At 62.2% G+C, this 54,902-nt stretch carries 57 protein-coding genes, 2 tRNA genes and 5 pseudogenes (1 of these 64 running past the window's edge); 42 read left to right on the forward strand and 22 right to left on the reverse strand.

All coding sequences use genetic code 11. The features are described from left to right. Window positions 1-253, forward strand: a pseudogene (locus M1B34_RS23570) (methyl-accepting chemotaxis protein); the annotation flags it as partial. 118 nt (window positions 254-371) lie between these two features. Here M1B34_RS23570 and M1B34_RS23575 read toward each other — a convergent pair. From M1B34_RS23575 to M1B34_RS23585, 3 genes are read right to left on the reverse strand one after another with little or no spacing between them, the layout of a single operon-like run. Then, window positions 372-992, reverse strand: coding sequence for an SOS response-associated peptidase (locus M1B34_RS23575; protein ID WP_268266355.1), 621 nt, complete (start codon window positions 990-992; stop codon window positions 372-374). Window positions 993-1,028: 36 nt separating this feature from the next. After that, window positions 1,029-1,289: a putative signal transducing protein gene (locus M1B34_RS23580; protein WP_123337796.1), complete on the reverse strand. Its 261-nt coding sequence runs from the start codon at window positions 1,287-1,289 to the stop codon at window positions 1,029-1,031. A gap of 12 nt (window positions 1,290-1,301) precedes the next feature. Beyond that, window positions 1,302-1,484, reverse strand: a complete 183-nt coding sequence (locus tag M1B34_RS23585) for a CPXCG motif-containing cysteine-rich protein (protein ID WP_268261260.1) — start codon at window positions 1,482-1,484, stop codon at window positions 1,302-1,304. A gap of 144 nt (window positions 1,485-1,628) precedes the next feature. Here M1B34_RS23585 and M1B34_RS23590 point away from each other — a divergent pair, with 144 nt between their 5' ends. After that, complete coding sequence (locus M1B34_RS23590; protein ID WP_185039447.1) at window positions 1,629-2,792, forward strand: 1-acyl-sn-glycerol-3-phosphate acyltransferase; 1,164 nt, start codon at window positions 1,629-1,631, stop codon at window positions 2,790-2,792. 75 nt (window positions 2,793-2,867) lie between these two features. Here the strand turns inward: M1B34_RS23590 and M1B34_RS23595 are convergent, their stop codons facing one another. Then, window positions 2,868-3,155, reverse strand: coding sequence for a hypothetical protein (locus tag M1B34_RS23595; RefSeq protein ID WP_268266356.1), 288 nt, complete (start codon window positions 3,153-3,155; stop codon window positions 2,868-2,870). A 192-nt stretch (window positions 3,156-3,347) separates the two neighbouring features. Between M1B34_RS23595 and M1B34_RS23600 the strand changes: the two genes are divergently transcribed. Further along, window positions 3,348-3,554 carry a hypothetical protein gene (locus M1B34_RS23600; protein ID WP_123337802.1) on the forward strand — a complete coding sequence of 69 codons (207 nt, stop codon included), beginning with the start codon at window positions 3,348-3,350 and terminating at the stop codon, window positions 3,552-3,554. 86 nt (window positions 3,555-3,640) lie between these two features. Here the strand turns inward: M1B34_RS23600 and M1B34_RS23605 are convergent, their stop codons facing one another. Further along, on the reverse strand, window positions 3,641-4,225 hold the full coding sequence (locus M1B34_RS23605; protein ID WP_123337805.1) for a YajG family lipoprotein: 585 nt from the start codon (window positions 4,223-4,225) through the stop codon (window positions 3,641-3,643). Window positions 4,226-4,430: 205 nt separating this feature from the next. On the opposite strand from M1B34_RS23605, the gene M1B34_RS23610 reads away from it, so the two are divergent. Next, complete coding sequence (locus tag M1B34_RS23610; RefSeq protein ID WP_123337807.1) at window positions 4,431-4,664, forward strand: hypothetical protein; 234 nt, start codon at window positions 4,431-4,433, stop codon at window positions 4,662-4,664. A 736-nt stretch (window positions 4,665-5,400) separates the two neighbouring features. After that, a complete protein-coding gene (gene mqo / locus M1B34_RS23615) occupies window positions 5,401-6,909 on the forward strand; it encodes a malate dehydrogenase (quinone) (RefSeq protein ID WP_123337809.1) in 1,509 nt (502 codons plus the stop codon). Between the two features lie 160 nt (window positions 6,910-7,069). Here the strand turns inward: mqo and M1B34_RS23620 are convergent, their stop codons facing one another. From M1B34_RS23620 to M1B34_RS23635, 4 genes are all read right to left on the reverse strand, one after another. Further along, on the reverse strand, window positions 7,070-7,357 hold the full coding sequence (locus tag M1B34_RS23620) for a PA4642 family protein (RefSeq protein WP_123337810.1): 288 nt from the start codon (window positions 7,355-7,357) through the stop codon (window positions 7,070-7,072). A gap of 63 nt (window positions 7,358-7,420) precedes the next feature. After that, complete coding sequence (locus M1B34_RS23625) at window positions 7,421-7,906, reverse strand: hypothetical protein (RefSeq protein ID WP_268266357.1); 486 nt, start codon at window positions 7,904-7,906, stop codon at window positions 7,421-7,423. A 141-nt stretch (window positions 7,907-8,047) separates the two neighbouring features. Further along, window positions 8,048-8,521: a WbuC family cupin fold metalloprotein gene (locus tag M1B34_RS23630; protein ID WP_123337813.1), complete on the reverse strand. Its 474-nt coding sequence runs from the start codon at window positions 8,519-8,521 to the stop codon at window positions 8,048-8,050. Window positions 8,522-8,524: 3 nt separating this feature from the next. Continuing rightward, on the reverse strand, window positions 8,525-9,082 hold the full coding sequence (locus M1B34_RS23635; protein WP_123337961.1) for a hypoxanthine-guanine phosphoribosyltransferase: 558 nt from the start codon (window positions 9,080-9,082) through the stop codon (window positions 8,525-8,527). Window positions 9,083-9,247: 165 nt separating this feature from the next. Between M1B34_RS23635 and upp the strand changes: the two genes are divergently transcribed. Both upp and M1B34_RS23645 read left to right on the forward strand, forming a co-directional pair. Next, entirely contained in the window at window positions 9,248-9,886 is a 639-nt protein-coding gene (gene upp, locus M1B34_RS23640) for a uracil phosphoribosyltransferase (RefSeq protein ID WP_123337815.1), read from the forward strand. A gap of 2 nt (window positions 9,887-9,888) precedes the next feature. Further along, complete coding sequence (locus tag M1B34_RS23645; protein ID WP_123337817.1) at window positions 9,889-11,163, forward strand: uracil-xanthine permease family protein; 1,275 nt, start codon at window positions 9,889-9,891, stop codon at window positions 11,161-11,163. A gap of 57 nt (window positions 11,164-11,220) precedes the next feature. Here M1B34_RS23645 and hemH read toward each other — a convergent pair whose 3' ends face one another. Then, entirely contained in the window at window positions 11,221-12,246 is a 1,026-nt protein-coding gene (gene hemH / locus M1B34_RS23650; RefSeq protein ID WP_268266358.1) for a ferrochelatase, read from the reverse strand. Between the two features lie 13 nt (window positions 12,247-12,259). Then, window positions 12,260-13,162, reverse strand: a complete 903-nt coding sequence (locus M1B34_RS23655) for a TIGR01777 family oxidoreductase (RefSeq protein WP_268266359.1) — start codon at window positions 13,160-13,162, stop codon at window positions 12,260-12,262. Window positions 13,163-13,357: 195 nt separating this feature from the next. Here M1B34_RS23655 and M1B34_RS23660 point away from each other — a divergent pair, with 195 nt between their 5' ends. From M1B34_RS23660 to M1B34_RS23715, 12 genes are all read left to right on the forward strand, one after another. Then, a complete protein-coding gene (locus M1B34_RS23660; protein WP_268266360.1) occupies window positions 13,358-14,344 on the forward strand; it encodes an NAD(P)/FAD-dependent oxidoreductase in 987 nt (328 codons plus the stop codon). Continuing rightward, a complete protein-coding gene (locus M1B34_RS23665) occupies window positions 14,341-14,556 on the forward strand; it encodes a TIGR02450 family Trp-rich protein (protein WP_123337825.1) in 216 nt (71 codons plus the stop codon). The genes M1B34_RS23660 and M1B34_RS23665 overlap by 4 nt, the downstream gene beginning before the upstream one ends. A 119-nt stretch (window positions 14,557-14,675) precedes the next feature. Then, window positions 14,676-15,647 carry a YbgA family protein gene (locus M1B34_RS23670; protein WP_268266361.1) on the forward strand — a complete coding sequence of 324 codons (972 nt, stop codon included), beginning with the start codon at window positions 14,676-14,678 and terminating at the stop codon, window positions 15,645-15,647. Between the two features lie 3 nt (window positions 15,648-15,650). After that, window positions 15,651-16,586: a MerR family transcriptional regulator gene (locus tag M1B34_RS23675; protein ID WP_123337828.1), complete on the forward strand. Its 936-nt coding sequence runs from the start codon at window positions 15,651-15,653 to the stop codon at window positions 16,584-16,586. 13 nt (window positions 16,587-16,599) lie between these two features. Beyond that, entirely contained in the window at window positions 16,600-18,045 is a 1,446-nt protein-coding gene (gene phrB, locus M1B34_RS23680) for a deoxyribodipyrimidine photo-lyase (RefSeq protein WP_123337830.1), read from the forward strand. After that, window positions 18,038-18,463 carry a nuclear transport factor 2 family protein gene (locus M1B34_RS23685; RefSeq protein ID WP_268266362.1) on the forward strand — a complete coding sequence of 142 codons (426 nt, stop codon included), beginning with the start codon at window positions 18,038-18,040 and terminating at the stop codon, window positions 18,461-18,463. The genes phrB and M1B34_RS23685 overlap by 8 nt, the downstream gene beginning before the upstream one ends. Beyond that, on the forward strand, window positions 18,460-19,242 hold the full coding sequence (locus M1B34_RS23690) for an SDR family NAD(P)-dependent oxidoreductase (protein ID WP_123337834.1): 783 nt from the start codon (window positions 18,460-18,462) through the stop codon (window positions 19,240-19,242). Before M1B34_RS23685 ends, M1B34_RS23690 begins: the two co-directional genes overlap by 4 nt. Further along, a complete protein-coding gene (locus M1B34_RS23695; RefSeq protein ID WP_268266363.1) occupies window positions 19,239-20,486 on the forward strand; it encodes an NAD(P)/FAD-dependent oxidoreductase in 1,248 nt (415 codons plus the stop codon). The genes M1B34_RS23690 and M1B34_RS23695 overlap by 4 nt, the downstream gene beginning before the upstream one ends. Beyond that, window positions 20,483-21,301 carry a DUF1365 domain-containing protein gene (locus tag M1B34_RS23700; protein WP_268266364.1) on the forward strand — a complete coding sequence of 273 codons (819 nt, stop codon included), beginning with the start codon at window positions 20,483-20,485 and terminating at the stop codon, window positions 21,299-21,301. Before M1B34_RS23695 ends, M1B34_RS23700 begins: the two co-directional genes overlap by 4 nt. Continuing rightward, on the forward strand, window positions 21,288-22,559 hold the full coding sequence (locus M1B34_RS23705; RefSeq protein ID WP_123337840.1) for an SAM-dependent methyltransferase: 1,272 nt from the start codon (window positions 21,288-21,290) through the stop codon (window positions 22,557-22,559). The genes M1B34_RS23700 and M1B34_RS23705 overlap by 14 nt, the downstream gene beginning before the upstream one ends. Then, window positions 22,552-23,067, forward strand: coding sequence for a DUF2878 domain-containing protein (locus M1B34_RS23710; protein ID WP_268266365.1), 516 nt, complete (start codon window positions 22,552-22,554; stop codon window positions 23,065-23,067). The genes M1B34_RS23705 and M1B34_RS23710 overlap by 8 nt, the downstream gene beginning before the upstream one ends. Before the next feature lie 54 nt (window positions 23,068-23,121). Further along, window positions 23,122-23,427, forward strand: a complete 306-nt coding sequence (locus M1B34_RS23715; protein ID WP_123337844.1) for a YkgJ family cysteine cluster protein — start codon at window positions 23,122-23,124, stop codon at window positions 23,425-23,427. 8 nt (window positions 23,428-23,435) lie between these two features. Here the strand turns inward: M1B34_RS23715 and M1B34_RS23720 are convergent, their stop codons facing one another. The 6 genes from M1B34_RS23720 to hemA all read right to left on the reverse strand — a co-directional run bounded on the left by M1B34_RS23720 (window position 23,436) and on the right by hemA (window position 28,793). Next, window positions 23,436-23,954: an acyloxyacyl hydrolase gene (locus M1B34_RS23720; protein WP_123337846.1), complete on the reverse strand. Its 519-nt coding sequence runs from the start codon at window positions 23,952-23,954 to the stop codon at window positions 23,436-23,438. Between the two features lie 118 nt (window positions 23,955-24,072). Next, window positions 24,073-24,864 carry a glutamate racemase gene (gene murI / locus M1B34_RS23725; protein ID WP_268266366.1) on the reverse strand — a complete coding sequence of 264 codons (792 nt, stop codon included), beginning with the start codon at window positions 24,862-24,864 and terminating at the stop codon, window positions 24,073-24,075. After that, a complete protein-coding gene (locus M1B34_RS23730; RefSeq protein WP_123337850.1) occupies window positions 24,857-25,612 on the reverse strand; it encodes a molybdopterin-synthase adenylyltransferase MoeB in 756 nt (251 codons plus the stop codon). Before M1B34_RS23730 ends, murI begins: the two co-directional genes overlap by 8 nt. Continuing rightward, window positions 25,606-26,436: a peptide chain release factor N(5)-glutamine methyltransferase gene (gene prmC, locus M1B34_RS23735; RefSeq protein ID WP_123337852.1), complete on the reverse strand. Its 831-nt coding sequence runs from the start codon at window positions 26,434-26,436 to the stop codon at window positions 25,606-25,608. Before prmC ends, M1B34_RS23730 begins: the two co-directional genes overlap by 7 nt. Next, window positions 26,437-27,519, reverse strand: a complete 1,083-nt coding sequence (gene prfA, locus M1B34_RS23740) for a peptide chain release factor 1 (protein ID WP_123337853.1) — start codon at window positions 27,517-27,519, stop codon at window positions 26,437-26,439. Continuing rightward, window positions 27,516-28,793 (reverse strand): glutamyl-tRNA reductase, encoded by a 1,278-nt coding sequence (gene hemA, locus M1B34_RS23745; protein WP_123337855.1) that lies wholly within the window; start codon window positions 28,791-28,793, stop codon window positions 27,516-27,518. Before hemA ends, prfA begins: the two co-directional genes overlap by 4 nt. Window positions 28,794-28,976: 183 nt before the next feature. On the opposite strand from hemA, the pseudogene M1B34_RS23750 reads away from it, so the two are divergent. From M1B34_RS23750 to ychF, 8 genes and pseudogenes are all read left to right on the forward strand, one after another. Continuing rightward, a pseudogene (locus M1B34_RS23750) lies at window positions 28,977-30,702 on the forward strand (tetratricopeptide repeat protein). A gap of 4 nt (window positions 30,703-30,706) precedes the next feature. Continuing rightward, a complete protein-coding gene (gene lolB, locus M1B34_RS23755) occupies window positions 30,707-31,324 on the forward strand; it encodes a lipoprotein insertase outer membrane protein LolB (protein WP_268261248.1) in 618 nt (205 codons plus the stop codon). A 4-nt stretch (window positions 31,325-31,328) separates the two neighbouring features. Beyond that, window positions 31,329-32,179 (forward strand): annotated as a pseudogene (ispE, locus tag M1B34_RS23760) (4-(cytidine 5'-diphospho)-2-C-methyl-D-erythritol kinase). A 36-nt stretch (window positions 32,180-32,215) separates the two neighbouring features. Continuing rightward, window positions 32,216-32,290: transfer RNA gene (locus M1B34_RS23765), tRNA-Gln, on the forward strand. 47 nt (window positions 32,291-32,337) lie between these two features. Then, the gene (locus M1B34_RS23770; protein ID WP_003171603.1) at window positions 32,338-33,279 is read left to right on the forward strand and encodes a ribose-phosphate pyrophosphokinase; all 942 of its coding nucleotides are present in this window, start codon (window positions 32,338-32,340) and stop codon (window positions 33,277-33,279) included. Between the two features lie 140 nt (window positions 33,280-33,419). Then, the gene (locus M1B34_RS23775; RefSeq protein ID WP_123337863.1) at window positions 33,420-34,016 is read left to right on the forward strand and encodes a 50S ribosomal protein L25/general stress protein Ctc; all 597 of its coding nucleotides are present in this window, start codon (window positions 33,420-33,422) and stop codon (window positions 34,014-34,016) included. 169 nt (window positions 34,017-34,185) lie between these two features. After that, window positions 34,186-34,770, forward strand: coding sequence for an aminoacyl-tRNA hydrolase (gene pth / locus M1B34_RS23780; RefSeq protein WP_123337864.1), 585 nt, complete (start codon window positions 34,186-34,188; stop codon window positions 34,768-34,770). Window positions 34,771-34,793: 23 nt separating this feature from the next. Beyond that, window positions 34,794-35,894 carry a redox-regulated ATPase YchF gene (gene ychF / locus M1B34_RS23785; protein ID WP_123337866.1) on the forward strand — a complete coding sequence of 367 codons (1,101 nt, stop codon included), beginning with the start codon at window positions 34,794-34,796 and terminating at the stop codon, window positions 35,892-35,894. 98 nt (window positions 35,895-35,992) lie between these two features. Here ychF and M1B34_RS23790 read toward each other — a convergent pair whose 3' ends face one another. Continuing rightward, a complete protein-coding gene (locus M1B34_RS23790; protein WP_268266367.1) occupies window positions 35,993-37,210 on the reverse strand; it encodes an MFS transporter in 1,218 nt (405 codons plus the stop codon). A gap of 334 nt (window positions 37,211-37,544) precedes the next feature. Here M1B34_RS23790 and M1B34_RS23795 point away from each other — a divergent pair, with 334 nt between their 5' ends. Continuing rightward, entirely contained in the window at window positions 37,545-39,602 is a 2,058-nt protein-coding gene (locus M1B34_RS23795) for a methyl-accepting chemotaxis protein (RefSeq protein WP_268266368.1), read from the forward strand. A 45-nt stretch (window positions 39,603-39,647) separates the two neighbouring features. Here M1B34_RS23795 and M1B34_RS23800 read toward each other — a convergent pair whose 3' ends face one another. Beyond that, on the reverse strand, window positions 39,648-40,556 hold the full coding sequence (locus tag M1B34_RS23800; protein ID WP_268266369.1) for a LysR substrate-binding domain-containing protein: 909 nt from the start codon (window positions 40,554-40,556) through the stop codon (window positions 39,648-39,650). A gap of 248 nt (window positions 40,557-40,804) precedes the next feature. Between M1B34_RS23800 and M1B34_RS23805 the strand changes: the two genes are divergently transcribed. The 11 genes from M1B34_RS23805 to M1B34_RS23855 all read left to right on the forward strand — a co-directional run bounded on the left by M1B34_RS23805 (window position 40,805) and on the right by M1B34_RS23855 (window position 50,987). Further along, window positions 40,805-41,923 carry an ABC transporter ATP-binding protein gene (locus tag M1B34_RS23805; RefSeq protein ID WP_268266370.1) on the forward strand — a complete coding sequence of 373 codons (1,119 nt, stop codon included), beginning with the start codon at window positions 40,805-40,807 and terminating at the stop codon, window positions 41,921-41,923. Window positions 41,924-41,938: 15 nt separating this feature from the next. Next, a complete protein-coding gene (locus tag M1B34_RS23810; protein ID WP_268266371.1) occupies window positions 41,939-42,859 on the forward strand; it encodes an ABC transporter permease in 921 nt (306 codons plus the stop codon). Next, entirely contained in the window at window positions 42,856-43,665 is an 810-nt protein-coding gene (locus M1B34_RS23815; RefSeq protein WP_268266372.1) for an ABC transporter permease, read from the forward strand. Before M1B34_RS23810 ends, M1B34_RS23815 begins: the two co-directional genes overlap by 4 nt. Before the next feature lie 27 nt (window positions 43,666-43,692). Then, window positions 43,693-44,727, forward strand: coding sequence for an ABC transporter substrate-binding protein (locus M1B34_RS23820; RefSeq protein ID WP_268266373.1), 1,035 nt, complete (start codon window positions 43,693-43,695; stop codon window positions 44,725-44,727). 59 nt (window positions 44,728-44,786) lie between these two features. Continuing rightward, window positions 44,787-46,259 (forward strand): amidase, encoded by a 1,473-nt coding sequence (locus M1B34_RS23825; protein ID WP_268266374.1) that lies wholly within the window; start codon window positions 44,787-44,789, stop codon window positions 46,257-46,259. Between the two features lie 80 nt (window positions 46,260-46,339). After that, a tRNA-Met gene (locus tag M1B34_RS23830) sits at window positions 46,340-46,416 on the forward strand. A gap of 196 nt (window positions 46,417-46,612) precedes the next feature. Next, the gene (locus tag M1B34_RS23835) at window positions 46,613-47,302 is read left to right on the forward strand and encodes a T6SS immunity protein Tli3 family protein (protein ID WP_268266375.1); all 690 of its coding nucleotides are present in this window, start codon (window positions 46,613-46,615) and stop codon (window positions 47,300-47,302) included. A gap of 112 nt (window positions 47,303-47,414) precedes the next feature. Further along, window positions 47,415-49,256 carry a gamma-glutamyltransferase gene (gene ggt / locus M1B34_RS23840; RefSeq protein ID WP_268266376.1) on the forward strand — a complete coding sequence of 614 codons (1,842 nt, stop codon included), beginning with the start codon at window positions 47,415-47,417 and terminating at the stop codon, window positions 49,254-49,256. 251 nt (window positions 49,257-49,507) lie between these two features. Next, a complete protein-coding gene (locus M1B34_RS23845) occupies window positions 49,508-49,810 on the forward strand; it encodes a type II toxin-antitoxin system HigB family toxin (protein WP_268266377.1) in 303 nt (100 codons plus the stop codon). 5 nt (window positions 49,811-49,815) lie between these two features. After that, window positions 49,816-50,187, forward strand: coding sequence for a helix-turn-helix domain-containing protein (locus tag M1B34_RS23850; protein WP_123337888.1), 372 nt, complete (start codon window positions 49,816-49,818; stop codon window positions 50,185-50,187). Window positions 50,188-50,405: 218 nt separating this feature from the next. Continuing rightward, the gene (locus M1B34_RS23855; protein ID WP_123337890.1) at window positions 50,406-50,987 is read left to right on the forward strand and encodes a hypothetical protein; all 582 of its coding nucleotides are present in this window, start codon (window positions 50,406-50,408) and stop codon (window positions 50,985-50,987) included. Window positions 50,988-50,996: 9 nt separating this feature from the next. Here M1B34_RS23855 and M1B34_RS23860 read toward each other — a convergent pair whose 3' ends face one another. Beyond that, window positions 50,997-51,350: a gamma-glutamylcyclotransferase family protein gene (locus M1B34_RS23860; RefSeq protein WP_268261239.1), complete on the reverse strand. Its 354-nt coding sequence runs from the start codon at window positions 51,348-51,350 to the stop codon at window positions 50,997-50,999. Window positions 51,351-51,449: 99 nt separating this feature from the next. Then, on the reverse strand, window positions 51,450-51,926 hold the full coding sequence (locus tag M1B34_RS23865; protein WP_123337894.1) for a GNAT family N-acetyltransferase: 477 nt from the start codon (window positions 51,924-51,926) through the stop codon (window positions 51,450-51,452). Between the two features lie 176 nt (window positions 51,927-52,102). Between M1B34_RS23865 and M1B34_RS23870 the strand changes: the two are divergent. From M1B34_RS23870 to M1B34_RS23880, 3 genes and pseudogenes are all read left to right on the forward strand, one after another. Continuing rightward, window positions 52,103-53,361: pseudogene (locus M1B34_RS23870) on the forward strand (MFS transporter). Between the two features lie 185 nt (window positions 53,362-53,546). After that, the gene (locus M1B34_RS23875; RefSeq protein ID WP_268261236.1) at window positions 53,547-54,356 is read left to right on the forward strand and encodes an AraC family transcriptional regulator; all 810 of its coding nucleotides are present in this window, start codon (window positions 53,547-53,549) and stop codon (window positions 54,354-54,356) included. Between the two features lie 79 nt (window positions 54,357-54,435). Next, window positions 54,436-54,831 carry a cupin domain-containing protein gene (locus M1B34_RS23880; protein WP_268266378.1) on the forward strand — a complete coding sequence of 132 codons (396 nt, stop codon included), beginning with the start codon at window positions 54,436-54,438 and terminating at the stop codon, window positions 54,829-54,831. Window positions 54,832-54,869: 38 nt separating this feature from the next. Here M1B34_RS23880 and M1B34_RS23885 read toward each other — a convergent pair. Further along, window positions 54,870-54,902 (reverse strand): annotated as a pseudogene (locus M1B34_RS23885) (MFS transporter) (it continues 1,334 nt past the right edge of the window).

Consider the following 54,902-nt stretch of genomic DNA (forward strand, 5'->3'; position numbering starts at 1 on the left):
TGCAACCCAGGCCGCCCAAGCCCTGGAAAGCATCACCCAGGCGGTGTCGGTGATCAACGACATGAACACCCAGATCGCCAGCGCCGCCGAGGAACAGAGTGCGGTGGCCGAGGACATCAATCGCAATGTCATCAACATCGGCCAGGTGGCCAATGAAATGGCCGGTGGCGCCGATGAATCCAGCGCCGCCAGCGCTGGCCTGACCAAACTGGCCGAACAACAGCGGCGCCTGATCAACCAGTTCCGGGTCTGAACGCCTCTTTGTAGGAGCCGGCTTGCCGGCGAAGCCATCTCAAGCGCCCGCGCGAATGGTGTTGAAGACGTGCGGGCGTATCGCTGGCAAGCCAGCGCCTACAGGGCGCGAGGTGGGGTTAGGCGGGGGTCAGGCATTCAGGGCCATTGAGTTTGGGGTCGTTGACCAGGTTGGCCAGGACCCGCTCACGCAAGGGCGCGGGCTCGCTGGCCAGCAGGGCTTGCAGGGTGTGCAGCGGGGTCTCGGGATTGAGCCAGGCCGCCTGACCCTCGGCATCGAGAATCAGCGGCCGACGCAAGGACGACGCCGCCTGGGTCACCACCGCCGTGCTGAGCCAGACCTGCTCCTGAACCGGATACGCCTCCCAGATGGCGGCAAAGAATATCGATGAGCCCTCCCCCGGCGTCAGCCAGTAGGGCCGCTTGCGGGTGGTGCCGCGCCATTCATAAAAGCCGTTGGCCGGCAGCAGGCAGCGACGCTCACGAAAGGCCTGGCGAAACATCGGCTGCTCGGCCAGGGTTTCGGCCCGGGCATGGGCCGGGGTGCGCGACAGGTCCGTCAGCCAAGGCGGCGTCAGCCCCCAGCGAGCCCGGGCCAGGCTGCGCTGGTCACCTTCGGCTCGCAGGATCAGCACCGAATCATTGGGCGAAATATTCCACTGCGCCCGCTGGTCCGCCGGGAACCCCGGCAAGGCGGCAAAGGCGGGATTCCAACGAAACAGCGCATAACGTCCACACATGGGGCAAGACAACTCTCGACAGGATCGGCGGCCAGCCTAACAGACCAGCACGCCGGCAAAGCTTTCCGGCTCTTCGCCGGGCATAGGCAGCGCGGCATTGTACGCGGCGATCAACTCCCGTGCGTATTGCGCCTGATCGTTTTCCACCGACAGCCCCAGCAAACCGAACACCGGCAGCTCGCCAACGCCCCCCAGCAGATCGCGCCCTACCAGGTGAGCCTCAATGCCCTCACTGGCCAGCATGCTCTGCAACAACTCGCCTTCCATCAGATTTTCCGGTTCGTAGATGCGCTGCATAGGGCCACCCCATCACTCGTTTTCACTGTGAACGTCGAGCATCCATTCCTGACCATCGGTTTGCAGGTGGAACACAATGGGCCGGCAACACACCGGACAGTCTTCGATATAGGTCTGGTCGCCACCGGACAGATCCAGCACGGCTTCAGCGTCTTCACCGCAGTAAGGGCATTGATAGTGATCGGTTTCCAGCATCGCGGTCTCCCGAGTGACTTGTGCGTATAATCGCCGGTCTATTCGCAGGGCTATTTTTGTTTGAGCTGACTTTTCAGACCGTGCCCGGCCATTTTTCGATCCAAACCTTCTTCTTACCCTAGCCGTTTCCAACAAGAGAGCATGATGGGCGAATTCGATGCCATCCGACCTTACCACGACAGCGAAGTACCAGCGGTGCTGGCCCGGCTGCTCGGGGACAAGGCGTTTCTAGATATCCTCACCCACTTCCGCTTCCCGCGTTTTGCCGGCACGTTCGGCTGGCTGCTCAAACCCCTGATCGCGCAACGGCTGCGCCGTGAGTTCGCCGGGGTCACGACGGTGGCGACCTTGCAGGACAAGGTCGAGTTCTACGTCGACCACACCATCGAGCGGGCCACTGACGGCGTCACCTACACCGGGGTCGAGCAGTTCAAGTCCGGCGTTGCCTACCTGTTCCTGGCCAACCACCGTGACATCGTCATGGACCCGGCCTTCGTCAACTACGCGGTGTATCACGCCGGCCTGCCCACGCCGCGCATCGCCATTGGCGACAACCTCCTGCAAAAGCCCTTCGTCAGCGACCTGATGCGCCTGAACAAGAGCTTTATCGTGCACCGTTCGATCACCGGTCGGCGCGAGAAGATGGCGGCCTACCAACTGCTGTCGGCGTACATCAACCACTCGATCCGTAACGACTGCCAGTCGATCTGGATCGCCCAGGCCGAAGGCCGGGCCAAGGACGGCGACGATCGCACCGAGTCGGCGATCCTCAAGATGTTCCACATGAGCCGCAAGGACGAGCCGTTCGGTGAAGTGATCCAGTCGCTGAACCTGACGCCCGTGTCCATCAGCTACGAATACGACCCCTGCGATCAGGCCAAGGCCCGGGAGCTTTACATCCGCGCCACCACCGGCAGCTACACCAAGGTGCCGGGCGAGGACGACGTCAGCATCGCCAAGGGCATCACGGGCTATAAAGGCCGGGTCCATGTGAACTTCGCCCCGCCCATCAGCGAGCTGTTTGAAGACACCAAGCAATTGGCCATTGAGATGGACCGGCAGATTCTCGGCGGCTACCGCCTGTTTCCGGTGCATTACCTGGCGTATGCCCAGTGGAACGAGGCCGACCCGCAGTTGCAAGTGCCCAAGGCCGAGGACGTGTTCCCGGCCCAGGAGCTGGCCAAGGCCCAGGAAGAATGGCAGCGCCGGCTGGACGCCTGTCCACCCGAGCATCGCCCGTACCTGGTGCTGCAATACGCGACGCCGGTGCGCAATCAGTACCGGGTCAAGGCCGGGCTGGCGCTGTAAAACACCGATCAGAAAAACCGCAACGGCGCCCCAGGGCGCCGTTGTTGTAGGTGCAGAACCGTCCCGCGCGCCGACTCAGAAACGCGTGCTAATCCACGACACCAGCAGCGCCAGGCCCAGGCAGGCAAAACCGAAGCGGTAGAAAAACCGATTCATGCGCACGGTCGCCAGGTCGAGCATGGGCAGCGGCGGCTCGACGCCGCGCTGGGTGCTTTGTGCCGCCAGGCTGGCCATGGCGCGTTGCTCACGACGACGGGTGGCGTGCAGCACCCAGCCGCCTGGGCAGGCAAACAGCAGGGCGAGAATGTTGATCAGTTTGGCGGGGTGGGCATTGAACAACGACCAAAGCACTTGCAGCGACATCATGAACCTCGAATCAAACAGAACTGGCGGGCCGTCGATCGACAGCGCGCGGCGCGGATTCTACCCAAAGCCCGACACCTTGCCCGGTTTTTTCCGACCAGTTACGGGGACTGGCGGTTTAAATTGCCCTGTCATCCATTCGTCATCTGAACAAGCCAGTCTGTTGCACCTCGATAGTCCATGGAGCTTGTCATGCTGCACGCCGAAAACCAGGATCGCCTGTACCTGATCTCCCCCAGCGACGAGCAGGAAGCCTTGATTGGCGCCCTGGCGTTCAACGTCCAGGACCGTCACTGGCTGGTGTACTGCGCCCTGGGCGGCCATCAGCATGCGGACCTGCCGGAAAGCGATCCGGCCACCGGACTGAGCTTCCTGGACTTCTACGTGGAAGCCGCCTGAACCCCGGCCCGCGAACATGAAAAAGCCCGGCTTCAGGGATGAAGCCGGGCTTTCTTTTGGGCCCGCCGATGATTCGGGGCGGGCTGTTACTCGCCGAGGATCTGACCGATGGTCGGGTCCTTGAACAGGCGGGTCAGGGCGTCACTCAGTACATCGCCCACCAGCTTGGTGTTGGTTTCCTGGTTCGGCGCCATGCCGAAGCGCTGATCCAGCGACGCGCCATAACGGCCGCTGTAGCGACGGTTGGCGTTCTGCACATCGGAGCGGAAGGTCGCGCCAATGGTGGCTTCAGTCACATACAGGCCTTCCTTGGGCGACTGGTACTTCAGTTCGGCCAGGGTCACGGTGAGTTGTGGAGCGTTGTAGGCGTTGGACGTTGGGGTAAAGCCCAACAGGCGGACTGCGGCTTCAGCCTGGGCCTGCAGTTTCGGCAGGATTTGCGCACCCTGGACAGTGATGGCACTGGTTTCCGGGTACAGGCCACCGCGAGTGCCTAGGGTCGGCGACGGACGACCATCCACGACCCGCACCACCACCGGCTGACCGTGACCTACAGGGGCCAGTTGAGTCGTGAGTTTAGGTTCAGGGCTGAGTTGTTGCGGGCTGTGGGCGCAGCCAACCAGGGACAAGCTGGTCACAGTGATCAAACCGAACAACAGGCGTTGCAACATGCTCATTTCTCCAGAAATCAGGCACAAACAGGGCGCCAGTATAGCGGGGCTCGACAGCGGCTAACCAGCGTCAGCCAAGAGTTAGTCAAGGCTCAGACAGGGACGGCACACCGCGGTTCCTGTCACCTCGCCGTCACAGGCATTACACAGCGGTGTAACGCTGATCATGCATGCTGGCCCTACTCGCCCCAACTGGTACATCGTCATGCACTTTCTCTGGTCTCTGTTCAGCCCTCGGCCCAAATTCCGCAGCTACGCCCTGCTCGACGCCCAGGGTCGCTGCCAAGCCTTCAAGCATTGCAGCCAGGCACCTGCGGGCCATGGTTGGGTAGAGATAGAAGAAATCCGCCTCAACTGGTTGCACCAGCCGCTGCCCGCCAGCGCCCGTGTCAGCCCGCGCCTGGCCCGCCCCGGGGTACAACCCTTGCTGGCCACCTGACCAAACACCTAATAAAAGTCATTAAACAGGATCATTTCTGCGCATTTCTTCGTTACAATCTCCCCCCGATTATAAGGACGTCTCCTGATCGGGCCTCGCAGCACCGCCAATACCCAGGTATTTGGCACCCCGCACCGCCCACAGAGAGCCGCCCACACAGATCGAGTGAAGCTGCGTGCTTGCTGTGCACCTTGCAAACCACCACTTTTCGCGAATCTGCCAGAGCTGCCATTGCTCGGACACTGAAGCTGTTCGCCCGTTTGTGCCCCATGCCCTGCATGGCGTCATCCATTCGGGCCAGGTGCCAGGCTGAGGCAGCCCTTTTTTGAGGTTCACGTCTTCAAAAGAGCGTGAAAAAACGGGTTTTCACAACTTCACAAGAGTGTGGCGAGCAAATGAATAGTTTTGCGTCTGAACTGGCACCATTAGCCTCTACAACAGCCCGATTACACAGGACCGAGCCCTCCTCAGATACTTGCGCTTGATGCCTGTCCGCTGACGGATTTGGTTGCACGAACGGAGGCCTCGACCATAAGTCGAATTGCCCCCAGCGCCCCGGGATGCGTTCATACGCACCTTAGGCCGGGTGGGCAGCGTCCGTAGAAGTTGCAAAAAATTGCGAAGATTCGGACATGGTGATCCTGGCCATGGGTAACTTGGGGCATCACGTGAACCGCCCCGTCACTCCTGGCAGCTATGCCGTCAATTTGGTGCTGCAGATTTTGGAGACGCGTTAATGGCGCATAACGAAGCAGTAGACGTTGTATTGGTTGGGGCCGGCATCATGAGTGCCACCCTCGCTGTACTGCTCAAAGAGCTCGACCCCAGCATCAAGCTGGAAGTCGTTGAGCTGATGGATTCGGGTGCCGCGGAGAGTTCCAACCCGTGGAACAACGCCGGTACCGGCCACGCTGGCCTCTGTGAGCTGAACTACACACCACAGGCCGCCGATGGCAGTGTCGACATCAAGAAAGCCGTGCACATCAACACCCAGTTCGAGGTGTCGAAGCAGTTCTGGTCGTACCTGACCAAGCAAGGCACCTTCGGTTCGTCCAAGTCCTTTATCAGCCCGGTGCCGCACCTGAGTTTCGTCCAGGGCGACAAAGGCGTTTCCTTCCTCAAGAAGCGTTTTGACGTGCTGAGCCAGCACCATGCCTTTGCGGACATGGAATACACCGAAGACAAAGCCAAGATGGCCGAGTGGATGCCCCTCATGATGCCGGGCCGTCCGGCGGATGAAACCATCGCCGCCACCCGCGTCTTGAACGGCACCGACGTCAACTTCGGCGCCCTGACCAACCAGTTGCTCAAGCACCTGACCAGCGCCCCCGATGCACAGGTCAAGTACTGCAAGCGCGTAACCGGCCTCAAGCGCAATGCCAACGGCTGGACCGTGAGCATCAAGGACGTCAACAACGGCGCCAGCCGCGACGTCGACGCCAAGTTCGTGTTCCTCGGCGCCGGTGGTGCGGCCCTGCCGCTGCTGCAAGCCTCGGGCATCGAAGAGAGCAAAGGTTTTGGCGGTTTCCCGGTCAGTGGCCAGTGGCTGCGTTGCGACAACCCGGAAGTGGTCAAGCACCACCAAGCCAAGGTCTACAGCCAAGCCGCCGTGGGTTCGCCACCGATGTCGGTGCCGCACCTGGACACCCGTGTAGTCGATGGCAAGAAATCCCTGCTGTTCGGGCCTTACGCGGGCTTCACCACCAAGTTCCTCAAACACGGTTCATTCCTCGACCTGCCGCTGTCGGTTCGCGCCGGCAACATCGGGCCGATGCTGGCCGTGGCCCGGGACAACATGGACCTGACCAAGTACCTGGTCAGCGAAGTCATGCAATCCATGGAGCAGCGCCTGGAATCCCTGCGCCGCTTCTACCCGGAGGCGAAAGCCGAAGACTGGCGCCTGGAAGTGGCCGGCCAGCGGGTGCAGATCATCAAGAAAGACCCGAAGAAAGGCGGTGTGCTGCAGTTCGGCACCGAGCTGGTGGCGGCCAAGGACGGCTCTCTGGCCGCCCTGCTCGGCGCGTCCCCGGGCGCTTCGGTGACCGTGTCGATCATGCTGGAACTGATCGAACGCTGCTTCCCAGCCAAGGCCAGTGGCGAGTGGGCGGCCAAGCTCAAGGAAATCTTCCCGGCTCGGGAAAAGGTCCTGGAAACCGACGCCGAGCTGTACCGCAAGGTCAACAGCGAGAACAACGTCAGCCTGGAGTTGGTCGAGGCCAACCAGGAAAGCGAAAGCTTCGCGTAATCGGCGCCCCATAAAAAAACGCCCCGTCCTGCTGCAGGACGGGGCGTTTTTTTTTATGGGCTTCTTATAGGGACACAAGGCCGGCGAACAACGATGAAGGGGGCCGCTAGCAACACTGCGCGCCCCTTCGCGGGCAAGCCCGCGCCTACAGGAGCACCGATCAGCCGCGGGCCTTCTCGATCAGCTCGATGTACTCGGCTGCGTTGCGCTGGTCCTGGATCAGGTCAACGAAGGTCTTGCCTTGCTCGTCCTTGCCGTCCAGGTCGTGACCGGCTTCGACAAAGAACACCAAAAAACGCTCAAAATCATCGATACGCAGGCCACGGTAGGCCTTGATCAGTTTGTGCAGGGACGGCGAAGTCGCGTCGACCGGTTCGAAATCGAGGAACAACTTGATCTGCCCATCGCCGATCTCGTCACCAATCAGTTGTTTCTTATCTTTACGCATTGCCGACTCCAGCTCGCAGACATTTCACGGGGCGGGCAGTTTACCCCCAGGCAGCACCGGGCCTCAACGCGAGCGTACGGCGCCGGTGTGCAAGTCGGCCCAGACATGGCCATTGGCGTAGCTGAGGAACTGGCAATACACCGTGTCGTTGCGCAGCAAGTCCATCACCACCCGGTACTGGGACAGCGGGTAGTACAGGGTCAGGGCCTTGCTCTTAGGGTCGAAAATCGGCTTTTTCAGGCTTTTGCTTTCGCCGTCGAAGTTCACCAACACCTGGCTGATGCTCGCCCCCCTGTTCAACGGCTTGCCTTTGAGGCGCACCAGCAAGGGCGAAGTCACTGGAATGGGTTGCTGGTTGGACTGACGCTGGCTGCCGATCACCACCGAGTACTCGGTGACTTGCAGCAGTTGCTGCTGCTCCGGCGCGGAGTCACGCAAGGTCAGGTCATCGGGGGGCAGGAACTGCGCATGCATCGGCGCCGGGGCTGCCGCCAGTGGAAGGCTCAGGGTCAAAAGAAGGGCCGCGCTACTGCGAATCAACAGGCTCATGACAGGCTCCAGGCAAGGGCCGATCACTCTAGCACGGCTTCTGATCAGCCTTGCATGCAGCGGTGGAGCCTGTAGGCCATGCAAACAACCCCGGAGATGGGCAGGTGCCTGCGAACGGCAGAAACGCTGCACGCCGCAGGATCAGTCGAACTGGGCACGCATCCAGGCGTGATACTCGGCCACTGCCGGCTCGCCCTCGCGAGGAGCCCAGGCAGCCAGCTCACCCTCGCCCACCGGACGATAGGGGCCGGCCTTGCACTCGAACATCAGGCTGTCAGCCTCCAGCACCACCAGGCCGTGGAACACCCCGGCCGGCAGATCGACACCGACACACTCACCACCGGCCTGCAGCACCCGCTTGGCCAGGACATGGCCCGCCTCGTCAAACACCAGCAAGCCCAATCGCCCCTTGAGCACCAGCAGGGTTTCCGCTTTGTCAGCACTCAGGTGGCGGTGTGGCGGTATATAGGTGGCCGGTTGCAGGCCGACCGCCATGCGATGGCACGGCTCATCCATCTGGTGGAAATTGTGGTGCTGCCGGCCACGGGGGTTGGCCGCGGCCTTCTCGGCCAACTCGGCAAACAGCGATTGGTCGAGAAAGCTCGGCTGACTCATGGCTTACATGCCTTTGACGGCGAAGATGCCAGCCGCGTTGCGCCAGTAACCTTTGTAGTCCATGCCATAGCCGAAGATGTAGCGGTCAACGCACGGCAGGCCAACGTAATCGGCCTTCAGGTCAGGACGAGCCTTGCGGTCGTGGTCCTTGTCGATCAGCACTGCGGTGTGCACCGCGCGAGCGCCGGCGTGTTTGCAGAAGTCGATGATCGCGCCCAGGGTGTGACCTTCGTCGAGGATGTCGTCGATGATCAGCACGTCACGGTCAATAAAGGAGACTTCCGGCTTGGACTTCCAGAACAGCTCGCCGCCGCTGGTTTCATTGCGATAACGGGTGGCGTGCAAATAGGAGGCTTCCAGCGGGAACTGCAAGTGGGTGAGCAGCTTGCCGGCGAAAATCAGGCCGCCGTTCATCACACAAAACACCACCGGATTGCGCTCAGCCAGTTCTTCATTGATGTGTGCACCGACCCGGGCGATGGCCGCCTCGACTTCAGCTTCGGTGTACAGGCAGTCAGCCTCTCGCATGATTTGACGGATATGCTCGAGATCAGCGGACATGGCGCTCTCCAAGGGGGTGGCAGTTTCGGAAAAGCGGGCAAAGGTACGCATCCCGCCGGGTCAGATCAAGCCTTTCTGGACTAACGTACTTCATGTCTATAGGACAACAACCCCGGATAGATTAATCTAGGCCGGTTTTTTTGCCCGCCGCCGGAGCTTTTCCCTATGCCCATCCGCGAGATCCGCCACCCGCTGATCCGACACAAACTTGGCCTTATGCGCCGCGCCGACATCAGCACGAAGAATTTCCGCGAGCTCGCTCAGGAAGTCGGAGCCCTGCTGACGTACGAAGCCACCAAAGACCTGCCCCTGGAAAGCTACGAAATTCCTGGCTGGTGCGGCCCGGTCCAGGTGGAAAAAATCGCCGGCAAGAAGATCACCGTGGTCCCGATCCTGCGTGCCGGCATCGGCATGCTTGAAGGCGTATTGAGCCTGATCCCGGGGGCCAAGGTCAGCGCCGTCGGCGTGGCCCGCAACGAGGAAACCCTCGAAGCCCACACCTACCTGGAAAAGCTGGTGCCGGAAATTGACGAGCGCCTGGCGATGATCATCGACCCGATGCTGGCCACCGGCGGTTCCATGGTCGCGACCATCGACCTGCTGAAAAAAGCCGGCTGCCGGGACATCCGCGCCATGGTCCTGGTGGCCGCGCCGGAAGGCATCGCCGTGGTCGAAAAGGCCCACCCCGACGTGATCATCTACACCGCGTCCATCGATGAAAAACTCAATGAACACGGCTACATCATCCCGGGCCTGGGCGATGCCGGCGACAAGATCTTCGGCACCAAGCAGAAGGACGCCTGACCATGCAGGATGAGTTCAACGATCCGCTCTGGCGCCAGGTGCTGTCTGGCGCGCAGATGCTCTTCGTGGCCTTTGGCGCGTTGGTGTTGATGCCGCTGATTACCGGTCTTGACCCTAACGTGGCGCTGTTCACGGCGGGTCTCGGGACTCTGTTGTTCCAGGTTGTCACCGGGCGCCAAGTGCCGGTGTTCCTGGCGTCGAGCTTTGCCTTCATCACCCCGATCATTCTCGCCAAGGGCCAGTTCGGCCTCGCCGCGACCATGGGCGGCGTGATGGCGGCCGGTTTCGTCTACACCTTTCTCGGCCTCGCGGTGAAGATCAAGGGCACCGGTTTTATCGACCGCTTGCTGCCCCCCGTGGTCATCGGCCCGGTGATCATTTCCATTGGCCTGGCCATGGCACCGATCGCCGCCAACATGGCGATGGGCAAGGCCGGTGATGGCAGCGAGCTGATTCATTACCAGACGGCAATGATGATCTCGATGCCAGCACTGCTGACCACCCTGATCGTTGCAGTGTTCGGCAAGGGCATCTTCCGCCTGGTGCCGATCATCTCCGGGGTCTTGGTGGGCTTTGCCATGTCTTTCTACTTTGGCGTGGTCGACACCGCGAAAATTGCGGCGGCACCGTGGCTGGCCCTGCCCCACTTCACCGCACCGGAGTTCAACTGGCAGGCGATCCTGTTCATTGTGCCCGTGGCCCTGGCTCCGGCCATCGAACACATCGGTGGTGTGATTGCCGTAGGCAGCGTGACCGGTCGCGACTACCTGAAGAAGCCCGGCCTGCATCGCACCCTGTTCGGTGACGGCATCGCCACCACCGCCGCCGGCCTGTTCGGTGGCCCGCCCAACACCACCTACGCCGAAGTCACAGGCGCGGTGATGCTGACCAAGAACTACAACCCGAAAATCATGACCTGGGCGGCGGTGTTCGCCATCACCCTGGCCTTTATCGGCAAGTTCGGTGCGCTGCTGCAAAGCATTCCAGTACCGGTGATGGGCGGGATTCTCTGCCTGTTGTTCGGCTCGATCGCCGCGGTGGGCATGAACACCCTGATCCGCCACAAGATCGACCTGGGAGAAGCACGCAACCTGGTGATTGTCTCAGTGACCCTGGTGTTCGGAATTGGCGGTGTGCTGGTAGGCACCGGCACCGGCCCGGATGACTTCGGCCTCAAGGGGATTGCGCTGTGCGCCGTGGTGGCGATCGCGCTGAACCTGATCCTGCCGGGCAACGACGGCTGGAAGAACAAAAAAGCCGACGAGCCGCTGATTTAAGCCAAACCTATCGTCAGCAAGCCGGCGCCTAAGGGCCCCGGCGTGCTGACGATGCTCTTAAAGCGCCAACGGCGCCCGCTCACACAAGGTCGTCAACGCCTTGGCCCATTGCGGGTCATCATTCAGGCACGGCACCAGCACCAACTCTTCGCCCCCGGCTTCGCGGAACTGTTCACGCCCGCGATCACCAATCTCTTCCAGGGTCTCGATGCAGTCCGCGACAAACGCCGGGCACATCACCAGCAGCTTTTTCACCCCTTGCTTGGCCAACTCATCCAGACGCGCTTCGGTATAGGGTTCGATCCATTTCGCCTTGCCCAAACGGGACTGGAACGACACCGACCACTGGCCTGGCGCCAAGCCCATGCGCTCGGCAAAGGCTGAGGCGGTGCGCATGCACTGGGCGCGATAACAGGTGGCCAACACCGCCGGTGACGCATTCTTGCAGCAATCGGCATCTTTGAAGCAATGCTGGCCGGTGGGGTCGAGCTTGGTCAGGTGACGCTCCGGCAAGCCGTGAAAGCTCAACAGCAGGTGATCATGCTCCTGGGCAAGATAAGGCCGGGCGCTGGCCACCAGGGCATCGATGTACTCGGGCTGATCGTAGAAGGGCTGCAGTATCGAGAACTGCACATCGAGACGTTTTTCCCGAACCACCCGCTTGGCTTCCTCGATCACCGTGGTCACGGTGCTGTCGGCAAACTGCGGATACAACGGCGCCAGGGTGATTTTTTTCTGCCCTTGAGCGGCCAGGCGCACTAGGGTCGATTCGATGGAAGGCTCGCCGTAACGCATCGCCAACTCCACAGGACCTTGCTGCCATTCCTGCTTCATCACCTGTTGCAGGCGACGGCTGAGCACCACCAGTGGCGAGCCCTCTTCCCACCAGATCGAGGCATAGGCGTGGGCCGACTGCTCAGGGCGCTTGATCAGGATCAGCGACACCAGCAGACGCCGCACCGGCCACGGCAAATCGATGACGTACGGGTCCATCAGGAACTGATTGAGGTAGCTGCGCACATGCGCCACCGAGGTGGAAGCCGGCGAACCCAGGTTGACCAGGAGCAACGCGTGATCGGTCATGCAACGTCCTATTTCAGAGGCGGCTGGACAGGTCGTCCAGGGCCGCGGGCAAATCAGTGAACTGGAAAGTGAACCCGGCTGCTTGCAAGCGTGCGGGCAATGCCCGTTGTCCGCCGAGGAGCAACAGCGACAGCTCACCCAGGCCGATGCGCAAGGCAAACGCCGGCAACGGCAACAGGGCGGGCCGGTGCAACACACGGCCCAGCGCCTTGGCGAACTCGCGATTGCGCACCGGCTTCGGCGCGCAAGCATTATAAGGACCACTGGCATCACTGCGATGCAGGAGAAAATCAATCAGGGCGATTTGGTCTTTGATGTGAATCCACGGCATCCACTGCCGACCGCTACCAATGCGGCCGCCCAGGGCCAGTTTGAACGGCAGCAGCAGGCGCGACAAAAAGCCGCCTTCGGCCGACAGCACCAACCCGGTGCGCACCAACACTACTCGCATGCCCAGGGCTTCAGCGCGTTGCGCGGTTTCCTCCCAGGCGATGCACAGCTGGCTGGCGAAATCCTCATTCACCGGTGGCGAGTCTTCGGTCAGTTCGCGCTCACCGCCGTCGCCGTACCAGCCCACGGCCGATCCCGAGATCAATACGGCGGGCTTTTGTTCGCGGCTTTCCAGCCAGGCCAGCAGGGTTTCCGTGAGGGTGACACGACTGCTCCAGAGCAGCGCCTTGCGCTTGTGGGTCCAGGGCCGATCACCAATTGGAGCTCCGGCCAGGTTGACCACGGCATCCAGAGGTTCCTGGCCCAACTCCTGCAACTGCTTGATCCCGCGGACCTGAGCACCGCATAACGAAGAGACAGTTTCGGGGTGACGGCTCCAGACCGTCAGCCGATGCCCTTGAGAAAGCCAGTACCGGCAGAGCTCACGCCCAATCAAACCAGTACCGCCGGTCAGCAATATGTGCATGAGTTCTTCCTCGCGTGGCGTTTAACCTGAATCACTAGTCTATTTTTATAGGCAGGGATCTTTTCAATCGGGCAGGCTCTCTTTTAACAATAGACAACCTGAACCTCCGACAACCGCCAAAAGCTATACCAAAAAACAATATTGTACAGGTTTTAGTGACGGCGTAGTCTGTACAGAAAGGTAAACGAGGCCCCTATGACAGTACCCATCGCAATCATCGGTACCGGCATCGCCGGACTCTCAGCGGCCCAGGCGCTACGAGACACCGGGCACGTTGTACAACTCTTCGATAAAAGCCGCGGCAGTGGCGGGCGCATGTCGAGCAAGCGCAGCGATGCCGGTGCGCTGGATCTGGGGGCCCAATACTTCACCGCGCGTGATCGGCGCTTCGTCAATGAAGTGCAGCGCTGGCAAGCCAATGGGTGGGTCGCCGAATGGACGCCGCAACTCTACAACTCCCACAGTGGCCAAGTCAGCCCCTCGCCCGACGAGCAGACTCGCTGGGTGGGCAGCCCGCGTATGAGCGCCATTACCCGGGCCTTGCTCGGCGACGCCGAAGTGCATTTCGCCTGCCGTATTACCGAGGTGTTTCGCGGCGAACGGCACTGGCATTTGCAGGACGCCGAAGGCTTCACCCACGGTCCGTTCAGCCATGTGGTCATCGCCACGCCGGCGCCCCAGGCCACCGCGCTGCTGGCCGCCGCACCGAAGCTCGCAGGTGTCGCCGCCGGGGTGAAAATGGACCCGACCTGGGCCGTCGCCCTGGCGTTCGACAAGCCCCTTGAGACCGCCGTCGAAGGTTGCTTCGTGCAAGACAGCCCCCTGGACTGGCTGGCCCGCAACCGCAGCAAACCCGGGCGCGACAGCACGCTGGACACCTGGGTCCTGCACGCCACCAGCACCTGGAGCCGCCAGCACATCGACCTGCCCAAAGAGGCGGTGATCGAGCAATTGCACGGTGCCTTCGCCGAGTTGCTGCACAGCGCCATGCCCGCGCCGACCTTCAGCCTCGCCCACCGCTGGCTGTATGCCCGCCCCGCCACCAGCCATGAATGGGGCGCCCTGGCGGATGCCGACCTGGGGCTTTATGTCTGTGGCGACTGGTGCCTGTCCGGCCGCGTCGAAGGCGCCTGGCTGAGCGGCCAGGAAGCCGCGCGCCGACTCCACGAGAGCCTGCAGTGAACCGCCTCAACCCGCGCAAGTTGCTGCTGTCGAAATGGACAGCAGCCCGCCCGCAAAATCGTGAGAAACACTTTCTGGTCACCGAACTGTTTTGCGACGACGAAGGCACCGTGCTGGACATCGAGTTGCAGGCGGTGCTCAGCAAGCGCAGCCAACGCCTGACCTGGCAGACCCTGCAAAACGATCAGGACTGGCAGATGGGCTGGAAATAGCCCCGGACCGCCACCGACAAAACCTATACAAAATATTTGACTTGTACAGCCTTACTCCTATGATGAGCCAAGTTGTACAGGATATTTATTTTGTACAGGTATCGTTTGGAGGTCCTCCCATGCCCGACATCGCACCCCGTGGCGGCAAACCCAAAATCGCCATCAGCGCTTGCCTGATGGGCATCGAGGTCCGTTTCAACGGCGGGCACAAGGAATCACGGCTGTGCAGCCGGGTGCTGAGCGAGCATTTTGATTTCGTGCCCCTGTGCCCCGAGGCCGCCATCGGCCTGGGTACGCCAAGGCAACCCATTCGCCTAGTGGGCAACCCGCAGCATCCCCAAGCCGTGGGCACGGTAGACGCCAGCCTGGACGTGACCGAGCCGCTGGCCGATTACGGCCGGCGCATGGCCGAGGCGCTGGGTGATATCTGCGGCTACATCTTCATGCAAAAGTCGCCGTCGTGCGGGCTGGAGCGGGTCAAGGTCTACCAGGCCAACGGCATGCCCAGCGATGACGGTGGCCGCGGCATTTACGCCCAAGCCTTTTGCGACCTGCACCCGGACCTGCCGGTGGAGGAAGACGGGCGTCTCAACGACCCGGTACTGCGCGAGAACTTCCTGACTCGAGTCTTCGCCTACAGCGCCTGGCAGGACCTCTTGGCGACGCAAGGCCTCAGCCGCCGCAGCCTGGTGGAATTCCACTCCCGATACAAATACCTGCTGATGGCCCATAACCCGGTGCAGTACAAAACCCTGGGCAATCTGCTGGGCAGCATGGGCAAGGGCGACCCGAAAGAAATCGGCCCACGCTATTTCAGTGAACTGATGGCGGCCCTGAAGAAATGCGCCACGCGCCGCACCCACACCAACGTCCTGCAACACCTGAGCGGCTACCTCAAACAAGTCATCAGCGCCGAAGACAAGCAGGAAGTGCAGCAGATCATCGGCCAGTACCGCCACGGCATCGTGCCTCTCGTCGTACCGCTGACCCTGCTCAAGCACCACTTCCGCCAACACCCCGATCCCTATGTGGCACAGCAGGTGTACCTGCAGCCGCACCCGGAAAACCTCAGCCTGCGCAATGGAATCTGAGCCATGACGCAGACGACGGTCGACGACGACAACGCCGGCACCGATTACAACCGGGCCCTGGAAGAGGGCTGGCTGCCGATTCGAGAGGTGGCGCGCCAGACCGGAGTCAACGCCGTCACGTTGCGCGCCTGGGAGCGCCGCTACGGGCTGATCGTGCCCCAGCGCACGCCCAAGGGGCATCGGCTGTTCTCGGCCGAGCATGTGCAGCAGATTTTCACCATCCTCACCTGGCTCAATCGCGGCGTGGCGGTGAGCCAGGTCAAGCACCTGCTGAGTTCCTCCCCTGCCTTCAGCGAACCGGCCGAGAACGACTGGCACCTGCTGCGCCAGACCTTGATCCAGGCCATCAGCCAATTGGCGGAACGCAGGGTCGATGACACGTTTAACCAGGCCATGGCCCTGTACCCCCCCAGAACCTTGTGCGAACAGTTGATGGTGCCACTGCTGGCGGAGCTGGAGCAGCGCTGGCAAGGCCAGTTCGGCAGCCAGATGGAGCAGGTGTTTTTCTACTCCTGGTTGCGCAGCAAACTGGGCGCGCGGATCTATCACAACAACCGTCAACTGCAGAGCTCGCCGCTGCTACTGATCAACCACTCGGACCTGCCCCTGGAGCCCAATCTCTGGCTCACCGCCTGGCTGATCAGCAGCGCCGACTGTCCGGTGGAAGTCTTCGACTGGCCGTTGCCCGTGGGCGAACTGGCCCTGGCCGCCGACCACCTGCAAGCCCGGGGCGTGCTCCTGTACTCCAGCAAGGCCCTGAACCCGGGCCAGTTGCCCAAGCTGCTCAACGGCATTGCCTGCGCAAAATTCATTGTCGGCCCCACGGTGTGCATCCATCACGCCGAGTTGGCCGTATGTACCACTGAAATCGCTGACCTGTACCTGGCCGAAGACCCCGTCTCGGCTCATCAGGCACTGGTTCAACGAGGACTTATCTGATGCGGAACGTCCCATGCAATTGATCTGGCTGCGCAGCGACCTGCGCCTACATGACAACACCGCCCTGTGCGCCGCCGCCCAGCGCGGCCCCACCGTGGCCGTGTACCTGCTGAGCCCGGAGCAGTGGCTGACCCATGACGACGCGCCCTGCAAAGTGGACTTCTGGTTGCGCAACCTGGCGACGTTGAGCCAGGCCCTGGGGCAACTGAACATTCCGTTGTTGATCCGCAGCGCCCCGACCTGGGAACAGGCCCCGCAGGTATTGCTGGAGCTGTGCCGGCAACTCGGAATCAAGGCCGTGCACGTCAACGAGGAGTACGGCATCCACGAAAGTCGCCGTGACAGCGCCGTCGCCAAAGCCCTGGACGCCGAGGACGTGCTCTTCCACAGCCACCTCGACCAGTTGCTGTTCAAGCCCGGCAGCGTGCTGACCAAGACCGGCACCTACTTCCAGGTCTTCAGCCAGTTCCGCAAGGTTTGCTACAACCGTTTGCACAGCGCCCTGCCAGGTTTAGCGGGCACGCCCAAGGCCCAAGCCGCCCTGGCCATCCAGGCCGACCCGGTGCCGCAACAGGTCCCAGGTTTCCCCACGCCCAGCCAGGCGCTGCGTGATCTCTGGCCCGCCGGCGAAACCGAGGCGCTGCGCCGCCTGGAGCAGTTTGCCGATGAGCAGATCAGCGACTACCAGAGCGAGCGCGACTTTCCGGCCAAACCCGGCACCAGCCAGTTGTCGCCTTACCTCGCCGCCGGGGTGGTTTCGCCACGCCAGTGCCTGCACGCCGCGCTGCAAAGTAACCAGGGCGAGTTCGAAAGCGGCAATGTCGGCGCCGTTACCTGGATCAACGAGCTGCTGTGGCGCGAGTTCTACAAACACATTCTGGTGGGTTACCCGCGGGTGTCCCGGCACCGTGCCTTTCGCCCGGAAACCGAGGCCGTGGCCTGGCGCGACGCCCCCGAGGAACTCGCCGCCTGGCAGGAAGCCCGCACCGGCTTGCCGATCATCGACGCCGCCATGCGCCAACTGCTGGAAACCGGCTGGATGCACAACCGCCTGCGGATGATCGTGGCGATGTTCCTGACCAAGAACCTGTTGATCGATTGGCGTGAAGGCGAGCGCTTCTTTATGCAGCACCTGATCGACGGCGACCTGGCGGCCAACAACGGTGGCTGGCAGTGGAGTTCCTCCACCGGCACCGACTCGGCGCCCTACTTCCGCATCTTCAACCCCGTGAGCCAGTCGGAGAAGTTCGACAGCGAGGGGCGCTTTATCAAGCAGTGGTTGCCACAACTGGCGGGGCTGAACAAAAAAGAGGTCCACAACCCGGCGGCCCTGGGCGGCCTGTTCGGCGTCGCCGATTACCCGGCGCCCATCGTCAACCTGTCGATGTCCCGGGAACGTGCCCTGGCGGCCTTCAAGAGCCTGCCCTCAAGGATGGACGCCGGAGGAACCTATGAGTGAGTTCCTGCAAGGCTTTGCCCGGGACTTCGCGGCCCTGGACAAACACAACCTCGAGCGCCTGAGCCAGCTGTACAGCGACGACATCCGCTTCACCGATCCGTTGCATGAGGTGCAGGGGCTGCCGCAAGTGCGGCGCTACTTCGCCGAGCTGTACGCCAACGTCAGCGAGCTGAAACTCAACGTCCACGGCTTTGATGCCAGCGGCGAAGGCCAGGGCTACCTGCGCTGGACCATGACCTACCGGCACCCGCGCTTGCAGGGTGGCCAGCCGATCCAGGTCGAAGGCTGCTCGCACCTGCTGTGGCGCGACGACAAGGTCTATCGCCACCGCGACTACTTCGACGCCGGCGCCTTGCTTTACGAACACCTGCCCCTGCTGGGTCGGGTCATCCACTGGTTGAAAGGGAGGTTGGCATGAACAGCCCATTGCCGCAGCGTATCTGGCTGACCGGCGCCAGCAGCGGGATCGGCGCGGCATTGGCGCAAGCGCTGCTCAAGTCCGGCGCCCAGCTGGCCCTCAGCGCACGCTCGCGAGAGCCCCTGGATGCCCTGGCCCAACAGTATCCCGGCCGCGTGCTGGTGGTCCCCGGGGACCTCACCGACCGCGAACAAGTGCACAGGATCGGCGCGCAAATCGCCCAGCACTGGGGCGCCCTGGACACGGTGATTCTCAACGCCGGTACCTGTGAATACGTTGAAGTCCGCCAGTTCGACGCCACGGTCATCGAACAGGTGATGCGCAGCAACCTGTTCGCCAGCAGCTATTGCATCGAAGTCGCACTGCCGCTGCTGCGTGCCGGCACTCGCCCCCATCTGGTGGGCGTGGCCAGTTCGGTGACCTACTTTCCCCTGCCGCGCGCCGAAGCCTACGGCGCGTCCAAAGCGGCATTGCGCTACCTCCTGCAGTCCCTGCGCGTCGACCTGGCCGCCGAAGGGATCGACGTCACCCTAGTCAGCCCCGGCTTCGTCGAAACGCCGCTGACCGCACGTAATGATTTTCCCATGCCCATGAGCTGGAGCGCGGAACGGGCCGCTCGGCATATCCATCAGCGCCTGCCGCGGCGGCCGCTGGAAATCGCCTTTCCGGCCGGCTTTATCTTTGGCCTCAAGCTGCTGTCCTGGTTGCCTGGACGCCTGCAACTGGCGGTGGGACGCCGCCTGGCCCGTAACGCTTCGCCGACAGGAAACCCCTCATGAAAATCGCCATTATCGGCAGCGGCATTTCCGGGCTGACCAGCGCCTACCTGCTCAATCGCCGCCATGACATCAGCGTCTTCGAAGCCGGCAGCTGGATCGGCGGCCACACCCACACCGTGGACGTTTCGGTAAAGGGTGAAACCCACGCCGTGGACACTGGCTTCATCGTGTTCAACGACTGGACCTACCCCAACTTCATCCGGCTGCTGGGGCAGATCGGTGTCACCTTCAAGCCCACCGAAATGAGCTTTTCCGTGACCGACCCCGCCTCGGGGCTGGAGTACAACGGCAACAACCTCAACAGCCTCTTCGCCCAGCGTCGCAACCTGCTGTCCCCGGGGTTCTGGGGCATGCTGCGGGATATCCTGCGTTTCAACAAAGAAGCGATCCGCCACCTCGAGCACCAGCAGATCGACCCGGCCATGACCCTCGGCGATTACCTGCGAGACCAAGGCTACGGCGAACGCTTCATCCGACACTACATCGTGCCCATGGGCTCGGCGATCTGGTCGATGTCCCTGCAACAGATGCTCGGTTTCCCCCTGCAGTTCTTCGTGCGGTTCTTCAAGAACCACGGCCTGCTGTCCGTCAGCAACCGCCCGCAATGGTGCGTGATCGAGGGCGGTTCCAGCCGCTACATCGAGCCGTTGACCAGCAGCTTCCGCGAGCGGATTCGCCTCAATTGCCCGGTCACGCGGGTCGAGCGCGATGAACAGGGGGTGGTGATCCACAGCGCGGCCGGCAGCGAGCGCTTTGACAAGGTGGTGTTCGCCTGCCACAGCGACCAGGCCCTGCAAATGCTGGCCGAACCCAGCCACGTCGAGCAAGACATCCTCGGCGCCCTGCCCTACGCCGACAATCAGGTGATGCTGCACACCGACACCCGCCTGCTGCCCCGACGCCGCCTGGCCTGGGCCAGCTGGAACTATCGCCTGGGCGGTGCAGGTGACCAGCAGGCCGCGGTCACCTACGACATGAACATCCTCCAGGGCATCCAAAGCGACACCACCTTCTGTGTCAGCCTCAACCAGACCGCCGCCATCGACCCGGCAACGGTTCTCGCCAGTTACACCTACGCCCACCCGCAATACAGCCTGGCGGCCGTAGCCGCGCAAGCACGCTGGACTGAACTGCAGGGCGCGCACCACAGCTATTACTGCGGCGCCTACTGGGCCAACGGCTTCCACGAAGACGGCGTGGTCAGTGCCCTGCGCGTGGCCCAGGCCTTTGGGGAACTGTTGTGAACAGCGCCCTGTACAGCGGCTGGATCAGCCACCGGCGGTTCTCGCCCAAGGACCATGCCTTCCGCTATCGGATCGGCCTGCTGTACCTGGACCTGGATGAGCAGGAAACGGTGCTTGGCCTGTCGCCCCTGGCCGGCAGCCGGCGTTTTGCGCCCTTCTCGTTCCGTGAGAGCGATTACCTGAAAACCTTTACCAGCCAGGGCATGCGCCTGATCGACGCGGTGCGGCAACAGGTCGCCAAGGCCATCGGCCATGTGCCCGGCGGTTCGGTCTGCCTGCTGACCCAAGCCCGCAGTTGGGGCCTGTCGTTCAACCCGGTGAGTTTCTTCTACTGCTTCGAAAACGACGGGCGCCTGGCGGCGATTCTCTGCGAAGTCACCAACACGCCCTGGCGCGAGCGCTATCACTACGTGCTGCCGGCCAAAGCCGAGGCCGCCGATGAAGCGCCCGGCCACCAGCACTTCGCCGTGGCCAAGGCCTTCCATGTCTCGCCCTTTCTGCCCCGGGACCTGGAATACCGCATGAGCTTCAGCCCGCCCAGCGAGCGACTCGGCGTGCACATGGCCGACTGGCAGGGTGAACTGAAAGTCTTCGACGCCACCCTCAACCTGCAACGCCAGGCCCTGAGCCGGCGCAGCTTGCACCAGTACCTGCTGCGCTTCCCCTGGATGACCGCCAAGACCTGCCTGGCCATCTATTGGCAGGCCCTGCGCCTGGCCGGTAAACGCATTCCGTTCTTCCCTCATCAGGCTGCCGACGGCGCCTATCAAACAGCCGTTGTACAACCCAAGGATCGCCGCCATGAAATCCTCTAGCGTATCGGCCAAGCCCAACCTGCTCAGCGCCCACGGCCTGACCGGCAACCTGTTGCGTCGCGGGGTCCTGCGCCAGTTGGCCCAGTTGCGCAACGGCCAACTGGTGGTCATTGAAGACGGTGAGCGACATGTTTTCGGTGCCAGCGGCGCCAGCCTGCTGGGCGAGGTCCACATCCACGACTCTGCTGCCTGGGGCATGGTCGCCAGCAACGGTTCGATCGGTGCCGGTGAAGCCTTTATCCACGGCTACTGGAGCACGCCGGACCTGACCGCGGTGGTGCGGGTGTTCGTCAGCAACCTTGAGGTGCTGGACGCCATGGAAGGCGGCCTGGCCAAGCTCGGCCGGCCAATGATCCAGGGCCTGCACTGGCTCAACCGCAACACGCGCAAGGGCTCGCAGAAGAACATCGCCGCCCACTACGACCTGGGCAACGAGCTGTTTGAACAGTTTCTCGACCCGACGATGATGTACTCGGCCGCGCAGTTCCTGCGCGAGGACGACAGCCTGGAACAGGCCCAGTTGAACAAGCTGGAGCGCATCTGCCAGAAACTCGCCCTCACCCCCGACGACCACCTGCTGGAGATCGGCACTGGCTGGGGCAGCATGGCCCTGTACGCCGCGCAGCATTATGGCTGCAAGGTCACCACCACGACCCTGTCCAAAGAGCAGTTCGCCTTTACCCGGCAACGCATCGACGAATTGGGCCTGCAGGACCAAGTCACCCTGCTGCTGGAGGACTACCGCGACTTGACGGGGCAGTACGACAAGCTGGTCTCGATCGAGATGATCGAGGCCGTAGGCCATCGCTTCCTGCCGACCTATTTCAAGCAATGCGCGCAGTTGCTGAAAAGCAACGGCCTGATGCTGCTGCAAGCGATCACCATTCGCGACCAGCGCTACGAGCAGGCAAAAAACGCCGTGGACTTTATCCAGCGCTATATTTTCCCGGGCGGCGCCTTGCCCAGCGTGCACAAGATGCTCGAAGTGGTCAGCCGCGACACCGACATGAACCTGCTGCACATGGAAGACTTCGGCCTGCACTACGCACGCACCCTGCGCCTGTGGCACGAAAACTTCCGCCGCGCCCATGGCCGTCTGAGTGAGTTGGGCTACGACGAGTATTTCCTGCGCCTGTGGGAGTTCTACCTGTGCTACTGCGAAGGCGGCTTCCTGGAGCGCACCATCGGCACCGCCCAGATGCTCCTGGCCAAACCTGCTGCGGTGCCACAACCGCTGTTGGGACGCTTCAATGCGTAAACGCCTGGCCAACGCCCTGCTGTTTCAGTTGGGCTGGTTCGCCTGCGTCATGGGCGGCGATGGCCCCTGGCTGTTGCTCGGCGCCACCGTGTTGGTGATTCACCTGCTGTGGATTGGCACCTGGGCCGAAGAGGGTCGGCTGGTGATCAGCGTGGCCTTGCTGGGCACGGTGCTGGACAGTTTCCTGCACTGGCTGGGGGTGTTCGAGTTCCAACAGGTCACCCTGCTGATTCCCTTCTGGCTGATGCTGCTCTGGGCCATGCTGGCCACCACCTTGCGCCATTGCCTGGCCTGGAGCGCGCACCCCTGGTGGCTGGCTGCGGCACTGGGCGCAGTCGGCGGCCCGCTGTCCTACTATGCCGGTGGGCAACTGGCGGGGGTGCACTTTCCCTACGGCACATGGCCGACCCTGGTGGGCCTGGGAGTGCTCTGGGGCCTGGTGTTTCCGGGGCTGCATGCCCTGGCCCGCTACGCCGAGGCAGGCACGCCATTGCCCGATAATCCCTGAACGTCTGTCAGGGGCTTCACACAGCCATCGCCGGCTGCCTTACACTGCGCGCCTATGACCACTATCCCCATTACCCAGATCGCCGAACCCGCCGTCACCTGCTCAACGTGCGCCGCCTGCTGCTGCCAGCTGGAGGTCATGCTGATCACTGACACCGGCGTGCCCGAGCGTTACATCGACACCGACGATTGGGGTGGGGAAGTCATGCTGCGCCTGGATGACGGCTGGTGCGCCGCGCTGGATCGCAACACCATGATGTGCAGCATCTACGAGAAACGCCCACTGATTTGCCGGGAGTTCGAGATGGGCGAAGTGGACTGCATCAACGAACGCCGAGGCATCGCCACGGCGTATCGCTGAGGGGTGCCTTACAGCGCCAGGGTGTAGTGCAGCGCGTAGCTCTCGACCCCATCGTTGGGGCTGGCGATACCGGCATTGGAATAGTGCGTCGCACGAATCCCCACCTCATGCCCGCCAGCGAAACGCAAGCCGAAGCCCAGGCGGTCTTCGAACTGGAACGCCGAGCCCAGCTTGTTGCTTTCCACCTCGGTGTGGGCGAACGCGGCCACACCAATGCCCGCCTCGATGTATGGCTTGACGCTGGCACCGGTGAATTCGTAGACCAGTACCGGCGAGAACGACAGGCTGTGATTGTTGGCTTTATCGTCGCCATCCCAGAAGGTGTAGGCCCCGCTCCAGTAGCCGGTCAGACGACCGACATCACTTTGCAGCCAGCTCTTGTCCCAATCCCATTGCATACCCAAGCGATAAGTCTGGGTCGAGTCGCTGGTTTGCCCCACGGCAAATTCGACGCCTGCGGCTTGCGCAGAAACACTGTGCCCCACCATAGCGGCCGCCAGCGCGGCCAGACAAAATAGTCGCCTCATCAAGAACACCCTTTCTGATCGATTTTTGTAGGTTTTAGTACAAGGTCGTACAGGGCGTATAGAAATCTGCGCCGAAACAGAAGTTCAGCGCCGATTCGAGTTTTTTGCTGGATGGGGATTAACCGGGAAACGCCTGTACCGCGCCAGCACCCTGCCATAACACGGGCAAGACCTGGGCGAAGTGCTGCACATTGCCACTGGTCCAGAAGCGAGTGTCACGTACAGGACCTGAAGCCAGTAGCCCACGCTCGTCCAGCAAGCGCTGGAGTTGCCGCGCCACTGCAGCGCCGGTGTCGATCAGGCTGATATCGTCGGCCAGCATCTGCTTGAGCAAAGGCTTGAGGAAGGGATAGTGGGTGCAGCCCAGGATGATGGTGTCGCAACCGGCGGCCAGCAACGGCTCCACATAGCCTTGCAATAGCCCGCGCAGGACCGGGCTGTGCAAGTCGCCGTCTTCGATCCGCTCCACCAACCCCGGGCAAGGTTGGGTGATGACTTTCACATCGGTGGCGAAACGATCAAGCAAGGCGGCGAACTTGGCGCTCTGCAAGGTGCCGGTGGTGGCCAGCACGCCAACCACGCCGCTGCGGGTAGCCGCAGCCGCCGGCTTGACCGCCGGCTCCATGCCGACGATGGGCCAATCGGGGTAATCACGACGTAAATCGGCCACCCCGGCCACCGTGGCGGTATTGCACGCCAGCACCAGGGCCTTGGCGCCTTGCTGGTGAAAAAAGCGCGCCATCACGCTGCAACGCTCGCGGATGAATTCAGGGGATTTTTCGCCGTAGGGAATGTGCCCGCAATCACCGAAATACAACAACGATTCCTGAGGCAGGCGTTGCTGAATTTCGGCCAGCACCGACAGGCCGCCAACGCCGGAATCGAAAACGCCGATGGGCGCTTCACCCATGGTGCGACCCACAGACGCTGCAGCCTGGGTCGCGCTTGACCCGCAACTCGCGAAAGCGCGTGCCCAAGGCATCGATCAGCAACAGGCGGCCCACCAGCGGTTCACCGAACCCAGCCAGCAGCTTTAGCGCCTCCAAGGCTTGCAGGCTGCCGACCAGGCCCACCAAGGGGCCCAGTACGCCGGCTTCGCTGCAAGTCAGTTCGGCCTCGCTGCCATGCCCGTACAGACAGTGGTAGCAGGGGCTTTCCGGGCGCCGTGGATCGAACACCGACAGTTGCCCTTCCAGGCGAATCGCCGCGCCGCTGACCAAGGGTTTGCCCGCCGCCACACAGGCGGCGTTGACCGACTCACGGGTGGTGAAGTTATCGCTGCAATCAAGCACCAGGTCCACGGCGGCCACCGCGGCGGCCAGGGAATCCTCATCCAACGCAGTGCGCCTTGGCAGCAACTGGATCTGCGGGTTGAGGGCGCTCAAGCGCGCCATGGCCGAGTCGACCTTGCTCATGCCGACGCTGGCGGTGTCGTGAATGATCTGACGTTGCAGGTTGGTCAGGTCGACGCTGTCGAAATCCGCCAAGTGCAGCTCGCCCACCCCCGCGGCCGCCAGGTACAACGCGACCGGCGCGCCGAGGCCGCCGAGACCGACGATCAGCACCCGGCTGTTTTTCAGGCGCAACTGACCTTCGATGTCGACGTGCTGCAACAGAATCTGCCGGCTATAGCGCAACAGCTCCTGATCGTTCAGCACGGCAGGCGCCCCAGGCTGATGCGTTCATGGCCACCGAGGTCAACGCGGCTGTGAACCTCGATAAAGCCTTGGCTGAGCAGCAGGTCACGCACGGCCACGGCCTGATCGTAGCCATGTTCGAGCATCAACCAGCCGCCCGCCGCAAGGTGCTGCGGCGCCTGGGCAATGATCAGGCGCAGATCGTCCAGGCCGTCATGACCGGCGACCAGGGCGCTTTCAGGTTCGAAGCGCACATCACCGGCCGCCAGATGGGGATCGGCGGCCGCAATGTAGGGCGGGTTGCTGACAATCAACTGATAACGCTGGCCCTGCAAGGCGCCGAACCAGTGGCTGTTGAGCACGCTGACGTTATGCAACTGCAGGCGCTGGCGATTGCGCTCGGCCAGGGCCACGGCTTCCAGCACACGATCCACCGCCGTGACATTCCAGGCCGGACGCTCGCTGGCCAAGGCCAGGGCAATCGCACCGCTGCCGGTGCCCAGGTCCAGCACCTTGGCCGGGGTCGCCGGCAACAGATCCAGGGCTGTTTCCACCAGCAACTCGGTGTCCGGCCGCGGGATCAGGGTGTGGGGCGCCACTTCCAGATCAAGCTTCCAGAACCCCTGTTGGCCGAGGATGTAGGCCACCGGCTCGCCGGAGCGGCGGCGTTGCAGGTACTCGGCGAACACCAGCGCGGCCTCGCTGGGCACGATGCGCTCGGGCCAGGTGTGGAGAAAACTACGGGACTTGCCTAGGGCAGCCGCCAGCAGCAGCTCGGCGTCCAGGCGGGCGGTCGGGGAATCAGGCAACTCGGCTGCGCGCAGCAGGCTGGCAATGATGGTCATTTACTCACCCAAAGCCGCAAGTTGGTCCGCCTGGTACTCGGCCAGCAACGGTTCGATCACCGCTTCGACGCCACCGGCGAGGATTTCATCCAGGGAATACAGGGTCAGGTTGACCCGATGGTCGGTGACCCGGCCCTGGGGAAAGTTGTAAGTGCGAATCCGCTCGGAACGGTCACCGGAACCCACCAGCAACTTGCGCTCGCTGGCGATGGCGTTGGCCGCGGCGCTGGTCTGCTGGTCATTCAGTTTGGCCGACAGCCAGGACATGGCCCGGGCACGGTTCTTGTGCTGGGAGCGCTCTTCCTGGCACTCCACCACAATCCCCGTGGGAAGGTGAGTAATGCGGATCGCCGAGTCGGTCTTGTTCACGTGTTGACCACCGGCGCCCGAGGAGCGATAAGTGTCGACACGCAAGTCCGCCGGGTTGATCTCGATGGCTTCCTGCTCGTCCGGCTCGGGCAATACCGCCACGGTACAGGCCGAGGTGTGGATGCGCCCTTGGGATTCAGTGGCCGGGACCCGCTGCACGCGATGGGCACCGGATTCGAACTTGAGCTTGCCGTAGACGTTGTCGCCTTCGACCCGGGCAATGACTTCTTTATAGCCGCCGTGTTCGCCCTCGTTTTCCGAGAGGATCTCCAGGCGCCACCCACGACGCTCGGCGTAGCGCGAATACATGCGGAACAGGTCGCCGGAGAAGATCGCCGCCTCGTCACCACCGGTGCCGGCGCGGATTTCCAGGAACACGTTGCGCCCGTCATTGGGGTCCTTGGGCAGCAGCATGCGTTGCAGCGTGCTTTCCAGTTCCAACAATTGCTCTTTGGCTTCGCGGACTTCTTCCACGGCCATTTCCCGCATGTCCGGGTCGCTGTCCTTGAGCAGCGCCTGGGCGCCTTCAAGGTCAGACTGCACCTTGAGCACCTGTTTATAGGCGGCGACGATCGGCTCGACTTCGGCGTATTCCTTGGAATAGGCGCGGAATTTGGTCTGATCGGAGATGACTTCGCCATCGCCGAGCAAGGCGGTCAATTCCTCGAAACGGTCCTGGAGAATGTCCAGCTTATTGAGCAGTGACGCTTTCATTGCGGGGTTTTATCCGAAGGGCCCTCTCCGAGGGCAAAGAGTTCTTGGGCCATGGCCAGCGCATCGAGGCGGCCTTCGGCGGACAGCTTTTTCAACTGCACGCTCGGCGCGTGCAGCAATTTGTTGGTCAGGCCACGGGCCAGTTGCACCAGCACGTCCTCGGCGCTCGCTCCATTGGCCAGCAGGCGCTGGGCCTTTTGCAATTCTTCGTCGCGCAAGCGCTCGCTCTGTTGGCGGTAGGCCTTGAGCACATCAACCGCCGCCAGCTCGCGCAGGCGCACCATGAAATCTTCGGCGCCGATGGTCACCAGCTCTTCGGCGGCCTGGGCAGCACCCTGGCGGCTCTTGAGGTTTTCCGCGACCACTTCGTGGAGGTCGTCGACGGTGTAGAGATAAACGTCGTCCAACTCGCCGACTTCTGGCTCGATATCCCGGGGAACAGCGATATCCACCATGAAAATCGGCTTGTGCTTGCGCAGCTTCAGAGCGCTTTCCACAGCGCCCTTGCCGAGGATCGGCAACTGGCTGGCGGTGGAACTGATGACGATATCGCTGTGCACCAGCTCCTGGGGAATGTCCGAAAGCAGCACGGCATGGGCACCAAATTGTTCGGCCAGGATGCTGGCCCGCTCCAGGGTTCGGTTGGCCACAACGATACGCTTGACCCCCAGGTCGTGCAGGTGACGGGCCACCAGGGTAATGGTCTCGCCGGCCCCGATCAGCAAGGCCTGGCTGCGTTGCAGGTCACTGAAAATCTGTTTCGCCAGGCTCACCGCGGCAAAGGCCACCGATACTGGGTTCTCACCAATGGCGGTGTCCGTGCGCACCTGCTTGGCGGCGCTGAACGTGGCCTGGAACAAGCGACCGAGCAGCGGGCCAATGGTGCCGGCTTCCCGAGCCACGGCGTAGGCCGACTTCATTTGCCCGAGGATCTGCGGTTCGCCCAGCACCAGCGAATCCAGCCCGGAGGCGACGCGCATCATGTGACGAACTGCCGCATCATCTTCGTGCACATAAGCACTCGAACGCAGCTCATCCAGGCTCAAATGGTGATAATCGGCCAGCCAACGCAGCACGATATCCGCCGACAGGTGATCCTGCTCTATATAAAGCTCACTGCGATTGCAGGTGGAGAGGATCGCAGCTTCGCGGCTGTCGGTGAGGCGGCAGAGCTGCTGCAAGGCCTCAACCAACTGCTCAGGGGTAAAGGCCACGCGCTCGCGGACGTCTACTGAAGCAGTCTTGTGGTTAATACCGAGTGCAAGGAAGGCCATTCAAGGTCGCTGATGATGTCGAGAAGCCGACAATTGTCCTACTTCGAAAGATTCAGAACAACCACCGTCGACTATTGTCCTAATAGACGGCCTCTGTTCTGGCTCCCCGTTGAGTCTCGGTTATGTTTGGCCGAAGGCTTGTGTCATGATGATCCGACCGCAGGTTAGTCGTCCTCTTCCTATATGAATAGATCTTCCGCGTTGCTCCTCGCCTTTGTCTTCCTCAGCGGCTGCCAGTCATTGGCTCCCGTTTCGTCGGACGGTACGCCGCCGGTTGAAGGCAGCACTCCAGCCCCTGAAAAGCCCAAGGTTTATTCTTCCTTCAGTGAAGAAACCGTGTTCAGCCTGCTAAGCGCGGAACTGGCCGGCCAGCGCAATCGCTTCGACATTGCCTTGGACAACTACGTGACCCAGGCCATCAACACCCAGGACCCGGGCATTTCCGAGCGTGCCTTTCGCATCGCCGAGTACCTGGGCGCTGACCAGGCAGCGCTGGACACCTCGCTGATCTGGGCGAAAAAACGCCCCGGACGACCTGGAAGCACAGCGGGCTGCGGCGATTCAACTGGCTCGCGCCGGCCGCTATGACGACTCCATGGTGTATATGGAGAAAGTCCTGCAGGGCAAGGGCGACACCCATTTCGACTTCCTCGCCTTGTCGGCTGCCGATACCGACCAGGACACCCGCAATGGCCTGGTCAAGAGCTTCGACCGCTTGCTGGTGAAACACCCGAATAACAGCCAGTTGATTTTCGGCAAGGCCCTGCTGATGCAACAGGACGGCGACGCCAAGGGTGCCCTCACCCTGTTGGAGCAGAACCCACCGGAAGACGGTGAAGTCGCGCCGCTGTTGTTGCGCGCTCGCCTGCTGCAAAGCCTCGACCGTGGCAAGGAAGCGCTGCCGCTGCTGGAAAAAAGCATCCGCAAGTACCCGGACGACAAGCGCCTGCGCCTGACCTACGCCCGCATGCTGGTGGAGCAGGACCGCATGGACGACGCCAAGACTCAGTTCTCGAGTTTGGTGCAGCAGTACCCGGAAGACGACGAACTGCGTTACTCCCTGGCGCTGGTGTGCCTGGAAGCCAAGGCTTGGCAAGAAGCCAAGGGTTACCTGGAAGACTTGATCGCTCGTGAAAGCCATGTCGATTCGGCCCACCTGAACCTGGGTCGCATCGCAGAAGAGCTCAACGATCCGCAGGGTGCCCTGGTCGAGTACGCCCAGGTTGGCGCGGGCAACGATTACCTGCCGGCGCAACTGCGCCAGGCCGATATCCTGATGAACAACGGCCGTACCGACGAGGCCGAAAAGCGCCTGGCCGCTGCCCGCGACGCCCAGCCCGACTACGCCATCCAGTTGTACCTGGTCGAAGCCGAAACCCTCTCGGCCAATGACCAAGGGGATCGCGCCTGGAAAATCCTCCAACAAGCCCTGCTGCAATACCCGGACGACCTGAACCTGCTTTACACCCGGGCCATGCAGGCGGAAAAGCGCAATGACCTGGCGCAGATGGAAAAGGACCTGCGCCTGATCATTAAGCGCGACCCCGACAATGCCATGGCCCTCAACGCCCTGGGCTATACCCTGTCGGACCGCACCACCCGCTATGCGGAAGCCAAGGAACTGATCGAAAAAGCCCATGAGCTGAACCCGGAAGACCCGGCAGTCCTCGACAGCCTGGGCTGGGTCAACTACCGCCTGGGCAACCTCGACGAAGCCGAGCGCCTGCTGCGCCAGGCCCTGGAGCGTTTCCCCGACCAGGAAGTGGCTGCACACCTGGGTGAAGTGCTCTGGGCCAATGGCAAGCAACGGGAAGCCAGACAGATCTGGAGCAAGTTCCTCAAGGAACAGCCCGACAGCCCTATTTTGCGCAGCACCATCAAGCGCCTGACCGGATCAGAGACCCTTTAAGACCATGTTTTTGCGCCACATTATCGTTTTCAGTTTTATCGCCCTGCTCGCCGGTTGCGCGGGCTTTGGTGCTCGAGAGTCCGTCCAAGGCCAGGGCACCCCAACACAATGGCGAGCGCACAAAGAACAGCTGAGCAGCCTCGATGGCTGGCAGATCAACGGAAAAATCGGCATTCGCGCACCCAAGGATTCCGGCAGTGGCACCCTGTTCTGGCTGCAACGCCAGGATTACTACGACATCCGCCTGTCTGGCCCCCTGGGTCGCGGTGCGGCTCGCTTGACCGGTCGCCCGGGTCAGGTGTCGCTGGAAGTCGCCAACCAGGGCCGTTTTGACGCCACCACGCCGGAAGCCCTGCTGGAAGAGCAACTGGGCTGGAAGTTGCCAGTGTCTCATTTGGCCTGGTGGGTGCGTGGGCTGCCTGCGCCGGAGAGCAAAAGCCGCCTGACCTTGAATGGCGATAGCCGCCTGGCCGGTCTCGAACAGGATGGCTGGCAGGTCGAATACCTGAGTTATGCCGAGCAGAACGGCTATTGGCTGCCGGAGCGAATCAAGCTCCACGGCAGCGACCTTGATGTCACCCTGGTGATCAAGGAATGGCAACCGCGCAAGCTGGGGCAGTAAATTCATGACTGCTCCACGCCTGACCCTGCCCTCTCCCGCCAAACTCAACCTGATGCTGCATATCCTGGGTCGTCGTGAGGACGGCTATCACGAATTGCAGACGATCTTTCAGTTTCTCGACTACGGCGATGAAATCACCTTCGCCGTGCGCGATGACGGTGTGATCCAACTGCACACCGAATTCCCTGGCGTGCCCCACGACAGCAACCTCATTGTGCGGGCGGCCAAACAACTGCAGGAACAATCCGGCTGTGCGCAGGGCATCGATATCTGGATCGATAAGGTCCTGCCCATGGGCGGCGGCATCGGCGCGGCAGTTCAAACGCCGCCACTACATTGCTGGGGCTCAACCACCTTTGGCAGTTGGGGTGGGATGAAGATCGTCTCGCCACACTGGGCCTGACCCTAGGCGCCGACGTCCCGGTTTTCGTCCGTGGGCATGCCGCTTTTGCCGAGGGCGTGGGAGAGAAACTCACCCCTGTGGAACCCGAAGAACCGTGGTATCTGGTGCTGGTGCCGCAAGTCTCTGTTAGTACAGCAGAAATTTTTTCGGATCCGCTGTTGACACGTAACTCCCCGCCCATTAAAGTGCGCCCCGTTCCCAAGGGAAACAGTCGAAATGACTGCTTGCCGGTTGTTGCAAGGCGTTATCCAGATGTACGTAACGCATTGAATTTGCTAGGTAAATTTACCGAAGCAAAACTAACCGGCACTGGAAGTTGTGTGTTTGGGGGCTTCCCAAGCAAAGCTGAAGCTGATAAAGTCTCGGCCCTTCTGACAGAGACCCTTACAGGGTTTGTAGCGAAAGGAAGCAACATTTCAATGTTGCATCGCAAGCTGCAAAGTCTGCTCTAAAGGAACCAAGTGCTCGGCACTTGCAAGCAACAGATACAGGGCGTCGCCAAGCGGTAAGGCAGCAGGTTTTGATCCTGCCATGCGTTGGTTCGAATCCAGCCGCCCCTGCCATTTTCCTATACTCATCCAGGTATACCCTCAGCCTTCAGGTACTGCGCGTGTCCAAGATGATGGTCTTTACGGGGAACGCTAACCCCGATCTGGCTCGGCGTGTCGTACGTCAGCTGCATATCCCTCTCGGTGACATCTCTGTTGGAAAATTTTCCGACGGCGAAATTACTGCCGAGATCAATGAAAATGTCCGCGGTAAAGACGTTTTCATTATCCAGCCGACTTGCGCTCCGACCAACGATAACCTGATGGAACTCGTCGTGATGGCTGATGCCTTCCGCCGCTCCTCAGCAACTCGTATCACTGCTGTTATTCCTTATTTTGGTTATGCCCGTCAGGATCGCCGTCCGCGTTCCGCACGTGTGGCTATCAGCGCGAAAGTGGTTGCTGACATGCTCACCGTTGTCGGCATTGACCGTGTTCTCACGGTTGACCTGCATGCTGACCAGATTCAGGGCTTCTTCGATATTCCGGTAGATAACATCTACGGCTCCCCCGTACTGGTGGATGACATCGAAGACCAACGCTTCGAGAACCTGATGATCGTGTCCCCGGACATTGGCGGCGTCGTGCGTGCACGTGCCGTGGCCAAGTCCCTGGGCGTGGATCTCGGGATCATCGACAAGCGCCGTGAGAAAGCCAATCACTCTGAAGTGATGCATATCATCGGTGATGTCGAAGGGCGTACCTGCATTCTGGTCGACGACATGGTCGATACCGCCGGCACTCTGTGCCACGCGGCCAAGGCCTTGAAAGAGCATGGCGCAGCCAAGGTCTTTGCCTACTGCACACACCCTGTGCTGTCGGGTCGAGCCATCGAGAACATTGAAAATTCCGTGCTGGACGAGCTGGTGGTGACTAACACCATCCCGCTGTCCGCTGCAGCACAAGCCTGTGCGCGTATCCGCCAACTGGATATCGCACCGGTTGTTGCCGAGGCGGTTCGCCGCATCAGCAACGAAGAATCGATCAGTGCGATGTTCCGCTAAGGCCCTGCCCTAGCCCAACATCTCAATGACGAAAAGCGCCCCGCCCCAGCATTCCTGCTGGGGCGGGGCTTTTTTGCCCATATCGCCTTTAGCGCTGGTCGCAAACGCTAGGGCGAATGTGGTTATTTTGGAGATACAACATGAACGATTTTACTCTGAATGCTGAAGTGCGTTCCGACCTGGGGAAAGGTGCGAGCCGCCGCCTGCGTCGTCTCGCAAGCCTGGTTCCAGCTGTAGTTTACGGTGGCGAGAAAGCCCCTGAATCCATCAGCATGCTGGCCAAAGAAGTTGCCAAACTGCTCGAAAACGACGCGGCTTACAGCCACATCATCGAGCTGAACGTTGGTGGCACCAAGCAGAACGTCATCATCAAGGCACTGCAACGTCACCCGGCTAAAGGCCACGTACTGCACGCTGACTTCGTACGCGTTGTAGCCGGTCAGAAACTGACCGCTATCGTGCCTGTACACTTCGTTGGCGAAGCAGCTCCGATCAAGAAAGGCGGCGAAGTTTCGCACGTTATCGCCGAGATCGAAGTTTCCTGCCTGCCGAAAGACCTGCCTGAGTTCATCGAAGTCGACCTGGCTGACGCTGAAATCGGCACCATCGTTCACCTGTCGAACATCAAGGCCCCTAAAGGCGTTGAGTTCGTCGCTCTGGCACACGGCAACGACCTGGCAGTAGCCAACGTCCACGCACCACGTGTTGCTCCAGAAGCAGAAGGCGCTGCAGAGTAATTTCACTCTGACGCCGGAGTAAGCGGAATACATCGCGGACTGGAACGTAGCGAGAAAGCGGGCGAGAACGCGAAGTTTGCCGCAAGGTAAATCAGCTCTTGTCGTCCACTTTCGCCGCAGCCCCTGTTGCGGCGATGTCATCCACCACTCCAAAGGAAGGGCCCCTATCGTGACTGCCATCAAACTGATCGTTGGCCTGGGTAATCCAGGCGCCGAATACGAACAGACCCGGCATAACGCAGGGGCCCTTTTTGTTGAGCGCATCGCCGACAAACAAGGTGTCAGCCTTGTCGCCGATCGCAAGTATTTCGGCCTGACCGGGCGCTTCAGTCACCAAGGTCAGGACATTCGTCTGTTGATCCCCACCACCTACATGAACCGCAGCGGCCAAGCCGTAGCGGCACTTGCCGGCTTCTTTCGCATCGCGCCGGAAGAGATCCTGGTGGCCCACGACGAACTCGACTTGCCACCCGGCGTCGCCAAACTCAAGACCGGCGGCGGGCATGGCGGGCACAACGGACTGCGGGACATCATCGCGCAGCTCGGTAATCAGAATACCTTCCACCGTCTGCGGCTCGGCATTGGCCACCCAGGCGTTGCCAGTATGGTTTCAAACTTTGTCCTGGGTCGTGCGCCACGCGCCGAACAGGAAAAACTCGATGCCAGCATCGACTTTGCCCTCGGCGTGCTGCCGGATATCTTCGCCGGTGAATGGAACCGTGCGATGAAAAACCTGCACAGCCAGAAGGCCTGACTCTAACTCCTCGGGGAAACACCATGGGATTCAATTGCGGCATCGTCGGTCTGCCTAACGTCGGCAAGTCCACCCTGTTCAACGCCCTGACCAAATCCGGGATCGCGGCCGAGAACTTCCCCTTCTGCACCATCGAGCCCAACAGCGGTATCGTGCCGATGCCGGACCCACGACTGGACGCACTGGCAGCCATCGTCAATCCGAAGCGCATCCTGCCGACCACCATGGAATTCGTCGACATCGCAGGCCTGGTGGCCGGCGCGTCGAAAGGTGAAGGCCTGGGCAACAAGTTCCTGGCCAACATCCGCGAAACCGATGCCATCGCCCACGTCGTGCGCTGCTTCGAAGACGAGAACGTGATCCACGTTTCCAACAGCGTCGACCCGAAGCGCGATATCGAAATCATCGACCTGGAACTGATCTTCGCCGACCTCGACAGCTGCGAAAAGCAACTGCAGAAAGTCACTCGCAACGCCAAGGGTGGTGACAAGGACGCCGTCGTTCAGAAAGCCCTGCTGGAGCAACTGATCGCTCACTTCACCGAAGGCAAGCCTGCGCGCAGCCTGATGAAGAACATGAGCACCGACGAGAAAGCCGTGATCAAGGGCTTCCACCTGCTGACCACCAAGCCGGTCATGTACATCGCCAACGTCGCGGAAGACGGTTTCGAGAACAACCCGCACCTGGACGTGGTCAAGGCCATTGCCGAAGAAGAAGGCGCGATGGTTGTTCCGGTCTGCAACAAGATCGAAGCAGAAATCGCCGAGCTCGACGACGGTGAAGAGAAAGACATGTTCCTCGAGGCCCTGGGTCTGGAAGAGCCTGGCCTGAACCGCGTGATCCGTGCGGGCTACGAAATGCTTCACCTGCAGACCTACTTCACCGCCGGTGTCGAAGAAGTCCGCGCCTGGACCGTCCGCGTCGGTGCCACCGCACCACAAGCCGCTGGCGTGATCCACACCGACTTCGAGAAAGGCTTTATCCGCGCCGAAGTGATCGCCTACAACGACTTCATCCAGTTCAAGGGTGAAGCCGGTGCCAAGGAAGCCGGTAAATGGCGCCTGGAAGGCAAGGAATACATCGTCAAGGACGGCGACGTGATGCACTTCCGCTTCAACGTCTAAGCCGTACCGCACAAAAAAAACCGCGTGAATACGCGGTTTTTTTATGCCCGGATTTTCTGCTCGAGGCGCTGTCACGCCAGCCGCTCCAGCAAAGGGCTTCAGGCTTTGCGAGTGCGCGGCAGGAAGATCGCCAGCACGCCGAACAACGGCAGGAACGAGCACAGAAAATACACGTACTCGATGCCATGAATGTCCGCCAGACGCCCCAGCAGCGCCGCGCCAATCCCACCAAAACCGAACATCAGGCCGAAAAACACCCCGGCAATCATGCCCACGTTACCCGGCACCAGTTCCTGGGCGTAAACCACGATGGCCGAGAACGCCGAGGCCAGGATGAAGCCGATCACCACGCTGAGCACGCTGGTCCAGAACAGGTCCACATGGGGCAGCAACAGGGTGAACGGTGCCACGCCGAGGATCGAGAACCAGATCACCGCCTTGCGCCCGATCTTGTCGCCGATCGGCCCGCCGAAAAAGGTCCCCGCCGCCACCGCCCCCAGGAACAGGAACAGATGCAACTGAGAGCTGGCCATGGACAGGTCGAACTTCTCAATCAAGTAGAAGGTGAAGTAGCTGGTCAGGCTGGACATGTAGAAGTACTTGGAGAACACCAGCATCCCCAGCACCACCAGCGCACCCATCACCCGGTTCCGGGACAAACCGTGAGTCGCGGCCTGGCCCTGCTTGAGCTTGAACAGCTTCAGGTGGTTGGCGTACCAGCGGCTGATGGCGTAGAGCACCACCAGGGCAAAGACCGCGAACAACCCGAACCAAGCGACGTTGCCCTGGCCGTAAGGAATGATGATCGCCGCGGCCAGCAGCGGGCCGAATGCAGTCCCGGCATTGCCACCGACCTGGAAGGTCGACTGCGCCAGGCCGAAACGCCCGCCCGAGGCCAGGCGTGCCACCCGCGAGGCTTCCGGGTGAAAGGTCGAGGAACCGATGCCGATCAGGCCTGACGCCAGGAGGATCATGGCGAAGCTACCGGCCTGGGACATCAGCAGAATGCCCACCAGAGTACAGATCATGCCCGCCGGCAACAGGAACGGCTTAGGGTGGCGATCGGTGTAATAACCCACCCAGGGTTGCAGCAACGAGGCAGTGAGCTGGAAGGTCAGGGTAATCAGGCCGACCTGGGTAAAGCTCAGGCCGTAGTTGGTCTTGAGCATCGGATAGATCGACGGCAGCACCGCCTGAATCAGGTCATTGATCAAATGCGCCAACGCCACCGCACCAATGATGCGCATGACCAACGGGCTGCTTTGCGAGGAAGTGGATGCCGTCGTCGGGACGGGCTGGGCATTACTGATAGCCATGAGAATTTCCGTACAGCGGATGGGTGCACAGGTGCAGGTGCGCCAATGTGCCATTTTTCAGTGCAGGCACGCCATCCCATTAGCTTGCTAACGACCGACCTTTGTTGAATCTTCCGACTGATAGCCCATCGCCATGGTCTGAATCTTGCTCCCCCAACCGTCCTAACCCGGTCGCCTTACAAAGGGGGCCGAAAATGGGAAGTATCGCTACAGCGCTGGCCCGACAAAGGCTGCACTGGCGCACTTTCCGAGGCCTTTTTACAAGGGCACGGGGTCGAGGCCAAAGGCCGCGATCGCACGCCAGTGGTGCGTGGTGCCTTGGGGGAACTGTCGAATGCATCTTTTTCTAGCACCGGGGATTCGACTGCTTGGGCGTTTCGGTTTCGCCCGCAAGTTTCAGCTGCTGTTCCTGCTGTTTATCCTGCCGTTGCTGGGCAGCCTGTGGATGATCGGCCAGGACTACCGCGACAAGCTGAGCCTGGTCGCCGGGGAACGCGCCGGGGTGCGTCAACTGCTGGCCCTGGATAACCTCGACAACCTGCTGGCCGCCCAACGTGACCGCGCAGCACGCTGGCGCGCCACGGAAACCAATCGCCAGCCAACACCTGCCACGGTCGCCGCCATGGGCGCGTTCGATGCCGTGCAACCCGCACTGACCCAGGCCGCCAGCGAGTTGGGCGAGGCCCTGCAAAAGGAAGGTGCCGAAGCGCCGATCCTGAGCCGCTACCAGGCCCTGCAAACGGCACTGAATGGGCTCGACTCCAAGAGCCTGAGCAGCGTCGGCTGGTGGCCGGACGGTTATGACCGCTTCACCAGTGCCTTGAGTGCCCTGCAAGCCCTGCGCGAACAGATCGCCATGGACAACCGCCTGACCCTCGCCCCTTGGCTGGAAACCTATCTACTGACGCAGATCTCCACCCAGCACGCACCCGACCTGATCGAACGCGTCGGGCGCCTGGCCAGCGTCGGCCAGGCCTCGGTGGTGTCCGGGCAATTCACCCTGCAAAGCCGCCTGCAACTGCGCGATTTGCGCAGCCGCATCGGCGATGCTCGGGAACAATTGGTGAAGACCGGTAGCCTGCTGGAGGCTCGCCTGCCCAGTGAACTGAACGCCTGGGCCGGGCAGTATCAAGACAGTCTGAAGCACCTCGACGCCACCCTCAAAGTCCTCGACGACGGCGTGTTCGGCGGCAGCATCAACCTCAAGCCGGAAGACTTCGAACGCAATCTCGATGCCCTGCTGGGCAACCTCGCGGCCCTGCGCCAAACCTCGTTGAAGGCACTCGACAGCCGCCTGGATCAGCACCAGGGCTCGGCCCTGCGCCAATTTATCCTGGTGGCCACGGTCCTCGGCTGCCTGGTACTGGCAGCGCTCTACCTGTTCATCTGCCTGCAGGCGTCGATCCGCCGCAGCGCCAGCGGCATCACCCTGCTGGCCGAAGCCCTGCGCGACGGCAACCTGTGCCTGCAAGTGCCGGTGCACGGGCGCGACGAACTGGCGGCCATCAGCACCGCGCTGAATGTCGCGGTGGTGCAACTGCGCGCCAGCCTGCAGGGCGTGGACCACGAAACCCTGCAACTGGGTAACGCTGTGCGCAGCCTCAACGATCATTCCAGCGGCGCCCTGGGTGAAGTCGAAGCCCAACAGCAACAGATCAGCCAGATCGCTGCCGCCGCCACCCAACTGGCCGCCACCTCGCAAGGGGTGGCCCAGAGCTGCGAACAGGCCTCCGGCAGCGCCCAGCACACACGACGGATTGCCGCCGAAAGCAGCCGCGACAGCCAGCGCACCACCGCCAGCATCCAACAACTCAACCAGCGCCTGAACGACACCGCTGCGGCCCTGGGCCGAGTCAGTGAGCAAGGGCAACAAATTCAGTTGGTGGTGGACACCATTCGCGGCGTGGCCGAGCAAACCAACTTGCTGGCGCTCAACGCGGCGATCGAAGCTGCGCGGGCCGGTGAACAGGGCCGCGGTTTTGCCGTGGTCGCCGATGAAGTGCGCAGCTTGTCGCAACGTACTCAATCTTCCACCGCGCAGATCGCTGGCACCGTGGACAGCCTGCGCAGTACGGTGAATGAAGCGGTCAGCCTGATGGAGGCCGCCTGTGGCCAGGCGCAAAGCGATGCGCAATCAGTGACAGGCCTGGGTGAGCGCCTGGTGGAAATCGCCAACGCCGTGCAAGGCGTCACCGATACCCTGGCGCAAATCGCCACGGCGGTAGAGGAACAGGCCAGCACCGCCGACGAAGTCAGCAGCAATATCCAGCAGGTGGATCAGGCGGCATTGCGGCTACTGGAAGGTGCACGGGCGGTGAACCTCGCGGCGGATACCCTGAGCCTCGGCAGCCGGGCCTTGAGTGACAATACCGGGCGCTTCCAACTGGCCTGACACAAGCCCCACGGGCCAAGCACCGTGCGCGCGAATGAGCCCGGCTCATTCGTGCGCAATAACCGCTTCAGGAAAGTCCTGCTCCAGCTCGGTTTTCAGCCACTGGATAAACCACTGCACATCCGCCGTCAGCACCGCCGACGGCGTCAGTACCCGGTAGCTTTCCAGCTTCACCTGATCCTCCAGGGCCCTTACCAGGGTCCCCGCCTTGAGCTCCTCGCGCACCAGCACCTCATTGGCCAAGGCGATGCCCTGCCCGCTTTCCGCCACCGACAGGGCGTGGTCGTTGTTGACGTAAATCAGGTCCGAGGTGAGCTGGATCTCCAGGCCATTGGCGGCGAACCACATGTTCCACCACTCACCGTCGTCGAAGTGGATCAACTCGTGCTTGAGCAAATCGGCCGGGCACGACAGCGGTTCGATACTGGCCAGGTAAGCCGGGGTGCAGATGGGGAAAACCCGGGGGCAGATCAAGGTCGCGCGAGACTCGGCGTATTGCCCGTCCAGACCGTAGGCGATGCCCAGGTCGCTGCTTTTGGCGTCCACTTCGGTAAAGGTCGAGTTGGGTTCGATAGCGAATTTCAAGCCTGGGCGCAGGTGGCGCAGCGCTTCCAGCCGAGGCGTCAGCCAGCGCTTGGCGAAGCCCGGCACCACCATAATCCGCAGCCAGCGCTCGCCACCCTTGGGTTGCAACTCCTTGCCGGCCTCGATAATGAGCTGCAAGGCCGAGGCGATCTTGCGGTGATATTTCTCCCCGGCCAGGGTCAGGATGACCCCGCGAGAGGTGCGTTCGAACAGCTGGACGCCTAGCCACTCCTCCAGCAAGCGCACGTGGCGGCCAATGGCAGGCTGGGTCACGTGCAAGGCTTTAGAGGCTTCGACATAGCTGCCCAAGCGGGCGGCCGCATCAAAGGCACGGACGGCATTCAAGGGCGGCAAACGCTGATCAGCCATGGCTTGGGGCGCCTTTTGCTATTAAATTAATTAACAGCTGCTATGTTAAAATTGAAGTTTCGCCCCCGCAACCCCTCACTGATAATCGGCCCACAACCGCAGAATAAAAGCCCACAAGGGCGCGAAAAAAGCGGCTCGCTGCACACCCGAATTCATCTCGATCCTGCCCAGAAAAATAAGATCCATGGCCTGACGATACGGCGCTCACAGCACCTCGGCACAGGCGATGGGGGAATCGGAGGTAACCCATGAATGCCCTGCATTCGCTGCAAACGATGGCGGTGTCTGTGCGCGCGGTGCGCAAAGTCTACGGTGACCCAAACAGCGGCCCGGTGGCCCTGAAAAACATCGACCTGGATATCCGCGACAACGAATTCTTCACCCTGCTGGGCCCCTCCGGTTGCGGCAAAACCACCCTGCTGCGGATGATCGCCGGCTTCGAGTTTCCGACCCAGGGCGAGATCCTGCTCTACGGCGAAAACATCGCCGACCGACCGCCTTACCAGCGTCCGGTGAACACCGTGTTCCAGCACTACGCGTTGTTCCCCCACATGACCATTGCCGAGAACCTGGCCTTCGGCCTGGAATCCCAACCCATGGGCCAAGTCCTGAGCAAAGCGCGGATCGCCGAACGCGTGCGGGAAATGCTGGCCCTGGTGCAGATGGAGGCCTTTGCCAAGCGCAAGCCCGGCCAACTCTCCGGCGGCCAGCAGCAACGTGTCGCACTGGCCCGCGCCCTGGCGCCCCACCCCAAGGTATTGCTGCTGGACGAGCCACTGTCGGCCCTGGACCTCAAGCTGCGCCAGGCCATGCGCGAAGAACTCAAGGCCATCCAGACCCAGACTGGCATCACCTTTATTTTCGTCACGCACGATCAGGAAGAAGCCTTGACCCTGTCCGACCGTATCGCCGTGCTCGCCGACGGTGAAGTGCAACAGGTCGGCCCGCCGCAAGCGATCTACGAGCATCCGCGCAACCGCTTCGTCGCCGACTTTATCGGTGAGACCAACTTTATCCAGGGCCACGTGACCCGGGTGGAAGCCGGCCTCGCCTGGTTCACCGGGCCCGCCGGGCATCCGCTGCCGGCGCAACCTTGCAACGATGCACAGGTCGGGGCCCAGGTGACCCTGTCGGTCCGGCCCGAGCGCCTGCACCTGGTGGCCGACGGCAGCGAAGGTGCGTTGCCATGCCGGATCGAAGCGCAGATTTACCTCGGCACCGACCTGCAATATCAGGTCAGCCTCAGCGACGGTTCACGCCTCACTGTGCGTACGCCCAACAGCGTCGATCACAGCCAGCGCCACGTCGTGGGCAGCCGTGCCGGTCTGCGCTTCGACCGTGGTAGCGCCAGCGTCCTGCTGGATTGAACACGAGGATTCGCCATGCACGCCTCAACCCTGTGCAACACCCTGGAACGGCGCAAGGCCCTGGGCAATGTCCTGGGGGTCAGCCCGGCGCTGGTCGCCATCGGCCTGTTTCTGATCGTGCCGATGCTGATCGTCGTCGGCTACTCACTGATGGAGGCCAACCCCTACGGCGGGGTCAATCCGGTCTTCAGCCAGGACGCCTACACCGCCCTGCTCTACGAGCGGCAGCTGGACGACAGCCTGGCCTTCGCTGACGCCTACCTGGTCATCGCCCTGCGCTCCATCGGCATCGCCGGGCTGACCACCCTCATCACCCTGCTGATCGGCTTTCCGGTGGCGGTGTGGCTGGCCATGCAACCGCCGAACAGGCGTGGCCTGCTGATCTTCCTGATCACCGTACCGTTCTGGGCCAACCTGCTGATCCGCACCTACGCCTGGATCCTGCTGCTGCGCAACACCGGGGTGATCAACAACAGCCTGATGGGCCTGGGGCTGATCGAGCAACCGCTGCAACTGCTCTACACCGACGGCGCGGTGCTGCTAGGGCTGGTCTACACCTACGCACCCTTCGTGGTGCTGCCGATCTACGCCACCCTGGAAAAGATGGACATCCGCCTGCTGGAAGCCGCCCAGGACCTCTACGCCGGGCGGCTGCGCACCTTGCGCAAGGTGGTGCTGCCCATTGCCAAGCCGGGGATCCTGGCCGGGGCCATCCTCACGTTCGTGCCCTGCCTGGGGGCCATGGTCGCCCCGGAACTGTTGGGCGGCGGTACGCGGATGATGCTCGGCAACCTGATCTTCCGACAGTTCAGCGATGCACGTAACTGGCCATTGGGGGCCGCTCTGTCACTGGTGTTGATGGCGGCGGTGATGCTGGTACTGACGGTGTATGCCCTGCGCGCCAAGCGCCAGCGCGCTTTCCAGGGAGGTGCATGATGCGCCGACTTTTCAAAGCCAACCGTCTGGGCGTGCAGGACTTCCCGGGGTTCGGCGGCTTCAGCTTTTTGTTCTACCTGTACCTCTACGCACCGATCCTGGTGCTGGTGGTGTTCTCCTTCAACGCCAACCAGTCGGCCACGGTGTGGAGCGGTTTTAGCCTGGACTGGTACCGCGCCGCCTTCGCCAACCAGGCCCTGCGCCAGGCCACCGGCAACAGCCTGTTGATTGCCGTGTGCGCCAGCATGATCGCCACTGCGCTTGCCACCCTGGCCGCCCTGGGCACTTCGCGCGGTGCCAAGTTCAAGGGCCTGCAACTGTCCATGGGCGCCATCATGCTGCCCCTGGTGCTGCCGGAAATCGTCGTCGGCGTCGCCACCCTGGCGCTGTTTTCCAGCATTGGCCTGTCCCTGGGCTACGGCAACCTGATCATCGCCCACACGGTGTTCTGCATCCCCTTCGCCTACCTGCCGATCCGCGCCCGCCTCAATGACATGGACCTGTCCCTGGAACAGGCCTCGGCGGACCTGTACGCCGGCCCGTGGCGGACCTTTCACAAGGTCACCCTGCCCCTGCTGACGCCGGGGATCGTCTCCGGGCTGATGCTGGCATTTATCGTCTCCCTGGATAACTTCGTGATCTCGATGATGGTTTCCCAGGCTGGCACCACCACTTTGCCGATCTTCATCTTCGGCCTGTTGCGCATGGGCGTGACACCCGACGTCAATGCCGTCTCGACCCTGATCCTGGGCGTGTCGGTGCTGTTCGTCAGCCTCTCGTACCTGCTGGGTAAAAAACACGCTTGAACCTTCCACTGACCTTGGGGAAATGACATGAGCAATTTGATCGCAAGCCTGGGTGCCTCGTTGTTGCTAAGCCTGCCACTGGCCACGCACGCCGCCGAGAAACTCAACGTAATGAGCTGGAGCGGCTACTTTTCGCCGGAGATTCTCGCCAAGTTCCAGAAGCAGACCGGCATCGAAGTCACCGTAGACTCCTACGATTCCAACGAGACCCTGCTGGCCAAGCTGAAACAGGGCGGCACCGGCTATGACGTGGCGATCCCGTCGCACCAGTTCATCCCGATCCTGGTCAAGGAGCAGTTGCTGGAACGCTTCGACCCGGCCCAGGAGCCCTACTACGCAAGCCTTATCGACAACCTGAAGAAACCCACCTGGGACCCGCAAGGCGCCTACTCGGTGCCGTTTATCTGGGGCACCACCAGCGTGGTCCTGGACGGCGCGCGCTACCAAGGCCCGGCTGACAGCTACGCAGTGCTCTACGAGCCGCCCAAAGAGCTGCAAGGGCGGATCAACATGTTCGACTCGGTCAGCGACGTCATCGACATGGCCAGCCTGTACCTGAACATCCCCCTGTGCAGCGAAGACCCCAAGCAAATGCAGCAGGTGCTGACCCTGCTCAAGGCGCAGAAACCCTTTGTGAAAACCTACAGTTCCAAGGCGGGCTCGATCCGCGAGAACCTGGCAGCCGGGGAAATCGACATGTCGATGTTCTGGGGAGGCTCGTCGATGCGCGCCCGGGAGATGAAACCCAGCCTCAAGTACCTCTACCCGAAAGAGGGCGTGCTGGCCTGGGTGGACAACATGGTCATCCCCAAGGGCAGCAAGAACCCGGCGAACGCCAAGGCGTTTATCGCCTTCCTCAGCCAGCCTGAGAACGCTGCGCTGACCCAGAACTTCCTCAAGCACCAAAGCCCGATCAAGGGCGTGGAACCCTTCCTCGACGCCGGGCTGAAGGATGCCCCCGAGCTGCACATTCCCGAGGGCACTAAGGTGGTCTTCAGCCAGACCTGCGGCGAAGGGGCGATCCGCCTGGCCGACCGTCTGTGGACCAACCTGATGCGTTGACCTGCACCCGCCCCGCTTGTGCGGCGGGGCTTTTTTTAGCCGAGCATAAGGCTGCTGCCATGACTTCTACTCCCCTCAGCGAACTGGTCCTGCTCCAGGCCCACCAACTCGCCGAACATATTCGCCAGCGCCAGGTGTCCTGCCGGGAAGTGATGCAGGCATACCTGGACCACATCGAGCGCTTCAACCCCAAGGTCAATGCCTTGATCAGCCTGCAAGCCCCCGAGGACCTGCTGGCCCAGGCCGACCAGCGCGACGCCGAACTGGGTCGCGGTGAATACCGTGGCTGGATGCACGGCCTGCCCCACGCCATCAAAGACCTGTCGCTGACCCGGGGCATTCCCACCACCCTGGGCTCGCCGCTGTACCGCGACTTCGTGCCTGAGCGCGACGGCATCATGGTGGAACGGATCAAGGCCGCGGGGGCGATCCTGATCGGCAAGAGCAACACCCCGGAATTCGGCCTCGGCTCCCAAACCTACAACCCGCTGTTCGGTGCCACCGGCTGCGCCTTTGACCCGAGCAAGACCGCCGGCGGCAGCAGCGGAGGCGCCGCCGCAGCCCTGGCCCTGCACCTGGTGCCAGTGGCAGACGGCAGCGACATGATGGGCTCGCTGCGCAACCCCGCCGCCTTCAACAACATCATCGGTTTTCGCCCGTCCCAGGGCCGGGTGCCCTTCGACGACAGCGCCGACCTGTTTTTCGATCAGCTCGGCTATGAAGGCCCCATGGCCCGCAGCGTGCGTGACGCGGCGCTGCTGCTCTCGGTGCAGGCCGGCAGCGACGCCCGCTCGCCGCTGTCCATTGCCGAATCCGGCGAGGCCTTCAGCGCACCGCTGGAACGCGACTTCAACGGCACCCGCCTGGGCTGGCTGGGCAACTTCAACGGCTACCTGCCCATGGAAAAGGGCGTGCTTGAACTCTGCGAAAAAACCTTCGGCGACTTCCAAAGCCTGGGCTGCGAGGTTGAGCCGGTAGCCGTCAACTTCACTCCGCAGCGGCTCTGGAGCAGTTGGCGCACCCTGCGCCACTGGCTGGTCGCCGGCTCCCTGGGCAGCGCCTACGCCGACCCGCAGAAACGCCCCCACCTCAAGGAGGAGGCCTGCTGGGAAGTGGAAAATGGCCTGAAACTGTCCGCCAGCGACATCTTTGCCGCCTCGGCGACACGCAGCGACTGGTACCGGACCCTGCATCGACTCTTCGAGCGCTACGACTTCCTGTTGCTGCCCAGCGCCCAGGTCTTCCCCTTCGACAAAACCATTCCCTGGCCGCGGCGCATCGATGGGGTGGCCATGGACACCTATCACCGCTGGATGGAAGTGGTCATCCCCGGCACCCTGTCCGGCTGCCCGGTGGCCAACGTACAGGCCGGCTTCAATGAAAACGGCCTGCCCATGGGCCTGCAGATCATCGGCCGCCACCAGGCCGACTTCGCCGTCCTGCAACTGGCCCACGCGTACGAACAGGCCAGCCGCTGGTTCCAGCGCTGCCCATCACCGCTGCTAACGAAGGCTATTGAGGGGGGTGTTTGATAAACGGTTGATAGCGTAGATAATTTTTTTATAAAAACGCTTGACGCTTTATCGTTCTGAGCGAATAATGCGCGCCACTTGGCTACATAGCTCAGTTGGTTAGAGCATAGCATTCATAATGCTGGGGTCCGGGGTTCAAGTCCCTGTGTAGCCACCAAGTACTAAAAACGGCTTACCGCAAGGTAGGCCGTTTTTTTATGCCTGCAGAAAAGTACCAGGGATGACGCCAGTGTCGAGCAGCGCCGTCCTGGAAGCCGAGCACTGCCGAATGCATCGCCAGTGTTGCGTAAGCGCTTCAGACGGGCCATAAAGCCGGACCCTGCATTCAAGCAGAAACAAGGAGCCGTATGTTCATGTGGGCAAGGACGCTGTGGACCCTGATGTCGTGCGTGGTCCTGGGAGCCTGCAGCAGCGCCCCCGAACCGATCCAGTACTTGCCCGGCCGGGTGATCTATCGCATCGACTCATCGCGCTTCTTCGAGATCGATCGGACCACCTTCAAACTCTGCACTGGCACCTCGCCGGTCATCGCCAGTTCAGGCGACATGGTGTACTACACCGACACCCGACTTGGCGTGCACACGCCGGTCGCGCCTTTTGGCACCTTCAATGGCATCACCGTGCGGGGTAAAGGCGCCCCCTTGATGATCGATGCCGCCAACTCCGACTACCTGGTCATCCCGATCATTCGGGCACCGAGTTTTGGTCACGGCGGTGGCGGTTTGCCGCGCCTGTATTTTTCCCAGGATGCCGGACGCACCTGGCTGCACATCACCGCCCCTGGTTACCTTGAAAGCCCGGACAGCACCTGGCTGACCGGCTCCCTGCTTTCAGTCGAAGGCCCCTTTCTGCACGGTGCCGTGCAGATCGACCTGTCCCTGCACTACGAAACGCTGAAGGACTCGTCCCCCTATTCGATGCTGTCTTATCCACAGCGCTGGCAACGTGTCGAAAGCCGCCGTACGCCCGGTTACTTCGAACCTGCTCGCCAAGCCCCCATCGATGACCGCTTCAATTGCGTAACCGGAACCCCCCAGGACTAACCCCGCGCAAAACACTCTCGATCCATAAGTTCGCGCCCCTCTGGGTCCGTGAGTGCGGTAGATTCCCGTCACGGACGACACATCATTTTTCCCAGTGAACGGAGTTCAACGCGTGTTTTCGATCTTCCATCCGCGTCACCGCCGGCTTACCACCCTCTCGCTGATAGCCGCCGCCATCACCCTCAATGCCTGCCACAACACCCCGCCCGCCAACACCAGCGCCCTGCCCGCCGCACCGGAGATCGCTTCGGGCTACCGCACCGACATGCAGACCCGGCATGCCGACCAACACATGGCGGCCGCAGCCAACCCGCTGGCGGCCGAAGCCGGGCGCGAGATGTTGCGCAAGGGCGGTTCGGCGATTGATGCGGCGATTGCCATGCAGGCGGTACTGACCCTGGTGGAGCCGCAATCCTCGGGGATCGGTGGCGGCGCGATGATCGTGCTCTGGGACGGCAAGGCCGTGCGCACCTATGACGGCCGCGAAACCGCACCGGCAGGCGCCACCGAGCAGTTGTTCCTGCAGGCGAACGGCCAGCCGATGACATTCCCCCAGGCGCAGATCGGTGGCCGCTCGGTCGGCACGCCCGGCGTGCTGCGGGCCCTGGAGCTGGCTCACAAACAACACGGGCGCTTGCCGTGGGCCGAGTTGTTCAAGCCGGCCATCCGACTCTCCGAACAGGGCTTTGCGATATCCCCACGCTTGCACAGCATGATTGCCGCCGATCCCTACCTGGCGAAATCCCCGGACATGGCCGCCTACTTCCTGAATGCTGATGGCAGCCCCAAGGCCGTGGGCACCCTGCTGAAAAACCCGTCGCTGGCGGCGGTGCTCAAGCGTATTGCCCAGGAAGGGCCGGACGCGCTGTACAAGGGCCCAATAGCCTCGGAAATCGTCGCCAAGGTCCAGGGCCATGCCAACCCTGGCAGCCTGTCGCTCAATGACCTGCAAGGCTATCGCGCCAAAGAGCGCGCGCCGCTGTGCAGCGATTACAAACGCTGGCAGGTGTGCGGCATGCCGCCGCCCTCGTCAGGCGGTGTGGCGGTGGCGCAAATCCTCGGCACCTTGCAGGCCTTGGAGCAGCGCGATCCCCGCTATGCCCTGGCGTCCCTCAAACCGCAGAAAACCCACTTGCCGGCGGGCCTGGAGCCGGCGCCACAAGCCGTGCACCTGATCGCCGAAGCCGAACGCCTGGCCTACGCCGACCGGGGCCTGTACGTGGCCGACAGCGACTTTGTGCCCGTGCCGGTGGCCGGCCTGATCGCCCCTGAGTACCTGGCCCAACGCGCCACGCTGATCGGCGAACGCAGCATGGGCAAGGCCGAGCCGGGCAAACCCCAGGGCATCCAGGTGGCCTACGCGCCGGACCGCTCGCCGATGCGCATCTCCACTTCGCAAGTGGTGGCAGTAGACGACCTGGGCGGCGCCGTGTCCATGACCACCACGGTGGAAGCAGCCTTCGGTTCGCACCTGATGGTCCAGGGCTTCATGCTAAACAACCAGATGACCGACTTCTCCTTTATCCCGGAGGAAAACGGCCAGCCCGTGGCCAACCGCGTCGAGCCGGGTAAACGCCCACGTTCGTCCATGGCGCCCACCCTGGTCTTTGATCGCGCCAGCGGCGAACTGCTGGCCAGCGTGGGCTCCCCCGGCGGCTCGCAGATCATCGAGTACGTGGCCAAATCGGTGATCGGCCTGCTGGACTGGAACCTCGACCCGCAGACCGCCATCAGCCTGCCCAACTTCGGCAGCCGCAACGGCCCCACCGAACTGGAACAAGGCCAGTTCAGCCCGGCGCTGAAACAGGCGCTGCAGGCCCTGGGGCATGAAGTGAACGAACTCGACATGACCAGCGGCACCCAGGCCATCGTTCGCGTGCGCGACGCCCAAGGCAAGGTCACCTGGGCCGGTGGCGCCGACCCACGGCGTGAAGGAGAAGCACTGGGGGATTGATCGACCGCCGATAAACCCAAGGGCTGGCGAGGCCGCGATGGAGCCCCAGAGTGACCGCTATGCTTGCGGCTGCACACTACCTGGCAGAGATGGGCAAGGCACCTGATGGATGACGTGCACGCCAGCCTCTCTGCATGACCTGATCACCGCTGGGCAGGCGTTTTTACGGGCAGACTGATCAAGCTGCCCGTACATCGGCTAATGCCGACCAGCGATTTATTAAAGTCCCATAACGGGACCAGGATCACGCCATGAGAATTATTGCAGTCCGTCAGTTAAAGGCCTTCTGGGACCGGCACCCGGACGCAGAGCAGCCCTTACTGGCCTGGATCGATGAAGCAAGGAATGCAGCATGGTCCAACCCTGGGCAAATCAAGGAGCACTATCGCAGCGCCAGCATTCTGAACAGCCGCAGGGTGGTCTTCAGCATCAAGGGGAACGAGTATCGACTGGTCGTGGCGCCGGCCTATGACTTCGGCGCGCTCTACATCAAGTTCGTAGGCACCCACTCACAGTACGATGCCATTCACGCCGACAGCGTAGAAATGGAGTAACCACCATGAACATTCGCCCTATCCACACCGACCAGGACTACCGTGCAGCGCTGAAAAGCGTCTCGCCTCTGTTTGATAACGAACCCCAGCCAGGGACGCCTGAAGGCGATTACTTCGACGTCATGATCACCCTGATCGAAGCGTACGAAGCCAAGCAGTTTCCCGTGGACCTGCCCAGCCCGATCGACGCGATCAGGTTCCGCATGGAGCAGTCCGGGTTATCCGCGGCCGACCTGGCGCCCGCCATTGGCCGAACCAACCGTGTCTACGAAGTGCTCAATGGCAAACGGGCACTGACGTTGCCCATGATCTGGAAACTGCACCAACTGTTCGGCATTCCTGCCCAGAGCCTGATCAAACCCGGCAAGTCGTCTTGAGCCCCGCCAGGGCCGGCGCCCGCTCACGCCGTACCGATTTACCCGTCCGATCCAGCACCGGGATCGTCGACGGGCCACCGAGGGGAGCAGGCGTTTTCACAAGGCCTGGTCAGGCCAGATGACAGCCTCCTGAGCGAAGGGCGCCTACAGCAGCACTAGGCGTACCCACCAAGCTGCGCTAACGTTGCCGCCCCTTCAGACCTCAACAAGGAGTAATCGTGTCTGACAATCTCTATGCCCCACCACAAGCAGAATTGGTCACCCCGTCCCCGACGGTGGAGCTGCAAGCGTTTTATGTGGTGTCCCAGCGCAAGTTCCTCACCCTCTTCATCCTCACCCTAGGCATCTACCAGCTGTTTTGGGCTTACAAAAACTGGCAACAGTTCAAGCTCGCCAATGGTGGGGATATCTGGCCGGTGGCCCGGGCGTTCTTCGCGGTCTTTTTCACCCACGCGCTGTACCGCGAAGCCAATGCTCGGCTCAAGCAAGATGGCCGCAGCCATGACTGGCGCCCCAGTGAATTGGCGACGCTCTATGTAGTGGGTGTGGTCGTCACCAATCTGGTCGACGCCCTGTCGCGCAACAACATCGGCTACCCGCTGGTGGACGTTGCCAGCCTGGCGCTGCTGCCGGTGCTGGCCTGGGTCACCTGGCTCGGCCAACGCGGCCTGAATGCCGCTGCTGGCGACCCCGAAGGCCGCAGCAACGACCGCTTCACGCCGCTCAACTATGTGTTCATGGTGCTGGGTGGCGTGGTGCTGGCGCTGGCCTGCGTCGGCGTGTTCCTGCCACCCGAATGACCCCGCCCCTCAGGCGCTGACGTAGACCCAGGCTTCAATCCCGGAGGCCAGGGTCACGCTGACCCGTTTGTAGTCCGAGACTTCATAGCTGTCGGCCGCGGCCAGCTCCTGAGGCGTAATCAGAAACACCATGCCCGGGATCGGCGCGCTGCTTGCAGAGCCCGGGCGCAGGATCGGGTGATGGGTCTTGCCGCTGGTGGCCAGCACCTGCGGATCGGTGATTTCCACCCAGCTCTGCTCATAACCGAGCATCGCGTCCTCGCGGCCCTGCAACTCACGACCAAAGTTGGCCAGTTGGACCGCCTTGTCCTGCAGGGTGCCGTAGGAAAAAAGATAAACCGATGCTTCTGTTGCCGCACTCATGGGTTACGTCCCGATTTTAAAGGTCAGCCGCCTCAGCGGTTTAGGTTCATGGCCTGATGCGTGATAGGCCGCTCCTGCGACCGTTCACTAAGGTACCGATCAGGGGCGATAGCGCAGGTGAATCAGCGCCAGCCGCTCCTGCTGCTTGTTCACCCGCTCCTCGATGGCAAAGGGCACAAACCCCAGCTTCGGATAGAGCAGCAGCCCCGCCACATTGCTGTTGAAGCAAGACAAGGTCACCTCCGTCGCTTGGTGCCGGTCGCGGGCGATGCTGATCATGTGTTTGACCAACTGCGCGCCCAGGCCGCCGGACCGCGCTTCGGGGTCGATGATGACATTGCCGATGGTGCAGATACCGGCGGTTTCCCAGCGATAGAAATTGGCAAACCCCACCACCTGCCCATCGCGCTCGATCACCGTCGAGTCGGAGCGGCGGGCAATGGAGTCGCGCAATTGTTCGTGGGTCAGCGGCCAGGTGGCGGCGGGAAAGAAGAAAAACTGTTCCTCCTGGGTCCGCGCAAAGCTGCAGATGCGCGCAATATCCTGCTCGTCCACCGGACGGAAAGTCACTGCCATGTTCGGTCTCCAGACACGTCGGCGTGTCGTCTAAAGGGGGCTGGTCCATCACGCAGCCGGGCTGCCGAGGCATGAAGCACCAGCAGGCCGCGCAAAGGCAAGTGGCGCCTGAAACTTCCGTCACTCAACATGAGTCATTGCTAATACCCTGCTGCCCCCTGCCCGAGAGCATCGTCTTGAACACAGCCGCCGATCGTCGTAACGCCCTCTCACTGGACGGGCTCAACTTCTTCCTGGCCGACGTTCGCGACGGTCTGGGGCCCTACCTGGCGATTTACCTGCTGGCCGTTCACCAGTGGGACCCGGCCAGCATCGGCCTGGTGATGACCCTGGCCGGCATTGCCGCCCTGCTGACCCAGACGCCCGCTGGGGCACTGATCGACCGCATACGGGGCAAACGTGCCCTGCTGGTCATCGCGGCCTTGCTGGTGACCGCCAGTTGCCTGGTACTGCCCTTTACCGCCTCCTTCACGTGGGTGGCCTTGACCCAGGCCCTCAGCGCGGCGGCGGCCTCGGTGTTTGCCCCAGCGATTGCAGCGATCTCCCTGGGCATCACCGGGCCCAAGGCCTTCACCCGCCGCACCGGGCGCAATGAAACCTGGAACCATGCCGGCAACGCCTGCGCCGCGCTGCTGGCCGGCGGCCTGGCGTACCTGTTCGGCCCGGTGGCGGTGTTCTACCTGATGGCGCTGATGGCCCTGGCCAGCGTGGTCGCCATCGCCTGCATCAACCCCGACGCCATCGACCACGATGTGGCCCGCGGATTCGACCCTCAAGGCCCAGCCCATGGTGAACAGCCTTCAGGGCTGAGCGTATTGCTGCACAACCGTCCGTTGCTGTTGTTCGCCCTGTGCTGCGCGCTGTTCCACCTGGCCAATGCGGCGATGCTGCCGCTGGTGAGCCAGAAACTCTCCTTGGTGAACCTGCACCTGGCCACGCCCCTGACGTCAGCCTGCATCGTCGCAGCGCAACTGGTCATGGTGCCGGCGGCCTTGCTGGTGGGGGCCAAGGCAGACATCTGGGGGCGCAAGCCGCTGCTGTTGGCCGGCTTTCTCATCCTGCCCCTGCGCGGCGTGCTGTACACCCTGTCGGATGATCCCTATTGGCTGGTGGCCGTGCAGTTGCTGGACGGTGTCGGCGCAGGGATTTTCGGCGCGCTGTTCCCCTTGGTGGTCAAGGACCTGACCCAGGGCACCGGGCGCTTCAATGTCAGCCTCGGGGCCCTGTCCACGGTGTTCGGCCTGGGCGCTGCCCTGAGCAACGGCCTGGCGGCCTGGTGGTGCAACAAGCCGGTTACAGCGCGGCGTTCCTGACCCTGGCGGCCATAGCGGGCACTGCCTTTGTACTGTTGCTGGTGGCCATGCCGGAGACTTTGCAGCGCTCGCCAGCCGACACAAACCTGAACAACGATCCGGCACCGCCGCTGCTGACATGAACCCGCGATCATCGGGCACGGGCCGGCGTTGGCTGGCCCGTGTGCCCTGCAGCACCCCGCCGCCAGGTATCGCCCCCCTGTTTACCCCAGCACTCGGGCTGGAATCCGGGTATTTTTAGCCGCTGGCAGCGACATCGAGTGCGTCGCGACCCGCCCCTCCGTCAACGCCGAACACAGGACCGCCCATGGCCAGACCCGCCCCCCTGATCGACTGGGTTCAGCGTGCGCCACCCGCTCAGGGGCTGGAGCGCATCGAGGCGTATTTCTCTGGCCATGGCTATGACATGCACCGCCACGACACTTACGCCATCGGCCGCACCCTGTCCGGGGTGCAGAGTTTTCAGTACCGCGGCGGCTGGCGCCACAGCCTGCCGGGCGGAACCATGGTGCTGCACCCGGACGAAGCCCACGATGGCGAGGCCGGAACCCAGGACGGCTTTCAGTACCGGATGATTTACGTCGAGCCGGCGCTGATCCAGCAGATCCTCGGCGGCCAGCCATTGCCCTTTATCAAGAACGGCCTGTCCACCGACCCGCGCCTGTTCGCCGCCACCGATGTGTTGCTGCGCAGCATGGACAGCCCGCTGGACCCACTGGAGCAGGAAGACGCCCTGTTCGACTTGGCCCACGCGCTGAACAACGTTGCCGGCGTACCCGCCCCCGGCGCCCCTTTTGACTACCGGGCAGCGGAACGGGCCCGCGCCTTTATGCACAGCGCCCTGGACCAGAACATCACCCTGGAGCAACTGGCGACCCACAGCGAGCGCGACCGCTGGAGCCTGTCCCGGGACTTTCGCCTGCTGTTCGGCACCAGCCCCTATCGCTACCTGACCATGCGCCGCCTGGACCTGGTGCGCGCTCTGCTGATCCAGGGCCAGCCCCTGGCCAACGCCGCGCTGATGGCCGGTTTTGCCGACCAGAGCCACATGACCCGGCAATTTCGCAAGACCTACGGCCTGCCGCCGGCACGCTGGCTGAAAATGCATGGCCGCTGAGCCACGCACAATCGTTCAAGAATCACCCCGGCGGCCCTGGCTACCCTGAGCGCTCAATCTTCGACTCAGGATCCGCCCCATGAACACCACCCCGACTTCCGCCGCCCACGCCCCTTACCAAAGCCTGAATTTTGCGCAGAAACTCGGCCTGATCAACGAGCACTGGCAAGCCAAGGTCATCGCTGAAATGAACGACTACCAGTTCAAGCTGGTGAAGCTGCACGGGGATTTCATCTGGCACGACCACCTGGACACCGACGAGACGTTTATCGTCCTCGAAGGCACGCTGCGCATCGACTTTCCCGACGGCCAAGTGATCCTCAACGCCGGGGAAATGTTTGTCGTGCCCAAGGGCCAGCAACATAAACCCTACGCCGAAGAGGAAGTGAAACTGCTGCTGATCGAGCCCAAGGGCGTGCGCAATACCGGCGGTGAAGGCGGTGAACGCACGGCGGCCAACGACGTGTGGATCTGACTCGCGCTCTGCGGCATACGCCCTGAGGAGCAGGGGGCTCAGCCGGCCTCGGCGCAGCGCAACAGTGCCGC

The sequence above is a fragment of the Pseudomonas morbosilactucae genome (assembly GCF_023241715.1).
In the GTDB taxonomy this organism is placed as follows: domain Bacteria; phylum Pseudomonadota; class Gammaproteobacteria; order Pseudomonadales; family Pseudomonadaceae; genus Aquipseudomonas; species Aquipseudomonas morbosilactucae.

What these genes read in the sequence shown, in the direction of transcription:
- M1B34_RS23805 (WP_268266370.1), top strand. Translation starts at nt 40,805, where the DNA reads ATGAATGCCCTGCATTCGCTGCAAACGATGGCGGTGTCTGTGCGCGCG.
- prmC (WP_123337852.1), bottom strand. Translation starts at nt 26,436, where the DNA reads ATGACCATCATTGCCAGCCTGCTGCGCGCAGCCGAGTTGCCTGATTCC.
- hemA (WP_123337855.1), bottom strand. Translation starts at nt 28,793, where the DNA reads ATGGCCTTCCTTGCACTCGGTATTAACCACAAGACTGCTTCAGTAGAC.
- M1B34_RS23880 (WP_268266378.1), top strand. Translation starts at nt 54,436, where the DNA reads ATGAACACCACCCCGACTTCCGCCGCCCACGCCCCTTACCAAAGCCTG.
- M1B34_RS23845 (WP_268266377.1), top strand. Translation starts at nt 49,508, where the DNA reads ATGAGAATTATTGCAGTCCGTCAGTTAAAGGCCTTCTGGGACCGGCAC.
- M1B34_RS23655 (WP_268266359.1), bottom strand. Translation starts at nt 13,162, where the DNA reads ATGCACATATTGCTGACCGGCGGTACTGGTTTGATTGGGCGTGAGCTC.
- M1B34_RS23835 (WP_268266375.1), top strand. Translation starts at nt 46,613, where the DNA reads ATGTGGGCAAGGACGCTGTGGACCCTGATGTCGTGCGTGGTCCTGGGA.
- M1B34_RS23820 (WP_268266373.1), top strand. Translation starts at nt 43,693, where the DNA reads ATGAGCAATTTGATCGCAAGCCTGGGTGCCTCGTTGTTGCTAAGCCTG.
- lolB (WP_268261248.1), top strand. Translation starts at nt 30,707, where the DNA reads ATGTTTTTGCGCCACATTATCGTTTTCAGTTTTATCGCCCTGCTCGCC.
- M1B34_RS23720 (WP_123337846.1), bottom strand. Translation starts at nt 23,954, where the DNA reads ATGAGGCGACTATTTTGTCTGGCCGCGCTGGCGGCCGCTATGGTGGGG.
- M1B34_RS23810 (WP_268266371.1), top strand. Translation starts at nt 41,939, where the DNA reads ATGCACGCCTCAACCCTGTGCAACACCCTGGAACGGCGCAAGGCCCTG.
- M1B34_RS23610 (WP_123337807.1), top strand. Translation starts at nt 4,431, where the DNA reads ATGCACTTTCTCTGGTCTCTGTTCAGCCCTCGGCCCAAATTCCGCAGC.
- M1B34_RS23795 (WP_268266368.1), top strand. Translation starts at nt 37,545, where the DNA reads ATGCATCTTTTTCTAGCACCGGGGATTCGACTGCTTGGGCGTTTCGGT.
- M1B34_RS23825 (WP_268266374.1), top strand. Translation starts at nt 44,787, where the DNA reads ATGACTTCTACTCCCCTCAGCGAACTGGTCCTGCTCCAGGCCCACCAA.
- M1B34_RS23580 (WP_123337796.1), bottom strand. Translation starts at nt 1,289, where the DNA reads ATGCAGCGCATCTACGAACCGGAAAATCTGATGGAAGGCGAGTTGTTG.
- M1B34_RS23685 (WP_268266362.1), top strand. Translation starts at nt 18,038, where the DNA reads ATGAGTGAGTTCCTGCAAGGCTTTGCCCGGGACTTCGCGGCCCTGGAC.
- M1B34_RS23875 (WP_268261236.1), top strand. Translation starts at nt 53,547, where the DNA reads ATGGCCAGACCCGCCCCCCTGATCGACTGGGTTCAGCGTGCGCCACCC.
- hemH (WP_268266358.1), bottom strand. Translation starts at nt 12,246, where the DNA reads ATGACCGATCACGCGTTGCTCCTGGTCAACCTGGGTTCGCCGGCTTCC.
- M1B34_RS23595 (WP_268266356.1), bottom strand. Translation starts at nt 3,155, where the DNA reads ATGTCGCTGCAAGTGCTTTGGTCGTTGTTCAATGCCCACCCCGCCAAA.
- M1B34_RS23775 (WP_123337863.1), top strand. Translation starts at nt 33,420, where the DNA reads ATGAACGATTTTACTCTGAATGCTGAAGTGCGTTCCGACCTGGGGAAA.
- M1B34_RS23585 (WP_268261260.1), bottom strand. Translation starts at nt 1,484, where the DNA reads ATGCTGGAAACCGATCACTATCAATGCCCTTACTGCGGTGAAGACGCT.
- M1B34_RS23590 (WP_185039447.1), top strand. Translation starts at nt 1,629, where the DNA reads ATGGGCGAATTCGATGCCATCCGACCTTACCACGACAGCGAAGTACCA.
- M1B34_RS23800 (WP_268266369.1), bottom strand. Translation starts at nt 40,556, where the DNA reads ATGGCTGATCAGCGTTTGCCGCCCTTGAATGCCGTCCGTGCCTTTGAT.
- M1B34_RS23815 (WP_268266372.1), top strand. Translation starts at nt 42,856, where the DNA reads ATGATGCGCCGACTTTTCAAAGCCAACCGTCTGGGCGTGCAGGACTTC.
- M1B34_RS23635 (WP_123337961.1), bottom strand. Translation starts at nt 9,082, where the DNA reads ATGTCCGCTGATCTCGAGCATATCCGTCAAATCATGCGAGAGGCTGAC.
- M1B34_RS23670 (WP_268266361.1), top strand. Translation starts at nt 14,676, where the DNA reads ATGCCCGACATCGCACCCCGTGGCGGCAAACCCAAAATCGCCATCAGC.
- M1B34_RS23625 (WP_268266357.1), bottom strand. Translation starts at nt 7,906, where the DNA reads ATGAGCCTGTTGATTCGCAGTAGCGCGGCCCTTCTTTTGACCCTGAGC.
- M1B34_RS23695 (WP_268266363.1), top strand. Translation starts at nt 19,239, where the DNA reads ATGAAAATCGCCATTATCGGCAGCGGCATTTCCGGGCTGACCAGCGCC.
- mqo (WP_123337809.1), top strand. Translation starts at nt 5,401, where the DNA reads ATGGCGCATAACGAAGCAGTAGACGTTGTATTGGTTGGGGCCGGCATC.
- M1B34_RS23605 (WP_123337805.1), bottom strand. Translation starts at nt 4,225, where the DNA reads ATGTTGCAACGCCTGTTGTTCGGTTTGATCACTGTGACCAGCTTGTCC.
- M1B34_RS23715 (WP_123337844.1), top strand. Translation starts at nt 23,122, where the DNA reads ATGACCACTATCCCCATTACCCAGATCGCCGAACCCGCCGTCACCTGC.
- M1B34_RS23705 (WP_123337840.1), top strand. Translation starts at nt 21,288, where the DNA reads ATGAAATCCTCTAGCGTATCGGCCAAGCCCAACCTGCTCAGCGCCCAC.
- M1B34_RS23850 (WP_123337888.1), top strand. Translation starts at nt 49,816, where the DNA reads ATGAACATTCGCCCTATCCACACCGACCAGGACTACCGTGCAGCGCTG.
- M1B34_RS23630 (WP_123337813.1), bottom strand. Translation starts at nt 8,521, where the DNA reads ATGAGTCAGCCGAGCTTTCTCGACCAATCGCTGTTTGCCGAGTTGGCC.
- phrB (WP_123337830.1), top strand. Translation starts at nt 16,600, where the DNA reads ATGCAATTGATCTGGCTGCGCAGCGACCTGCGCCTACATGACAACACC.
- M1B34_RS23865 (WP_123337894.1), bottom strand. Translation starts at nt 51,926, where the DNA reads ATGGCAGTGACTTTCCGTCCGGTGGACGAGCAGGATATTGCGCGCATC.
- M1B34_RS23620 (WP_123337810.1), bottom strand. Translation starts at nt 7,357, where the DNA reads ATGCGTAAAGATAAGAAACAACTGATTGGTGACGAGATCGGCGATGGG.
- prfA (WP_123337853.1), bottom strand. Translation starts at nt 27,519, where the DNA reads ATGAAAGCGTCACTGCTCAATAAGCTGGACATTCTCCAGGACCGTTTC.
- M1B34_RS23710 (WP_268266365.1), top strand. Translation starts at nt 22,552, where the DNA reads ATGCGTAAACGCCTGGCCAACGCCCTGCTGTTTCAGTTGGGCTGGTTC.
- upp (WP_123337815.1), top strand. Translation starts at nt 9,248, where the DNA reads ATGCCCATCCGCGAGATCCGCCACCCGCTGATCCGACACAAACTTGGC.
- M1B34_RS23660 (WP_268266360.1), top strand. Translation starts at nt 13,358, where the DNA reads ATGACAGTACCCATCGCAATCATCGGTACCGGCATCGCCGGACTCTCA.
- M1B34_RS23790 (WP_268266367.1), bottom strand. Translation starts at nt 37,210, where the DNA reads ATGGCTATCAGTAATGCCCAGCCCGTCCCGACGACGGCATCCACTTCC.
- M1B34_RS23690 (WP_123337834.1), top strand. Translation starts at nt 18,460, where the DNA reads ATGAACAGCCCATTGCCGCAGCGTATCTGGCTGACCGGCGCCAGCAGC.
- M1B34_RS23575 (WP_268266355.1), bottom strand. Translation starts at nt 992, where the DNA reads ATGTGTGGACGTTATGCGCTGTTTCGTTGGAATCCCGCCTTTGCCGCC.
- M1B34_RS23645 (WP_123337817.1), top strand. Translation starts at nt 9,889, where the DNA reads ATGCAGGATGAGTTCAACGATCCGCTCTGGCGCCAGGTGCTGTCTGGC.
- ychF (WP_123337866.1), top strand. Translation starts at nt 34,794, where the DNA reads ATGGGATTCAATTGCGGCATCGTCGGTCTGCCTAACGTCGGCAAGTCC.
- M1B34_RS23600 (WP_123337802.1), top strand. Translation starts at nt 3,348, where the DNA reads ATGCTGCACGCCGAAAACCAGGATCGCCTGTACCTGATCTCCCCCAGC.
- M1B34_RS23675 (WP_123337828.1), top strand. Translation starts at nt 15,651, where the DNA reads ATGACGCAGACGACGGTCGACGACGACAACGCCGGCACCGATTACAAC.
- M1B34_RS23860 (WP_268261239.1), bottom strand. Translation starts at nt 51,350, where the DNA reads ATGAGTGCGGCAACAGAAGCATCGGTTTATCTTTTTTCCTACGGCACC.
- murI (WP_268266366.1), bottom strand. Translation starts at nt 24,864, where the DNA reads ATGGGTGAAGCGCCCATCGGCGTTTTCGATTCCGGCGTTGGCGGCCTG.